The sequence below is a fragment of the Zhengella sedimenti genome (genome assembly GCF_046506625.1).
In the GTDB taxonomy this organism is placed as follows: domain Bacteria; phylum Pseudomonadota; class Alphaproteobacteria; order Rhizobiales; family Rhizobiaceae; genus Zhengella; species Zhengella sedimenti.
Genome location: NZ_JBKFFP010000005.1, coordinates 112,555 through 169,564 on the forward strand (window position 1 = coordinate 112,555; position 57,010 = coordinate 169,564).

The window sequence follows — 57,010 nt, forward strand, 5'->3', positions numbered from 1 at the left end:
CGCTACCATCCGCTGCATTTCTCGCCTGCCATCGAAACGTCGAGCAGCCAGGAGTGCCTTGTCTGCCACCAGGAAATCCTGGAGCACAAGCCGCTCGAGGAATCCCCTGCCGGGGTGAAGGCCATCGACACGCTGGCATGGTACCAGACACTGGACACCTATGAAGGCGAACAGCAGACATTCCATTGGCGCCACATCGAGAGCCCGTTCGCCAGGCAGGTGATGAATCTCGAGTGCAATTTCTGCCACAAGGGCAATGATCCGCGCGAGGAATCGCCGGACATGGTGCCCAATGCGGCCGCGTTCAGCGCGGATCCGGTCACGCCGGCCTTCACCAACCGCAAGGTGGTGAACCCGTCGGAGACCTGCCTTCTGTGTCACGGAGCCTTCCCCGATCCCGAAACGATCATGGGTCTCGGAGGACCATGGCACGAGGTTCGCGCCGACATGGAGGACGAGGAGACGCCCAATGGCTGTCTAACCTGCCATGAGGACCTGTTCCGCACCGTGCGCCACCAGGTGACCTACCTGAATCCGGAAGGCATCGAGGAAGCAGCGAAGGCCGGGTCCGATACCTGCTACGGCTGCCATGGCGGCCGGAAATGGTACCGCATTTCATATCCTTATCCGCGCAATCCATGGCCGGACATGGATCCCGAAACGCCGGACTGGGCCAGGGATCGTCCCACCCAGTCCAGGGAAGAATACCGATTGCAGCCTTCGGCGGCGAAGTAAGGAGGACCGAACCCGTGACCAAGATGGACAATCGCCCGATCGCCGCGCCCTTCAGCGACGTCAGCCGCCGCACATTCCTGAAATCGTCCGCCGCCACGGCTGCAACGGCCCTCGTGACCGCCTCAGGCGCCGACAAGGCCAGGGCATTCGCCTACGCACCTTATCCGCGCGATGACGATCTGACGACGGTCGTGACGAGCTGCGCGCACAATTGCGGCTCGCGCCACATGCTCGTGGCGCACAAGAAAGGCGACGTCATTGTTCGCCTTTCGACCGACAACGGCACCTATCAGGGTGACGCCTACGGTACGGACACCGAGGAATTGCCGCAATTGCGGGCCTGCCTGCGCGGCCGTTCCTACCGGGCCCGGATCTACTCGCCCGAGCGCCTTCTCTACCCCATGAAGCGTGTGGGAAAGCGCGGCGAGGGCAAGTTCAAGCGCATCAGCTGGTACGACGCCGCCAGGGAAATCACCGAGCGCATGGTCTATCTGAAGGAAACCTACGGACCGACCGCGCTGCTCGACCAGTCCTATGCCGGCGCGTCCTACGGCGTCCTGCACAAGTCCGACCAGATCGAGGGCCTTCTTGGCCGTTTCCTGGGCATGTTCGGATGCCGCACATCCTCCTGGTCCGTTCCCTCCTACCAGGGCACGACCTTTTCCTCGCGCATGACCTTCGGCACCATCGAGGATGGCAATGAGGACGATGCCTTCGCCCATTCCAAGCTGATCATCATGTGGGGCTGGAATCCGGCCTACACATTCCATGGCGGCAACACGTTCTACTACATGCGGCTGGCCAAGCAGCGCGGCTGCAAGTTCGTCCTTGTCGACCCGCAATACACCGACTCGGCGGCTGCCTACGATGCCTGGTGGATTCCCATCAAGCCGAACACCGATGCGGCGATGCTGGCCGCGATGGCCTTTCACATCTTCGAGAAGAACCTGCACGACCAGGACTACATCGACCGCTTCGTGCTCGGCATGGACAAGGGCACCATGCCTGACTGGGCGCGGGACAAGGAGAATTTCCGCGACTATATCGAAGGCGACTATGACGGCCAGCCCAAGACCCCGGAATGGGCCGAGGCGATCTGCGGCGTGAAAGCCGATGATATCCGCAAGCTCGCCGACATGTACGCGACGACCAAACCAGCTGCGCTCAAGGCCTCCTGGGGGCCGGGCCGCAACGCCTACGGCGAACAGTACAACCGGATGGCTGCCGCGCTTCAGGCGATGACGGGCAATATCGGCGTTCTGGGCGGCTGCGCCGAAGGCGTCGGCAAGGCCTGGCATGCGGAGGCCGTGGCCTATCCCTATGACCAGTTCGCCAATGTCTGGTACGCCTCCATCAAGTCCGACCGCTGGGCCCACTGCGTCCTGAATTATCCGGATGTCTCCCGCGAGGAGATCGGACTGTGGCCGCGCGGCGACAATCTCGACGGTGTCATCCCCAATATTCGCGGGATTTTCTGGCAAGGGTCGGACTGGCTCAACCAGCTGACCAACATCAACAAGGAGATCGAGGCCATCAGGAAGCTCGATTCCTACGGCGAGGGCGAAAGCCTGCTGGTCTGCATGGATTCCACCATCACGCCGACCGGCATCTGGGCGGACTACCTGCTGCCGGTGGCCACCCATTTCGAACGTCACGACGTGGCACTGCCCTGGTACAAGGGCCACTACTACATCCACCGTCCCACGGTCATCGAGCCGCTGGGCGAGTCGAAGACCGACTTCCAGATATTCACCGAGTTCGCCTACCAGCTCGGCTTCGGCCAGGCCTACAATCCGCGCGCGACGCCGGACTACTGGAACAATCCGGAGCCGGTCGACGAGGCCTATCTGGCCGCCTGGTGGAACGAAAAGGTCATACCCCATCAGAACGTCGAGATATCCTGGGACGAATTCAAGCGCCGGGGCGTCTACAAGTTCCGCTTCTCCGAGCCGCACGTGGCTTTCCGCCAGCAGATCGAACAGGGCGTTCCCTTTCCAACGCCCTCCGGCAGGATCGAGATTTTCTCCACGCAGCTTGCGCAGATCACGGACTGGAAGCGCACGCAATACGGCTACGAGATTCCCTACATCCCGAAATGGATCGAGCCCTGGGAATACCTCGGCAGCGAGAAGGTGAAGGATTATCCCTTCCATCTCATCTCGCCGCATCCGCGCCACCGCACCCACTCGATCTTCAACAATATCGGCTGGCTGCGTGAGACCTATGCCCAGGAAACGACCATGAACGCCGCCGACGCGGCAAGACTGGGTATCCGGACAGGCGACACCATCGAGGTGTGGAACGAGCGCGGCAAGGTCGTCACCCCGGTCTATGTGACCGAGCGTTGCATGCCCGGCGTCGCCGTGCTGCACGAGGGGGCCTGGATGGATCTGGACGAGAACGGTGTCGACAGGGCGGGCAATCCCGATTTCCTGACGCTCGACGAACCGAGCCCGGCTGGCGCCTTTGCCTACAACACCGTCCTTGCCAACATCCGCAAGTCGGATCTCGATCACCGGCCTGGCTGGGATGAACTTGCGACGTCGCGCAGCCACGTTTTCCGCCGCGACCTCTGACCTTCCGAACGGAGACACCTGATGGCTCAGCAACTCGACAAGACGAAGATCAAGGCCGCGGTCAAGAAGCGCAAGCGCGAGGTCTATGAACCGGTCGTCCCGGACATGCAGCTCGGCTTCATTCACAACAATGTCGACTGCATCGGCTGCCGCGCCTGCGAGATCGCATGCAAGGACAAGAACGGACTGGCGCCCGGCCCCCGTTTTCGCCGGGTCCAGTACATCGAGGGCGGGACCTATCCGGAGGTCTTCGCCTTCAAGATCAACATGTCCTGCAACCATTGCGCCGAACCGGCCTGCCTGCCGGCATGCCCGACCGGGGCGATCTTCAAGCGCAAGGACAATGGCGTCGTCGACATCGATTCCACGTTGTGCATCGGCTGCCGCAAGTGCGAGGCTGCCTGTCCCTTCGGTGCACCGCAATTCGATCCGGAGGACAATCTCGTCAAGAAGTGCAACATGTGCATCGACGAACTGGAGGCCGGCCGCAAACCCTATTGCGTCAGCGCCTGCATGATGCGCGTGCTCGACATCGGCCCGATCGACCAGTTGCGCGACGGCACCCATGACACCAAGGCGCGCGGGCCGCTGGACCAGGTAGTCGATCAGGTTCACTCCATGGCCGATCCCGAACTGACGCATCCCTCCATCGTCTTCGTGCCCCATTCCAAGGGCGTGGTGACCAAATGACGCAGGATCGGGACCGCATGGCCGATGCGCCGGCGCTGGCCGATGTCGTGAAGCTGCTCGCGCGCATTCACGACCGCGAGGTCGATGCCGCCTTCCTTGAAGGCTGGCAGTCCTCGGCGGTGACGGACTGGATGGCGGGAATCCTGGAATCCGCAGGGGCCGTGGAGGCGCTTTCTGACATGGGCGCGGCGCTTGGCGCCTTGTCCTCGCCGCTCGATTCGGCGTCGCTGGATGATCTGGCATCCGACTATGCCGATATCTACCTGACCCATGCCTATCGGATCTCGCCGAACGGGTCCGTCTGGTTGACCGAGGACGGGCTGGAACGGCAGGAGCCCATGTTCGAGACACGGTCGTGGTATCGCCGCTACGGTGTCGAGGTGCCGGACTGGCGCAAGCGCCCGGACGACAACATCGTGCACCAGTTGCAGTTTACGGCGCATCTTCTGTCCATGGATACCGATGAGGCCCGCGCCGACTGCGCCCGGTTCCTCGATTCCGGCCTGCTGGTCTGGCTGCCCGATTTCGCTGCCCGGGTCGATGCGCGCGCCCGCACACCGTTCTACAGGGCGGCAGCACGCCTGACGCATGCCGTGGTCGAGGAGATCCGCGACGGCCTGCTGGCCAGCACCGGTATCGAGCGCCGGAGGCCGGAGGAGAAGGCGACCGCCAGCGGGGCGAGCCCCGAACCGGAAATGGTGGCTTATGTCCCCGGCCAGGCGGAAAGCTGGTAGGCGGATGCTGCCATTCACCGGTCGCCGGTCAGACGGAAACGGGCGAGGCCCGGCAGTCTTGCCGGAAATCGATCCGGACCGCTGCCTGCTGGGCGGGCCGCTGCCCGCGGAATGCAGCCTTTGCCAGCAGGCTTGCCCGCATGGCGCCATCGTGCAGGACGAGGACAGTCTGGGCATCGACACACAGGCCTGCACCGGTTGCGGCCTGTGCCAGCCCGCATGTCCGCAGGCCGCGATTGCCGTCCTTGGCGAATTGCCCCGCCACGGCGATGCCGCACTGGCCGTATGCGGCAAGGCCGGCACGCGAACGAAGGCGACGCTTCCCTGCATCCATGCCATCGACCTCGCCATGCTCGCCGCCATGCACGCGAAGGGCGTGCGCCGGCTCGAGATCCATACCGGAGACTGCGACGATTGTGCCTGGCGCGCCGGGGAGACCTTCACGGCCCGTGCGGATCTTTTCAACCGCATGATGACATCGCGCGGCCTGGCATGCGTGGAGGTGACCCGCCCGCCGGCGCTTTCGGTCCATTGGCGCCATGCCGGCGGCGAGGATCGCCCGGATCCCGCGCGCCGGCGCTTCCTGCTGGCGGCTGCCGGTCAATCCGTTGCGGACACGCCCCCGCGCCGGCAGGCACTGGTCGAACTGCTGACATCGGGGCCATCGTCCGCAGACGGTGGCGCGGTCTGCCAGGCCGTTCCGCATATTGACGAGGCCGCCTGCAGCGGCTGCGACCTTTGCGCACGTGTCTGCCCGGAAGGCGCGATCGGCCTTGCCAGCGGATGCGAAGGCGGCGCGGAATACCGCCTGTTGCCCGACGCCTGCTCCGGTTGCGGCTTGTGTGCCGCCATCTGCGACAGCAATGCGATTGGTGTCGGCATGACGGGAACTGGCAAAGAAGTGCGGATCAAGCTAGACAGGTTGACGTGTGCGGCATGCGGGGCGGGGTTTCACCGGCCGAGCCGCTCTGCGTCCCGGTCACGGCTATGCCCGACATGTCAGAAAACAAATCATCATGCGAAGCTGTACCAGGTCTTGCCATGACACCGCAGGACATGTCCGCCGGTGTTGCATCCTTCGTGAACGCGAGCTTGGGCAGGCGTTTCCTGGTCCTGCTGGTCGGTATCCTGACATTCGTGTCGCTCTGCTTTCTCGCCCTTGTGATGATCATCTATCGCGGCCAGTTGATCGCGGACCATGCCCGCGCCTCGATGGAGGTCAACCACCTGCTTGAGGCGGCACTGGAAAACGCCATGCTCAAGCGCGACATTCCCGGCTTGCGCGACATCGTCGACCGGCTCGGCCGGCAGGAGCGCATTGCCGGGGTCACGATCCTCGATCCGCATGGCGAGATCAGGTTCACCTCGACTCCCCACGTCCTCGGCACGCGGCTGCGCAACGAGCAGGTGGACCTGTCGCTGGCCGATGCAGCCCCGCGAACGGCCTTTGTCAAGGGACCGCAGGGCGGCGAATGGCTGCGCTCCATCAACCCGGTCCGGAACCAGCCGGCCTGCCGCGAATGCCATGGACCGGCCGGCGAACATCCCGTCAACGGCGTCCTGGTCGTCGACTACGACGCGGCCGGCATTCGTTCCAGCGCCCTGCGGACCGCGGGCATCCTGGGTCTCAGCGGCCTGGTCGTCATCCTTGCAAGCGGCATCGCCCTCTGGTTCGCGGTCAACAGGCTCGTGCTGGCACGCATCTCAAGGCTTCGCGCCGCAAGCGAGCAGATCGCCGGTGGCGTGCTGGGCGCACGGGCGCCGGTGCATGGTCATGACGAGATCGGAAGCTGCGCGGTGGCGTTCAACCGGATGGCAGGCCGGATCGAAGCCATGCTCGACCATGTGGCGGCTGCCGAGCGTTCCCTCCAGTCGGTCATCGATTCCATTCCCGATGGCATCCGGGTGATCGACGGGGATTTCAACATACTCAAGGCGAACGACGCCTATTGCCGTCAGGTGAACCAGGAAAAGGCGCGGGTCATCGGCGAGAAATGCTACAGGTCGAGCCATGGACGCAGCGAACCCTGCCCGCATACGGTCGTCACCTGTCCCGTGATTGCCCTGCAAGCTCCGGAACGGTCCTCGGTGAAGTTCACCGATGCGCACCTTCCGGAGAAAGATGGGCAGGTCTTTGTCGAGGTGTCGGCCGCCCGGGCGGACATACCGTCCGAGGCAGGGGTGACGCGTTGTGTCGTGGAATCGATCCGCGACCTGTCTCAGGATGTCGTTCTGTCGCAGAAGCATCGCCTTTCCGAGATCGGCCTTCTGGCAACCGGCGTCGCCCACGAGATCCACAATCCGCTTTCCTCCATCGAACTGGCGCTCTCCGCGATCCAGGACACCATGCCCGCAGACGGCCTTCCCGGGACCTACCGGCACTATATCGACATCGCCCGGACCGAGATCGACAAGTGCCTGAGCGTGACGGAAAGCCTGATGCGCCTCGCCGAACCGCCGAGGGAGCGGGAACTCGTTCCCCTCGACACGGTCATTCCGGATGTGATGGCGCTCTTGTCCTTCCAGTTCCTGCAGGCCGGGATCGAATGGAAACTGGCGATCGAACCCGGCCTGCGGGTCCTCGGGGCCGACAGCGATTTGCGGATGATCGCCGTCAACCTGACCCAGAACGCCATTCATGCCATGCCTGAAGGCGGGACGTTCCACGTTGGCGGCACGGTTTCGGGCGGACGGGTCGTCCTGCGTTTCTCCGACACGGGAACCGGTATTGCGTCGCAGGACCTCGAAAGGATATTCCTGCCCTTCTGGAGCCGGCGTGCTGACGGCACCACCGGCCGCGGCCTGGGGTTGTCCATCTGCAAGGCCATCGTCGAGCGCTATGGCGGCTCCATCATGGTCATCAGCACGCTTGGGGAGGGCACCGAATTCATGGTCACGCTGCCGGCTGCCGATGCGTGAAAAAAGGATCGCAGGGTCCCGCCGGTCGGGACGCGTCCTGGTGATCGAGGACGACAACACGCTCAACCGCCTGCTTGTCGAGCAACTCGCAAGGCTCGGTTTCGAGGCGCGCGGCGTGACCTCGCGCGCCGAGGCCGACCGGGCCGTGGCCGAATTCGAACCGTCGCTGGCCATGCTCGACATGCGCCTGCCCGACATGGACGGGCTGGACTACCTACCCGAACTCTCCGGACAGTGCCCGGTCATCATCCTCACGGCCTTCGGCTCCATCGCGCAGGCTGTCGAAGCGGTGAAGGCCGGCGCCTCCGAATACCTCGTCAAGCCGGTTTCGGCGCAGAGCCTGGAACTGGCGATAGCCCGCGTGCTGGAGAAGGCCGAGTTGCGGCGTTCCGCCGAGTTCTGGCAGTCCCGGGCAAGGTCCTCGGCAGGGCCGAACATCATCGGCGAGAGTGCCGCCATCAGCGAGGTGCGGCGCATGATCTCGATTGTCGCGGGCGCCGATACCACCGTCCTCATTCTCGGCGAAAGCGGTGTCGGCAAGGAACTGGTCGCCCAGGCAGTGCATGCCAATTCGGACCGCGCCGACAAGCATTTCGTTGCCATCGATTGCGCCTCGCTGCAGGAAACCCTGTTTGAATCCGAACTGTTCGGTCATGAACGGGGCGCCTTCACCGGCGCCGACCGCCGCAAGGAGGGCCTGGTCGAGATCGCCGATGGCGGGACCGTGTTTCTGGACGAGATCGGCGAGATCAGCCCCACCATCCAGGCCAAGCTCCTGCGCGTGCTGGAAACGGGCAAGTTCCGCCGTCTCGGCGGCACCCGTGACCTGGAAGCCGATGTCCGCTTCGTCGCGGCGACCAACCGTGACCTGCGCGCCATGGCCAGCGGCCAGGAGTTCCGCAACGATCTCTACTACCGGCTCTCCGCTTTCGAGATCCACGTTCCGCCATTGCGCGAGAGGCGCGAGGACATTGCCGCGCTCGCCGAATTCTTCCTCGCCAACCGCAAGTTCTCGCGCAACATCGCAAAGCAGTTCGCGCCCTCGAGCCTCAGGGCGCTCACCCGCTATGGCTGGCCGGGCAATATCCGCGAACTGCGCAATGTGGTGGAGCGGGCCTTTCTCATCTCCGGCAAGAGCGCCCGCATCCATCCGGAACACATCTCGCTGCCCGATGATGGCGACGGCAGGGCCGGCACGGGAATCGCGCTCGCCTTTGCCAGCGAGCCGACACTCGACGAACTGCGCGACGCATACGTTGCCAAGCTCCTGGAGCGCCATGGCGGCAACAGGCAGGAACTGGCATCCCGCCTGGGCATCAGCGAACGCAACGTCTACCGGATCCTTGGAAAGCTCAAGGACCCGCGCTGACGGGCAGCCCGGCCGGTCGCCGGGCCGCCGCCGCGCTGGCGCGGATCAGTATTTCTGCGGCACATAGAGTTCCGGGGGCAGCACCGCGCGCTCGTAATCCGGATTGAACACACGCTCGGGCAGCGTGATTTCCTCGCTTGGCACTTCCTCGTAGGGAAAGAGCGAAAGCAGGTGGTCCATGCAGTTGAGCCTCGCCCGCTTCTTGTCGTTGCCTTCCACGATGTACCATGGCGCTTCGGGGATGTTCGTGCGCGCGAAGGTTTCCTCCTTGGCCTTGGTATATTGCTCCCAGCGAACCCGCGATTGCAGGTCCATGGGCGACAGCTTCCACTGCTTCAGCGGATCGTGGATGCGCATCAGGAAGCGCAACTGCTGTTCCTCGTCGGTGATGGAGAACCAGTATTTCACCAGCTTGATGCCGTCGCGGGCCAGCATCTTCTCGAATTCCGGCACGTCCTGGAAGAACTGTTCCACCTGCGCCGGCGTTGCAAAGCCCATCACCCGCTCCACGCCGGCCCGGTTGTACCAGGAGCGGTCGAACAGCACGATCTCGCCGCCGGCCGGAAGGTGCGGCACGTAGCGCTGGAAATACCACTGCGTCTTTTCCCGGTCCGAAGGCGCCGGCAGGGCGACCGTGCGCACGACGCGCGGGTTGAGCCGCTGCGTGATCCGCTTGATGACGCCGCCCTTGCCGGCCGAATCGCGTCCCTCGAAGATCACGACTACCTTCTGGCGCGTATGCACCACCCAGTCCTGCAGCTTGATCAGTTCCGCCTGCAGCCGCAGCAGCGCCTGGAAATACTCCTTGCGCGGAATCGTCTCGCCATGGGCGCGCTGGTAGATCTTCCTGATCTCCATGGAAAGCGCGGCGTCTTCCAGTTCAAGTTCGTAATCCTCGTCCAGCGTGTCCGCCAGTTCTGCCTCCAGCCAGTCCCTGGCTCCGCTGTCGATCGCATCGTCGTCCATGTCTTCTCCCTGCTCCGGTGTCAGTCGCGCCCTGGATACCGCGCGATCCTCTTGTGTTTTGTGACAGGGCCGATTTTCCGGTCAACGACACAGATCAAGAAAGCGACCCGGCAGGATAGGTTTTTTCCAGCAGCGGCAGGATTTCCGGCCCCTTCAGGCGCAGGAACTCGTCCAGCGCCAGCATGGCGGGTGTCGGACTGCGGTCCGCATGGCGCACGGAATACCATTGCCGGCGGATGGGCGTCTCCTCCACGTCCAGGACGGCGAGCGTCCCGGCGCGCATTTCCTGTTCGATCGTATGGCCCGAAATGAATGCGACGCCGAGGCCGGCCATCACCGCCTGCTTGATGGTCTCGTTGGAATCCATCTCGGTCATGGTCAGCTCGCTTTCGCCGCCTTCGCCCGCCATGAAGAACTCGAACGATGCCCGCGTGCCCGATCCCCGTTCGCGCACGATGAACTTCTGACGGGCCAGTTCCTGGCGCAAAATGTCGCGGCGGCGCGCCAGCGGGTGGCCGGGATGGGCGATGAAGACGAGCGGATGGTCGCCGAAAAGCGTCGCCTTCACGCCGAAATGCTTCGGCGGCCGGCCCATCAGCGCCATGTCGATCTCGTGCCGTTCCAGCATGGCAATGACCGCGGTCCGGTTGGCCGTGTTGAGCCCGATCTCGATGCCCGGATGGGCGCTGTTGAAGGCGGCGATGAGGCGCGGCGCGAAATATTTCCCCGTCGAAACGACGCCGAGACGGACCCGTCCGGCCCTCAGTCCCTTGTGCTCAAGTATCCGTTCCTGAAGGGTTTCCAGCTCGTCGAGGATGCGCTGCGCCGCCTCCAGCGCGATCTGGCCCGTCTCGGTGGGAATGGTGCCCGTGCGGGTGCGGATGAAGAGCTGCGTGCCCAGTTCCGCCTCCAGCTGGCGGAGCTGGATGGTGACGGCTGGCGAGGTCAGTCCGAGGGCGCTTGCGGCGGCCGATATCTTGCGGTGCCGGCGCAGCGCCAGCAGGGTTCGCAATTGGCGGATGGAGGCGTTGATCATTGTACATAAAAATAATTAAGGCTGATTGCTAATAGAATAAATTTTACAAACATTCAAGCGACTGCATTCATTGCGGCCATGGAGGAGGCAACCATGGCTGGACAGACACTGCATGCATTCCTGCGTTCGGGCGGTTTCGCCGAGCATGCCCATGCCGGGGCGATTGCCGGCGTCATCATGGGGCTCGCGGCCAAGGCCGTCGCGGTGCGCAAGCTCACGAAGCAGGGCGCCCTCATCAGGGGCTTTGCGGCCTCGCGCGGCGAGACGAATGCCGGTGGCGACACCCAGAAGGATCTGGATGTGATTGCCGACGGCATGTTCCTGGAAGCCGCCCGCAACGAGGCGATCGCCCTTTACGGATCGGAGGAAAACAACTTCCCCATCCTGCTCGATCCGGACAAGCCGCTGGCGCTCGCCATCGATCCGCTCGACGGTTCGTCGAACATCGAGACCAATGTCTCGATCGGAACGATCTTTTCCATCCTGCCGGTGCAGGGCGATCCGCGCGTCGCGCCGGAAGCCTCCTTCCTGCAATCGGGCAGGAACCAGCTTGCCGCCGGCTTCTTCATCTACGGTCCGCAACTCGCACTCGCCCTGACCGTCGGGTCCGGCACGCGCATCTTCGTCCATTCGCCCAAACTTGGCGATTTCGTCGAGGCCTATGACGCGGTCTCCATCCCTGGCAAGACGGGTGAATTCGCCATCAACGCCTCCAACTACCGGCATTGGGAGGATCCGGTCCGCCTCTGGGTCGACGATTGCCTTGCCGGCACGGACGGCCCGCGCGAGCGTGACTTCAACATGCGCTGGATCGCCTCGCTGGTCGCCGAGACCTACCGCATCCTGGTTCGTGGCGGCGTGTTCCTCTATCCCGGCGACCGCCGCAAGGGCTATTCGGCCGGCCGGCTACGCCTCGTCTACGAGGCCAATCCGATCGCCTTCCTCGTCGAACAGGCCGGCGGCAAGGCAACCGACACGGTCAACCGGATCCTCGATCTCGTGCCGGTGACGCTGCACCAGCGCACGCCGCTCGTTTTCGGTTCTGGCGACGAGGTCGAGCGGATCGCCCGCTACCACGTCGATCCCGCCATGATTTCAGATCGCTCGCCGCTGTTCGGCAAGCGCGGCCTGTTCCGCGTCTGAGGAAAGCATCATGTCCGCCAAGCACCCCATCATCTCCATCACGGGTTCATCCGGGGCCGGCACCACCACGGTGAAGGAAACCTTCGGCAAGATCTTTGCCCGCGAAAGCGTCACCGCCGCCTTCATCGAGGGCGATGCCTTCCACCGCTATGACCGCCAGGCCATGAAGCAGCGCATCGCCGAGGAAAAGGCGCAGGGCCGCGATTTCACCCACTTCTCCGCCGAGGCGAACGAACTGGAGATCCTTGAAAGCGTGTTCGAGGAATATGGCCGCCGGGGCAGGGGCCGCACGCGCCATTACATCCACGACGAGGACGAGGCTGCCCGTTACGGCGCGGCGCCGGGCACCTTCACCGAGTGGGAGGAATTCGGAGATTCCGACCTGCTGTTCTACGAGGGCCTGCATGGTTGCGCGGTGACCGACAAGGTCAATCTCGCCCGCCATGGCGACCTGAAGATCGGTGTCGTGCCCGTCATCAACCTCGAATGGATCCAGAAGATCCACCGCGACAAGGCCGCCCGCGGCTATTCCACCGAGGCCGTGACCGATACGATCCTGCGCCGCATGCACGACTACGTGCACTACATCTGCCCGCAATTCTCCCACACCGACATCAACTTCCAGCGCGTGCCCATCGTGGACACGTCCAACCCCTTCGTCGCGCGCTGGATCCCGACGCCGGCGGAATCGATCCTCGTCATCCGCTTCGCCAATCCGCGCGGCATCGATTTCCCCTACCTGCTGTCCATGCTGCACGACAGCTACATGTCGCGGGCCAATTCCATCGTCGTGCCCGGCGACAAGCTCGACCTCGCCATGCAGCTCATTTTCACGCCGCTCATCCACAAGCTGGTCGAGCGCAAGCGCCGCATGGCCTGACCACGGGAGCCTGCACGATGAACATGAACCCCACCATGACGGCCAGGACGGCCACCGCCGAACGCGACATGGCCAATGCGCTGCGCGTCCTTGCCATGGATGCCGTCCAGAAGGCCAATTCGGGCCATCCCGGCATGCCCATGGGCATGGCCGATGCGGTTGCCGTGCTTTTCAACCGCTTCCTCAAGATCGATCCTTCCATGCCCGAATGGCCGGACCGCGACCGCTTCGTCCTGTCGGCGGGTCATGGCTCCATGCTGCTCTATGCGGTTCATCACCTGCTGGGCTTTGCCGACATGACGGCCGATGAGTTGCGGAACTTCCGCCAGCTTGGAGCGAAGACGGCAGGGCATCCCGAATACGGCCACGCGCTCGGCATCGAGACGACAACCGGTCCGCTGGGACAGGGCATCACCACCGCCGTCGGCATGGCGCTGGCCGAGCGCATGATGGCCGCGCGCTTCGGCCACAAGCTGGTCGATCACTTCACCTACGTCGTCGCCGGCGACGGCTGCCTGCAGGAAGGCATCAGCCATGAGGCCATCGATCTGGCCGGACATCTGAAACTTTCCCGCCTTATCGTGCTGTGGGACGACAACGGCATCTCCATTGACGGCAAGACCTCGCTGGCCACGTCCATGAACCAGGCCATGCGTTTCCGGGCGGCCGGCTGGGATGTGCAGTCGGTGGACGGCCATGACCACGAGGCCGTCGCCGCGGCAATCGCCAAGGCCCGGACGACCGGCAGGCCGTCGCTCATCGCCTGCCGCACCGTGATCGGCAAGGGCGCACCAAACCTCCAGGGATCGCACAAGACCCATGGCGCGCCGCTGGGTGCCGACGAGGTCGCCGCCACGCGCCTGCATCTGGGCTGGACGGCCGCGCCCTTCGAGGTGCCCGAGGGCGTTCGCAATGCATGGGAAGGGGTCGCCGCGCGCGGCCGCGCCGAACGCAGGCTCTGGCAGGAACGCCATGACGCGGCACGGCTGCGCAAGGCCTTCGACAGGGCTTTGGCCCGCGACCTGCCCTCGCTCATGAAGCGCAGGCTGGAACGCTTCCGCCGTGACCACCAGTCGGCCGCCACGAAAACGGCCACGCGGCAGGCCTCGCAAATGGTGCTGGAGGTCGTCAACGGAGCGACGCCGCTGACCATCGGCGGCTCGGCAGACCTGACCGGTTCCAACCTGACGCAGACGAAGGATCTGGCGCCGGTCCTGCCCGGCCGCTTCAAGGGCCGCTACATTCATTACGGCATCCGTGAACACGCCATGGCCGCGGTCATGAACGGCCTGTCCCTGCATGGAGGTTTCATTCCCTATGGCGGCACATTCCTCGTCTTCTCCGATTATGCGCGCGGCGCCATGCGCCTGTCGGCATTGATGGAACAGCCTGTCGTCTATGTGCTGACCCATGATTCCATCGGCCTTGGCGAGGACGGTCCCACCCATCAGCCGGTCGAACACCTGGCCATGCTGCGCGCCACCCCGAACATGAATGTCTTCCGTCCGGCCGACATCATCGAGACGGCGGAATGCTGGGAGATCGCGCTTTCCGAAACGGGAACGCCGTCCGTGCTGGCCCTGTCGCGCCAGGGCCTGCCCATGCTGCGCGCCCGCCACACCCGTGAAAACCTGTCGGCCCGCGGTGCCTATGTGCTGCAGGAAAGCGAACGCGCCCGCGACGTGACCATAATCGCCACCGGTTCGGAAGTGGAGATCGCGCGCACCGCGTCGGACCGCCTGCTGGCCGAACACGCCATCCACGCCGCCGTCGTTTCCATGCCCTCATGGGAAAAGTTCGAGCAACAGGACTCGGCCTACCAGGCCTCCGTTCTCGGCACGGCGCCGCGCATCGGCGTGGAAGCCGCCGCCCGCATGGGCTGGGACCGCTGGCTCGGCGAGAACGGTCATTTCATCGGCATGCCGGGTTTCGGCGCGTCCGCGCCGGCTTCCGACCTCTACCGCCATTTCGGCATCACCGCCGATGCCGTCATCGAAGCGGCGCGCCGCATGACCGGAGCGGTAGCATGAGCGGCCCGCGCGACCTGGACGGCGCGACGGTCCTGGTCCGTTGCGACCTGTCGCAAGGTGTGAGCGAGGACTGCGCCAGCGCCATCCGCGCGCTTGCCGCGCGCGGCGCCCGCGTTGCCGTCATCGCCGGCCATGACGATCCGGCAGGCGACATCAACCCGGCCATGTCGCTGCGCCACTGGATCGTTCCCCTGCGCGAGGCCACCGGCATGGCCGTCCATTTCGTGCCCGATTGCGTCGGACCCGTGGCCGAGGCCGGGCTCGCCGCCATGCCGGCCGGCGCCGTCGCGCTCATGGAGAACATCCGCTTCCACCGCCAGGCCCAGCGCCACAGCCGCATCTTTGCCATGCGGCTCTCCGTCCTCGGCGACTGTTTCGTCGTTCCCGGCGGCATGCCGGACAGGCCGTCGCCCTGGATCCGCGAACTCGCCGCCCTGCTTCCCGAGCCCGACCCGGCTTTTGCCGCCTCTGCCTGAAAGGACACATCATGGCCCGCATCACGCTCCGCCAGCTTCTCGACCACGCCGCCGAATACGGCTACGGCGTCCCCGCCTTCAACATCAACAACATGGAACAGGGCCTCGCCATCATGAAGGCGGCCGACCGCTGCGATGCGCCGGTCATCCTGCAGGCCTCGCGCGGCGCCCGTTCCTATGCCGGCGACATCATGCTGCGCCACATGATCGAGGCGCTGACCGAAATGTACCCGCACATTCCGGTCTGCATGCACCAGGACCATGGCAACAACGAAGCCACCTGCCTGACCGCCATCCGCCACGGCTTCACCTCCGTGATGATGGACGGCTCGCTGGAGGAGGACATGAAGACGCCTGCCTCCTATGAATACAACGTCGCGATCACCGAACGCGTGGCCCGGATGGCCCATTGGGTCGGCGCTTCCGTCGAGGGCGAACTGGGCGTGCTGGGCAACCTGGAAACCGGCGAGGCCGCCAAGGAGGACGGGTCGGGCGCCGAAGGCAAGCTTTCCCGCGAGGACATGCTCACCGACCCGGACCAGGCCGCCGACTTCGTCGCCCGCACCCGTGTCGATGCGCTGGCGATTGCCTGCGGCACGTCGCACGGCGCCTACAAGTTCTCCCGCCAGCCCACCGGCGACATTCTCGCCATCAGCCAGATCGAGGCGATCCACGCCCGCATCCCGAATGTCCACCTCGTCATGCACGGGTCGTCCTCGGTGCCGCAATACCTGCAGGACCTCATCAACGAGAATGGCGGCGACATGCCCCAGACATGGGGCGTGCCGGTGGAGGAAATCGAGCGCGGCATCCGTTCCGGCGTGCGCAAGGTCAATATCGACACCGACAACCGCATGGCGATCACCGGCCAGTTCCGCAAGGTCGCCATGACGAAGCCGAAGGAATTCGACCCGCGCAAGTTCCTCATCCCCGCCATGGAGGAAATGGAGAAGCTTTGCCTCGACCGCTTCGAGCGCTTCGGCACCGCTGGCCACGCCAGCAAGATCAGGGTGATCGACATGGACGACATGGCGCGGCGCTATGCCAGCGGCGCCCTCGACCCGCAATTCGCCACGGCGCGCGCCGCCTGACATCCGAGAGACCAGCGAAAGGAAATGCCATGACCATCGACGCCAAGACCGAGATCAAGGGCAAGGAACGCTACAAGGCCGGTGTGCTGAAATATGCGCAGATGGGCTATTGGGACGGCGACTACGAGCCCAAGGACACCGACGTCCTCGCCCTGTTCCGCATCACGCCGCAGGAAGGCGTGGACCCGATCGAGGCGGCGGCCGCCGTCGCCGGCGAATCCTCCACCGCCACCTGGACCGTGGTCTGGACCGACCGCCTGACCGCCTGCGAGAACTACCGCGCCAAGGCCTATCGCGTGGAGCCTGTGCCGGGCCAGGAAGGCCAGTATTTCGCCTATGTCGCCTATGACCTGATCCTCTTCGAGGAAGGCTCCATCGCAAACCTGACGGCCTCGATCATCGGCAATGTCTTCTCCTTCAAGCCGCTCAAGGCAGCAAGGCTCGAGGATATGCGTTTCCCCGTCGCCTATGTGAAGACCTTCCGCGGACCTCCCACCGGCCTCGTCGTCGAGCGCGAGCGCCTCGACAAGTTCGGCAAGCCGCTGCTCGGCGCCACGACCAAGCCCAAGCTGGGCCTGTCGGGCAAGAATTACGGCCGCGTCGTCTATGAGGGCCTGAAGGGCGGCCTCGATTTCATGAAGGACGACGAGAACATCAATTCCCAGCCCTTCATGCATTGGCGCGACCGCTTCCTCTACTGCATGGAGGCGGTCAACAAGGCCTCGGCCGAGACCGGCGAGATCAAGGGCCATTATCTCAACATCACCGCCGGCACGATGGAGGAGATGTACCGCCGCGCCGAGTTTGCCAAGGAACTGGGCTCGGTCATCGTCATGGTCGACCTGATCGTCGGCTGGACAGCCATTCAGTCCATCTCCGAATGGTGCCGGCAGAACGACATGATCCTGCACATGCACCGCGCCGGCCACGGCACCTATACGCGGCAGAAGAACCACGGCATTTCCTTCCGCGTCATCGCCAAGTGGCTGCGCCTTGCCGGCGTCGACCACCTCCATTGCGGCACCGCTGTCGGCAAGCTGGAGGGCGACCCGCTGACGGTGCAGGGCTACTACAATGTCTGCCGCGAGACGAGGAACGGGATCGACCTGCCGCGCGGCCTGTTCTTCGAGCAGGACTGGGCGGACCTGAAAAAGGTCATGCCGGTGGCCTCCGGCGGCATTCACGCCGGCCAGATGCACCAGTTGCTGGACCTGTTCGGCGACGATGTCGTGCTTCAGTTCGGCGGCGGCACCATCGGCCACCCGATGGGCATCCAGGCCGGCGCCACGGCCAATCGTGTGGCGCTCGAAGCCATGGTCCTTGCCCGCAACGAGGGCCGCGACATCGCCAATGAAGGCCCGGAAATCCTGCGCGAGGCCGCCAAGTGGTGCAAGCCGCTGGAAGCCGCGCTCGATACCTGGGGCAACATCACCTTCAACTACACGTCCACCGACACGTCCGACTTCGTGCCGACGCCGTCCGTGGCCATCTGACGAACCAGAGGGAGAACCGACATGCGTATCACCCAGGGATGCTTTTCCTTCCTGCCCGACCTGACCGACACCCAGGTTGCCGCCCAGGTCGAATATTGCCTGTCGCGCGAATGGGCCATCGGTATCGAGTTCACCGGCGACCCGCACCCGCGCAACACCTATTGGGAAATGTGGGGCAATCCCATGTTCGACCTGAAGGACGCCAAGGGCGTGATGATGGAACTGGACGCGTGCCGCAAGGTGCACGGCGACAAGTATATCCGCATCAATGCCTTTGATGACACGCGCGGCTTCGAGACGGTGATGATGTCCTTCATCGTCAACCGGCCGGCGCAAGAGCCGGAAATCGAGATGGTGCGCACAGATGTGCGCAGCCGCAGCCAGACCTATTCCTGGCGCGTAGCCGGCTGACGCTGGCAACAAGCGGGCGGCCCGATGTTAGGCGCGGCCGCCCGCCTTCCACGGTTTTCCCACACCCTGTCCACACGTTTTCCCCAGGAGGCGAGGCTTCATGAGCGACGAGCAGACCGCTAGCGAGGTGCAGGAAAAGCGGCCTTCGGCCATCGACCTGAGGGCCGAATTCCAGTCGTCGGGCGTGGCCGGAATTCTCGACGAACTGGACCGCGAACTGATCGGCCTGAAGCCGGTCAAGCAGCGCATCCGCGAAACCGCCGCCCTGCTGCTGGTCGACCGCGCCCGACGCCAGATGGGTCTTGCCACCGAAACGCCCACCCTGCACATGAGCTTCACCGGCAATCCCGGCACCGGCAAGACCACGGTCGCGCTGAAGATGGCCGGCCTGCTGCACCGCCTGGGCTATATCCGCAAGGGCCATCTCGTTTCCGTCACCCGCGACGACCTCGTCGGGCAATATATCGGCCACACGGCGCCCAAGACCAAGGAAGTGCTCAAGAAGGCCATGGGCGGTGTGCTTTTCATCGACGAGGCCTATTACCTCTACAAGCCCGACAACGAGCGCGACTATGGCCAGGAGGCCATCGAGATCCTGCTCCAGGTCATGGAGAACAACCGCGACGACCTCGTCGTCATCATGGCCGGCTATGCCGACCGCATGGACCGCTTCTTCTCGGCCAATCCCGGTTTCCGGTCCCGCATCGCCCATCACATCGAGTTTCCCGACTATTCGGACGCGGAGCTCCTGCGCATTTCGAGAACCATGCTGGAGGCGCAGAACTACCGTTTCGACGCGGCGGCCGAACAGGCCATGGCCGAATATATCGCGCTGCGCCGCGCCCAGCCGCATTTCGCCAATGCCCGTTCCATCCGCAACGCGCTGGACCGCGCCCGCCTGCGCCAGGCCAACCGCCTGTTCGAAAGCGCGGACGGTCCGCTCGATGCTGAGGCGCTCAGCACCATCACCGCGACCGACATCCGGGCAAGCCGCGTCTTTTCCGGCGGGCTGGATGCCGACCGCGCCCCGCGCGCGGCTGCTGAATAGGAGACCATGCCGATGACATTCGACCGCGCGATCAAGATAGCGCCCTCCATCCTGTCCGCCGATTTCGCCGATTTCGGCCGCGAGATTCGCGCCATCGAGTCACAAGGCGCCGACTGGGTCCATGTCGACGTGATGGACGGCCATTACGTGCCGAACCTGACCTTCGGCCCACCGGCGGTGAAGGCCTTCCGACCCCATGTAAAAACCGTCATGGACGTGCACCTGATGATCGCGCCGGTCGATCCCTGGATAGAGGCCTATGCCGAAGCCGGCGCGGATGTGCTGACCGCTCATCTCGAAGCGGGGCCGCACATCCACCGCACGCTGCAGGCCATCCGCGCGGCGGGCATGAAGGCCGGTGTTGCGCTCAATCCGGGTACGTCGGCCGAGGCAGTCACGCATCTGCTGGACCTCGCCGACCTCGTCCTGGTGATGACGGTCAATCCGGGTTTCGGCGGCCAGAAATTCATCGACATGACGGCCAAGATCCGCGCGCTGCGCGCCATGATCGGTGACCGGCCCATCCATGTGCAGGTCGATGGCGGCGTCGATCCGGCGACAGCGCCTCTGGTGGCGGAGGCGGGAGCAGATGTGCTGGTCGCCGGGTCGGCGGTATTCCGGGGCGGGTCGGTGGACAATCCGGCCATCTATGGCGAAAACATCCGGGCCATCCGCGCCGCCGCCAATGGCACGCGGGCGGCGGCCTGATCGAAACAGCAAACCATCGGAGTTTTCCCATGGCAGCCATTCCTCCCGTCTGCGACTTCGGCTGGAAGCCGGTAGACGCCACCCTGCCGGGCGTGGACGGAAAGACCCGTTCCATTCTCGGCGAGACAGGTCCCAATGGTCTTGTCGTCGCCTTCATCTGCAACCATTGCCCCTACGTGCTGGCGGTGATCGACCGCATCGCCCGCGATGCCCGCGACTTGCAGGATCTCGGCGTCGGCTTCGTCGCCATCTGTTCCAACGATGCCACGGCCTATCCGGCCGACAGTTTCGACAACATGAAGCGCTTTGCCGCCGCTCACGATCTGCCTTTCCCCTATCTGCATGACGGGACACAAGAGGTCGCGCGCGCATGGGACGCGGTCTGCACGCCCGATTTCTTCGGCTTCAACAAGGACATGGAACTGCAATATCGCGGCCGTCTCGATGCTTCGCGCAAGGAAACCGCGCCGGCCGACATTCGCCGCGACCTCTACGAGGCCATGAAACAGGTGGCCGAAACCGGCCAGGGCCCGCGCGACCAGATCGCCTCCATGGGCTGTTCGATCAAGTGGAAGGACGCCGCATGAGCCGGATGTTCGCTCAGACCGGAGACCGCTGCGGCTGGCCGCAGGCCATCTTCTTCGATCTCGACGGCACACTCGTCGATTCCGCGCCCGATCTCGCCGCCTCCGTCAACGAGGTGCTGGCGCTGGAGGGTCACGCACCCCTGACGCTGGACGAGGTGCGCGCCATGATCGGCAATGGCGTGCGCAAGCTGGTGGAACGCGCCTTCGCCGCGCGTGGCGTCGCGCTGGAGGATGCGGCACTCGATGCCCGAACCGAAACCATGATGGAAACCTATGGCCGCCAGGTGACCGACCGCACCACGTTGATGCCCGGCGCCGAGACAATCGTGAAGGCCTATCACCGCGCCGGGGTGAAACTGGGGGTCGTCACCAACAAGCCGGAAGGCTTCACCCGCGCCATCCTCGACCACTTCGGCTTTTCTGACCTGGTGCCCGTCGTCGTCGGCGGCGATACCGGCCCGGAAAGGAAGCCGGCGCCGGACATGCTGCTTCACGCGGCGCAAGAGGCGGGCTTTCACGCCTCGCGCTGCCTCATGGTGGGCGACAGTCCGGCCGATGCCGGCGCCGCGCGCGCCGCCGGCATGGCCTGCCTGCTGGTTCGCGGCGGCTATACCAACATCCCCGTGGAGGACATCCCTTGCGACGGGGTGATCGACAGCCTCGCCGGGCTCGGCCAGGCCATCGAGAAGCTGAAGGAGCCGGCCTGAGAAAGCCGGCCCCTTCGCCGGGTCATCCGTTGACGGCCAGCGCCTCGACGGGCGGGCAGGTGCAGACCAGGTTTCGGTCGCCATGCACATTGTCGATGCGCGCCACCGGCGGCCAGTATTTCGAGGCCGGCGATGCGCCGTCCGGCATGGCCGCTTCCGCCCGGCTGTAGGGATGCGTCCAGTCGCCGGCGAGCAGGTCCTCGGCGGTGTGGGGCGCATTGACAAGCGGATTGTCATCCTTCGGCCAGGTGCCGTCCTCCACCTTCTTCGCCTCGGTAGCGATGGCCAGCATGGCATCGCAGAACCGGTCGATTTCCCGCTTCGGCTCGGACTCCGTCGGTTCCACCATCAGCGTTCCCGCCACCGGCCAGGACATGGTGGGCGCGTGGAAGCCGTAGTCGATCAGCCGCTTGGCGATGTCTTCCACGGAAATGCCGGCACTGTCCTTGAGCACGCGCGTGTCGAGAATGCACTCATGCGCCACGCGGCCCTTGCGGCCCTTGTAGAGCACCGGATAGGCGCCTTCGAGCCGCCGGGCAATGTAGTTGGCCGACAGGATCGCCACCTCGGTCGCCCGCTTCAGCCCGTCCGCGCCCATCATCCGGATATACATCCAGGTGATCGGCAGGATGGACGCGCTGCCGAACGCGGCGGATGCCACCGCATGGTCGCTGCCCTGCGTGACGTGGCCCGGCAGATAGGGCGCCAGATGCGCCTTGACGCCGATGGGCCCGACACCCGGTCCGCCGCCGCCATGCGGAATGCAGAAGGTCTTGTGCAGGTTCATATGGCAGACATCGGCGCCGATGTCGCCCGGCCGCGCCAGTCCCACCATGGCGTTGAGATTGGCCCCGTCGAGATAGACCTGCCCGCCATGGGCATGGACGATCTCGCAGATTTCCGTGATCGCTTCCTCGAACACGCCGTGGGTCGAGGGATAGGTGACCATCAGGGCCGCCAGCCGGTCGCCATGCTGCGCGGCCTTGGCCTTGAGGTCGTCCACGTCGACGTCGCCGCTCTCCGTGCACTTGACCACCACCACGTCGAGGCCCGCCATGTGCGCGCTCGCCGGGTTCGTGCCATGGGCGGAGGAGGGGATGAGGCAGATCGTCCGGTTACTGTCGCCGCGCGCCTCGTGAAAGCGGCGGATCGCCAGCAACCCGGCATACTCGCCCTGGCTGCCCGCATTGGGCTGAAGCGAGACGGCATCGAAACCGGTGATCTCTCCCAGCCATTTTTCCAGGTCGTCGAACATGGCGCGGTAACCCGGCGCATGGGCTTGCGGCGCGAAGGGATGGATGTTGGCCACCTGCGCCCAGCTGACCGGCGCCATCTCTGCCGCCGCATTCAGCTTCATGGTGCAGGAGCCGAGCGGAATCATCGCCCGGTCCAGCGCCAGGTCCTTGTCGGCCAGCTTGCGAAGAAGACGCATCATCTCCGTTTCCGACCGGTTCTCATGGAAGACCGGCTGGGTCAGGAAGCCCTTGGCCTCGCGCGGCGCGGGCAGGGCGCTGGCCGCCACGTCCGGCAGCTTCGCGCCGAACAGCCGGGCAAGGCCGGTCACGTCGTCATCCGTGCTGGTCTCGTCGAAGGCCACGGACACCGTGTCGGCGTCGATGACGCGCAAAAGCCGGCCGTCCGCTTCCGCATCCGCCGCAATCGCCTCGGCCTTGCCGGGCACGCTGACGGTGACGGTGTCGAAGAACCGCTCTCCGGCAAGCCTCAGCCCGTGATCGGCAAGCGCACGGGCGAAGCGCGCGGCCTTCTCGTGCACACGTGCCGCGATGGCGCGCAGCCCCTCCGGCCCGTGCCAGATGGCATAGGCAGCCGCCATGTTGGCCAGCAGCGCCTGTGCCGTGCAGATGTTTGAGGTCGCCTTTTCGCGCCGGATGTGCTGCTCGCGCGTCTGCAATGCCAGCCGGTAGCCGGGGCGGCCCTTCGCATCGACGGATTCGCCGACGAGACGGCCCGGCAGCAGCCGTGTCAGATTGTCCGTCACCGCCATGTAGGCCGCGTGCGGCCCGCCATGGCCCATGGGCACGCCATAGCGCTGCATGGAGCCCACCGCGATGTCCGCGCCCCAGCCGGCGGGCGCCTCCAGCAGCGTCAGCGCCAGCGGGTCGGCCACCGCGACGACCAGCGCACCCACTTCCTTTGCCTTGGCGATCAGCGCGGAATGGTCGCCGTACACGCCGTTCGTGTCAGGCCAGGCAACGAGCAGTGCGGCCGTCGTCTCGTCCACCGTCTCCGAAACCGTCAGGCCCAGCGCCTGGCCGCGCGTCAGCACCACGTCCATGGTCTGCGGGTGCAGGCTGCCGGCCAGCGCCACATGCGAGCGCTTCTCGCGGTGATGCCGGTAGGCCACGCCCACGGCCTCGGCCACCGCGGTGCCTTCGTCCAGCAGCGAGGCGGAAGCCACCGGCAGGCCGGTCAGTTCGGCCACCAGGGTCTGGAAATGGAACAGCATTTCCAGCCGGCCCTGGCTGATCTCGGCCTGGTAGGGCGTGTAGGCGGTATACCAGGCGGGGTTTTCAAACAGGTTGCGCTGGATGACCGGCGGCACGTGGCAGCCGTGATAGCCCTGGCCGATGAAGCTCCTGGCAAGGGTATTGCGCGTCATCATGGCGAACAGTTCGCTGAGCGCTTCCTGCTCGCTCGCCGCCGGTGGCAGGTCGAGCGCCCGGCCGAGCCGGATGGAGGCGGGGACGCTCTCGGCGATCAGTGTCTCCAGCGACGGAACGCCGATCTTTGAAAGCATGGCGCGCAGGTCCGTTTCGGAAAGCCCGACATGGCGGCGCACAAAGGGGGCTGCAGCGGTCATGGGTGCTCCTTCAGCCGATCATGGCCTGATAGGCGTCGGCGTCCATCAGTCCGTCCAGTTGGCTTTCGTCGGCGAGTTTCATCTTCCACAGCCAGCCATCGCCTTCAGCCGCGCTGTTGACGAGTTCCGGCTGCGAGGACAGCGCATCGTTCACTTCGGTGATCTCGCCATCGGCCGGCGCATAGACATCGGACGCCGCCTTGACGGATTCGACGACCACCGCGGCATCGCCCTTCGACACGGTCTTGCCGGTCTCCGGCAGTTCCACGAAGACGAGATCGCCAAGCTGTTCCTGCGCGTGGTTGGTGATGCCGACCGTCGCCACGCCGTTCTCGACGCGGATCCATTCATGGTCTTCGGTGAAATAGGTCTTGCTCATGGAGTTCATCCCTGGGTGCTGCGTTTCTGAATGAAGGGAAGCTTGACGACGGTCATGGCGACGGGCTTGCCGCGCACCTCCGCCGTCAGGGCCGTGCCCGGTCGTGAAAGGTCTTTCGGCACATAGCCCATGGAGACGGGATGGCCGGCCGACGGACCGAACCCGCCGGACGTGACCGTGCCGATGGCCTGGCCGTCTTCATCCTTGAGCGGCGCGCCGGCGCGAACAGGCTGGCGGCCCTCCGGGACAAGACCCACGCGCTTGCGCCTGGCGCCTTCGGCAATGATGCGGGCCAGTGCGTCGGCGCCGAAATGGTCCCCGCCTGCGCGCAGGTCCTTCGGGATTGCCCAGAGCAGGCCCGCGCTCACCGGGTCGGTGTCCTCGTCGAGGTCCTGGCCATAGAGGCACAGCCCGGCTTCCAGCCGCAGGCTGTCGCGCGCCGCAAGCCCGATCCAGGCCACGCGCTCGTCACCGGCCAGGCGGCTGGCAAAGGCGCGCGCCTCATCGGGCGGCATGGCGATCTCGAAGCCGTCCTCGCCGGTATAGCCCGAACGCGTCAGGAACCAGCCGGGCCGGGGTTCGGTGCCCGACATGAAGGTGAGAGCGTCGATCGCCTCGCCGGCATCGCGCATCACGTCGGCGGCCATCGGGCCCTGCAGCGCCAGCAGCACCCGGTCGAGCGGCGTGACCGTGCAGTCGAACGCACCGGCCGCCTCGCGAAGGCGGGCGAGATCCACCGCGGCGCGCGATGCGTTCGCCACCACCATGAACCGCTCGTCCCCGAGACGCGTGACGATCAGGTCATCGATGATCCCGGCCCGGTCGTTGAGAAGGAAGGTATACTTGCTCTGCCCGCCGGCCATGGCGCCGGGCTGCAGCGGGCAGGCCCGCGCGATCGCCGATGCCGCGCCGGCGCCTTCCACCAGCACGAGCCGCATGTGGGAAATGTCGAAGAGGCCGGCCTTCTCGCGCACATGCAGGTGCTCCTGCAGCACGCCCAGGGGATAGCTCAGGGGCATGGACCAGCCGGCAAAGGCACCGAACTTGGCGCCTGCCTCGGCATGGAGATCATGCAGGGGGAGGGTATTCAGGTCATCGCATTCGCCCACGGGCAGCTCCTTCACGACAGAAATCGTGGTCCGCCTTCGGGAGGAAGGCAAGGACCGCCCCTCTGTCGGAAGCCTGAGAGATTCGCGCCGCGGGAACCCTGTCCGCACCGCTTACACCGTCGGCGCAAGCCTCTCCTCACAGGGAGAAACCTGACTTTCCAGAGCGCCTTGACCTGTCCGCGGTTCTTTTGCCTGAGAGATTTCGGGCGATTTCCCCTTCGGCGGCTTCCCCATTCGCGGAGAAACTCTCTCCCGCCAGACAGACCGGTCATTCGACCGTGAGCGCGCCGAACCTATGACGATTCCGAGCGCTTGTCACGTCCCATTCGCTGGCGGGAATTCACGAGCCCAGTTCGGCCGACCGGTCGCGGGCTGCTTCGACAGCCTCTTCCACGAGCGTTTTCAGGCGGTTGTCACCCATCAGCACAGCCAGCGCCGCCGCCGTCGTGCCGTTCGGGCTTGTCACCTGTTCGCGCAGCGTGCCCGGCGCCTCGCCGCTTTCGAAGGCCAGCCGGGCGGCGCCCAAAACGGTCTGGCGGGCCAGAAGGCCGGCCGTCTCGGCGGGCAGCCCGGCCTTTTCGCCTGCCGCCGTCAGAGCCTCGATGAAATGGAAGACATAGGCGGGGCCCGAGCCGGAAACGGCTGTCACCGCGTCCATCAGGTCTTCCGACGGGATGGATGTGACAGCACCGTTTTGCGCCAGGAGCATGTTGACAGCCTCCATCGCCTGCGGCGTCACCCGGTCATTGGCGAACGTCACCATCATGCCCGCGCCGATGGCGGCGGGCGTGTTGGGCATGCAGCGCACGATGGCGGCCTCCTCGCCCACCAGGGACTGCAGGGTTGCGATCCTCGTGCCGGCGGCGATGGAGAGGATGGCGGCCCCGGCATCGGCGAACCGGCGATAGGCCGGCGCGGCATCGCCCATCACCTGCGGCTTGACCGCGAGCACCACCACATCGGCTGCGGCGCCGTCCGGGATGGCGGATGCCTCGGCATATACGCTCACACCCTGTTCGGCCGCCCGCGCGCGCAAGGCGTCCGCCGGTTCCACCACCATGCAGTCGGACGGAGCCAGGACACCGCCCGCGATCCAGGCTTTCAGCATTGCAAAACCCATATTGCCGCACCCGGCCATGATCACGCGCATGGTGTCCTCCTTTGCCTTGCCGTTGCCGGTCTTCTTGGCAAACCGGAGCCGGCTTTGCAATCACGGCAGGCGTCAGCCGTGCGACGGAAGCGTCACGCGCGACGTCATGCGCAGGCCGAGCGTGGCCAGGACCAGCAGGACCCAGACGGGATCGGCCCGGTGGAAGAAGAACGTCTCCACGAAGGCGTTCAGCGTGGTGAACAGCAGGATCATCATCAGGAAATCGGCGAAGAAGACGCTGTCTTTCAGCCGCGGCACGCGCATGTAGTCGAACAGCGGCGCGATGTTGAACACGATGACCGCCGCCGCCAGTGCCGGCAGACCCATGGCGATGGCTGTATCCATGTAGCCGTTGTGCCCGTGCACGATGCCGCGGAAATCCCAGTCGGCATCGAAGTGCAAATCCTGGTTGGCGATGAAATCCGTGCCCCAGAAGCTGACATAGCCGTAGCCGGTCCACGGCTTCTTCATGATCATTTCGCCACCGAAGGCCCACAGCGTCGTGCGGCCCGTATAGGTGAGGTCCGGGGCCAGTTCTGCCGCCAGGTCCTTCAACGTGTCGATATAGACGATGCCGAGCGTGGCCAGCCCGAAGGTGACGATGGAAACCACATAGGCCAGCACCACGGCCCGGCGCATGCCGACAAGATTGGGCAGCATGACCAACAGCATGGCAGCGGGCACCAGTCCGGCGGTCGTCTTCGAGCCCGTGTTCATCACGAACACCATGGCGGCCAGGAAGATCGCGGCGCCGGCCTTCCGCTCCCCGCGCCGCCACAGCCACAGGCCAGCGAAGGCGAGGCAGGCCATGACCGGGCCGGCGATGTTCTTGTGCGAATAGATGCCGCGCCAGAAGCCCGCATGTTGCGCCTCGTAGCCGCCGGAGCCGTGGATCGCCGCCTCCGGCATCAGCACCAGTCCGGCATAGGACAGGACGAGGATGATCGCCGCGGCGGTCTTGATCATCGTCGAAAGGCCGTCGAAGCTGCGCGGCAGGGCCAGCGCGGCGGCAAGCGACAGGATGATGATGATCGAGAAGGAAGCCGCCCGCGCCGCTGCGCCGGGATCGTCTGCCCGCAGGACGGAGAGCGCGAAAAAGCCCAGCAGCAGCGCCCACCACGGACTGGCCAGCGCGACCAGCCTGCGCGGATCGGCGAAGAGGGCCAGGCACAGCATGGCCAGCGCCCCCAGCGAGCCGTAGCCAAGCTGGTTGACGATGTCGCCGCCTCCGTCCTGGGGACCGGTGCCCGGATCGAGCGGCTTGAAGGTGACCAGCAGCATGACGAAGATGACCGTGGCCAGGCCTGTCGCCAGCCGCGCACCGGAAAGCGCTGCGCCAGCCCTGCCTCGCTCAGTTCTTCTCGGCGTTGCGATACTGTTCATTCGTATAGCCGAATTCCGCGATCACGCGTCCGATGCCGACAAGGACGGGGTAAAGCCCGGTCGATACGGAGCCGGTGCGCGCCAGCGCCGCCAGTCCGCGAATCGGCGAAGCGGCCAGGAGCGCCAGGCTTCTGGCGACCACCTTGATGCGCCCGAACGGTTCGCGCGCCCGTTTGCCTCGCTCGACAAGCGTGGAGATCACGCCGTTGCGGATGCTGCGCGCGCGGATCCAGTCGGCTTGCAGGCGCCTTGACGGAATGGTTTCGCGCACGGGTGCCTCCGCGCACCAGGCCTGGCGGAAACCCTTTTGCCGGGCACGGCTCAGGAAATCGCTGTCGCCGCCGCCCATGAAATTGAACCGCAGGTCGAGGAAGGGATAATCCATCGCCTCCAGCACCGCCCGTGCGATCAGCAGGTTGCCCGACGAATAGAGGGCGTCTACGCGGCCGGTCTCGGCATGGGGCGGCCGGAACACCGGATGGCTGCGCCAGTGCTCCATGTCGGGCCGCTCGAACATCGGGATTTGCGGCCCGCCGACCAGGTCCGCGTCCAGGGCCTCCGCCGTCAGCACCATCCGCTCCAGCCAGTTGGGATCGGCCAGTTCGTCGTCATCGATGACGAGCAGGTGCCGGAAATTGGGAAAGGTCTCCAGAGCCGTCTTCCAGCCCGCATTGTAGGCACAGCAATTGCCGCGTTCATGGGCGATGATGACGAGCCCCGGCAGGATGCCGGCGTCAAACAGGGGTGCCGCCGCCGCCGCACCCTCGCGTTTCTCCGCCTCGTTCTCCATGACGATCACGGCAAAGGCCCGGTCCGTCTCCTGCAACCGCAGCGTTTCCAGCGTGGCGAGGAGGTGGTCCGGACGCTTGTAGGTCGGGATCGTGATCACGGCCTCGATCCGCTCCGGCGCGAGACGGGGAGAACGTGTGACGATGGTGATCGAATCCTGCATCGGAACGCCATGGTTTGCCGCAATGCCCCATCCTGCCAGCCTTCGATTAAGGCGGCGTTAAGCCTGTCACCGGAATCGCGGTTTTCTGCGTCTCCATTCGTTGCTCACGTAAGTTGCTTAAAGATGATGAAACCGCTTGCCGGTTAGGTTGCGCACCATGAATGGCAGTTCGCTGGTCGCATCCGGGAGCAGGAAACCAATGGCAGGTGCGCCGAAGGCAGGCATGACAGCTAGAATGCCGGCTGGCCCGGCCGGCGGCGGATTCCGCCTGCCGTTGCGCTCATGCATCCGGGATGGCGGAGCGTGACCATGCATCTTGTCTTTGTCAGTTCCATCGTGCCGCATGGCACGCCCACGACGGGCTACGAGATCGCCAACGCGGCCATCCTGTCAGCCTTGCGCAGGGCGGGCGCGCGGGTGACCGTGCTCGGCTATGCCCGGCCCGGACAGAGACCGCCGGACGATGGCGGCAGCGTCGTGCTTGGCGAGATCGACCCGACGACCGCGCACGCGACCCAACTCAGGAAGGCCCAGTGGCTGGGTCAGGCCGTTGCCGCCGGGACGACGGTCTCGTCCGCCAAGCTGCAGATTGCAGGGCGCGCTGCGGTCGAGCGTGCCCTGGAAGGCATCGGACCGTTCGACGGCTTCGTGCTGAATGCCGTGCAGATGGCCGGCGCCTATCCCGATCTCTTCCTGTCGCGCCCCGCCCTGTTCGTGGCGCATAATGTCGAGTACGTCTCGGCCGCGCAAAACGCCGAGGCAGCGGGCAGTCCCCTGCAACGTTTCCTGTTTCGCCGCGAGGCGCGCCACCTGCGCGCGCTGGAAAGGCGCTTCTGCCGTGCCGCCGCCCATGTGCTGACGCTGTCGGACGATGACGCCGCCGTCCTGTCCCGGGAGGCCGGACACGATCGCTTCACCACGCTGCCGCTCGTCACCTGCACGCAAGCGCCCTTGCCTGTCACCGAAGAGGCCGAATACGACGCCGGCCTCATCGGCACCTGGACCTGGGAGCCCAATCGCATCGGCCTGGACTGGTTCCTGCGCGCCGTGACGCCCCATCTGCCGGACACCTTCACGGTGCGGATCGCCGGCTCGGTACCGGAGGGCATGCCTTCCGGGCATCCGGGGACACGCTTCGTCGGCCGGGTGCCGGATGCCGCTTCCTTCATTCGCCATGCCCGCGTGGTGCCGCTGGCCGCGCGCGCCGGCACCGGCGTCCAACTCAAGACCATCGAGACCTTCGAGCACGGTCTCCCCAGCGTGGCCACGGCGCTGGCCCTGCGGGGCGTTGCCCGTGTGCCGGACAATTGCGTGACCGCCGAGGACCCGAAGGACTTTGCCGCGGCCCTCGTGCGCCAGGCGCGTTCTCCGGTACGCCTTGACGGGGCCGCCTTCCATGCCGCCCAGTTGGCGGCGCTCGATGCGGGGGTGACACGGGCGCTGGACGCTTTCGCCGCCGGTGCCGCAGGCAGGCGCGCGGCATGAACGTCATTTTCGATCAGACCGGTTCCAACACCCGTTCCGCCGAGATCCTCGGCCTGCCGGTTGCCGTGCTGACCTGGGAGGAGGGCATCGCCCTGCTGGACGATCTGGTCGAGAAGGGGCGCTTCACGCCTGTCAGCTTCCTCAACGCCCACAATGCCAACGTGGCCGCCGTGAATGCCGAATTCGCCGAGGTCATGCGCCGTTTCCTCGTGCTTCCCGACGGGGTGGGCGTGGACATCGCCTCCAAGCTTCTCTACGGCGAGCCGTTTCCCGCCAACCTGAACGGCACGGATTTCATACCCGCCTTCCTGAAGGACCGGCGGACGCCGCTCACGGTCGGCCTGCTCGGCACCACCAGCGACAACGTGGCCGCCGCGTGCCAGGCGCTTCGCACCCAGGCCCCGCAGCACCGCTACGAGGTCATCGGCGACGGCTTCTTCGACGCAGCAGCCGAGGAGGCGATACTCGCGCGCCTGCGCGCCCTGCATCCCGACATCCTCCTTGTCGCCATGGGCGTGCCGCGCCAGGAATTGTGGATCGGCCGCAAGCTGGGCGGGGAGCATTGCACGGTTCCCGTCGGCGTTGGCGCGCTGCTCGATTTCCTGTCCGGCGCGGTGCCGCGCGCACCGGCATGGATCCGCCGGTTGCGCCTGGAATGGGCCTACCGGCTCTGGCTGGAGCCTTCGCGCCTCTGGCGGCGCTATCTGGTGGGCAATCCGCTGTTCCTCTGGCGGGTCGCCAGGCAACGTCTTGCGAAGTCCGGCCATGGTCGCTGAGGCGAAGGCCGCGCGGGCGCGGCGCACCGTTCTTGTCACCGCCAGCTATGCCGCGGATTTCGAGCGTTGCCGCCTGCTTTGCGAAACCGTGGACCGTCACGTCACGGGCGCCACGCGGCACCTGCTTCTCGTCTCCGGTCCCGATGTCGCCCTGTTCCGCCAACTGGAGGGGCCGCGCCGCGAGGTCGTCGGCGAGGGGGACATCCTGCCGTCCTGGCTGCATGACATGCCGGATCCGCTGTCCGGGTTCCGCCGGCGCATCTGGCTCTCGGCCCGTGTTCCGCCTCTGCGTGGCTGGCACGTCCAGCAATTGCGCCGTATCGCCATTGCCGGGCATGTCGATGAGGATGCGCTCTTCTTCTGCGATTCCGATACGGCGTTTCTCCGTGCCTTCGATTGCGCCAGCCTGTGGCGGGGAGACCGGCTGCGCCTGTTCCGCCGCGACGGCCGGTTGGCCGAGCCCGGTCATGAGACGCAACGTGAATGGGCGCGCAATGCCGCCGGAGCGCTGGGCTTGGGCAATGCCTTTCCGCCCGCCCACGACTACATCGCCACGTTGATCGCCTGGCGCACCGATGCCACGCAGGCAATGATGACGCGCCTTTCCGCGGCCGGCGGACGGCACTGGATCGAAGCGATCGCGCGCAACCGCCGCTTTTCCGAATGCATGGTTTACGGGATCCATGCCGATGCCGTGCTGCACGGCGAGGGCCACTTCCACGACAGCCATGAATTGTGCCGCATCTACTGGACCGGACCGGCCCTCGACGGGGCCGGCATCCGCGATTTCATCGGTGGTCTCGCGCCTGGCCAGGTGGCCGTCGGTCTCCAGTCGTTTACCGGCGCCGATGTCGGTGATATCCGCTCCGCCGTGCTCGCCGCAGCGTGATCTTCCAGAGGCTATAGCGGGCGGGCGGGCTGGCGCAGCGCCGGGTAGGTCAGCAGAACGGACGCCAGGTAAAGGCCCGCGAAGGCCCAGGTCAGGCTGCCGATGATGGCGGCCTGGGAACCGGCGCCTGAGAGGAGAAACGTCAGCAACCCCGCCTTGAGCACGGCGAGGGCGGCCAGGTTGACCGCCCGGCGGAAGGACTGGCCGCGCGCATAGAGCAGTTCGGCGTGATATTCGGTCAGGTTCCGGAAACCCGGAATCAGCAGGGCCAGCATCAGGATGGGCGCGGCCTCGGCCACATTCGCGCCCATCAGTCCGGGCCGCCATGCCAGCAGCAGCGCGATGAAGGCCATGCCGGCCGTCGAGATCGCGAAGATGCCGGCCTCGAACCCGATCCGCCGCATCCGGCTGCCGATTTCCCCGCCGCGCCGCATGATGGCCTGCACGAGCATCATGTTGAACGTGCGCATCGGGATCGCCGTCAGGTCGACCAGTCGCATGATGATGGCATAGAGACCTGCCAGCTTGGGCCCGCCGATCCCCAGCACCAGCAGCTTGTCCAGTTCCATCTGCAGGTAGAACAGGATCTCGGCGCCCGCGACCGAAAGGGAATCGGCCATCCGCCGCCGGATGATGCCGGTGTGGAAGCGGATCCGGTAGCGCGGGAAGAACCAGACGATCGCGATCGCGAGCACGGTCAGGTTGGCGGCCGCATACCACGGCGCCCATGTGTCGACGCTGTTGCCCGCGCCCGTGAACCAGAAGCTCAGCGCGGCCAGCGCACGAAGGGCCGTGCTGGCGATCACCAGCGCCGCAGCCCGGCCGAACAGGCCCATGCCGTTGTTCACGATGACGACGATTTCGGCGCTGCGCCAGATCAGCGCTTCGGTCACGATGATGAGCAGGAAGGTTGCCAGCGCCATTTCCCCGGCAAAGACGAGCCCATGCGCGAGCATCGCCGCGGCGGCCAGAACGGGCAGCGAAACCAGCATCATCGCCAGGTAGCCGCCCGCATACAGGCCGATCAGGCGCGGCCGCATGGTCGCGGCCCTGTAGAGCGGCGAGGAAAACCCGAAGGCGACGATGCGCGAGAGCACGACGCCGGTTGCCGAGGCCGTGGCGAAGAGCCCGAAATCGGCGATGGTCAGCGTGTTGGCGAGAATCACGAAATAGGCGAGCGAGAAGACCAGTCGTCCCAGCGATCCGCTGATGGCCGCCATGTAGTCGCCCACAAGCGCACGCCAGTTGCCCGGAATGAGACGCGCGACCGCATCCGGCATTCGCCGGCGCGTTGCATTCCGGATCGGATCGACGGCGTTGCTCATGCGGAAACTCATACATTTCAAAGATTAAGGCTGCGTGTGCGGACATATGATTAGTTTCACTAAAAAAGGAAAAAACAAAGTGACGGACTGCCGCGCCGTTTTCGGTCTCATTAACCTTTTGTTACCCGTGCCTGTTTAGCTTGGGTTAACGCTTTCGCCTTTCGCGAAACGGATCAAGCCGGGACACCATGAGCCGTCGCGACGACAACGATACCGCCAGAAGCCGCTCGCTGTTGTCGCGACGCGAGACGGACCACGCGCGCGGAACGGATGCGCTCAGCGAGCGGCCGGAACGGCATGAAAGCCTTCTTTCATTGCGTTCCGGCGACCGGTCGGACAGATTGTCGGCGGACGGTTTCGATGCCGCTTGGCCACCTGTCCGTCCGCCACGCCGGCGCCGGTTTTCCCTGTCGGCCGGCGATCGCGACAAGCTCTCCCAGGCCATGCAGCGTGGCAATGACACCGGAACGCCGCCACGGCCGCCGGCCGGTCCGTCCGGGGGCGGTCAGCAGGAGCCCTGGCAGCCGCTGGTCCACCCGATGGCCGTCGTGGGGGGCATCTTGCGGTCGGGGCGGATCGTTGTCGCGACAACGCTGGCCGGAGCCGCTTTGGGCGTCCTGGTCGCTCTGGGCACGCCGAAGCACTACATCTCCACGGCCGAGGTGATCGTCGACCCGCGCGACATCAAGATCGGCGATCGTGACCTGACCGCCGGCGGGCTTCCCTCCGACGCCACGCTGGCCATCATCGAGAACCAGGTCCGCGTGATGTATTCGGGCAAGGTGCTCGGCGATGTCGTCACGGCGCTGGATCTCGCCGACGACAGCGAGTTCAACGGGCAGGCCGGCGGTTTTTCGTTTCGCGGCCTTGTATCCGATCTCAAGTCGCTGCTTCGCGAAGGCGGTGGCGTCGCCGACACGGACCGCGCCCGTGCGCTCGCGGTGGAGAACCTGGCCGAGAGCCTCGAAATATCGCGCGGCGACAAGACATTCGTGATCTATGTCAGCGCCCGCACGAAGGACCCGGAGAAATCCGCGCGCATCGCCAACACGGTGGTCGAGGTTTTCCGTCAGGTGGCTGGCAGCATCCAGTCCGACACGGCCGGCCGCGCCGAGACCGAGATCACCTCGCGCCTGGCCGAGTTGCGCCAGGGCGTGCTCGACGGCGAGAAGGCGGTGGAGGAATTCAAGGCCGCCAACGATCTCGTCGATGCACAGGGACGGTTGATCACCGACGACCAGATCGTCAAGCTGAACGACCAGTTGTCAGTCGCCCGCGCGAAGACCATAGAGTTGCAGGCCCGTGCCAGCAGTGCCCGCGATGTCGATCCGGATGCGGCGGTCAGCGCCTCCCTTCCCGAATACGTCAATTCCGCCGTGCTGTCCGAATTGCGCTCGCAATATGCGCGGCTTGCCCAGCAGGCCGATGCCCTTGCGGTGCGGCTCGGGCCGCGCCATCCCGAGCGCCAGGCGGTCGAAGCGCAGCTCGCGGGCGCCCGGCGCCAGATTGCTGCTGAATTGCGCCGCATCGTGTCGTCCATCCAGGTGGACCTGAAGCGCGCGGTGGAGCAGGAGCAGCAGCTGAGCGCCCGCCTCGCCCAGGCCAAGGCCCTTCAGGCCGATGTCTCGGGCCGTCTCGTGGAATTGCGTGAACTTGAACGCGAAGTGGCCGCCCAGCGCGCTGTCTACGAAAACTATCTCTTGCGCGCCCGCGATGTGGCCGAGCAGAAGGGGTTCAACACCGCCAACGTTTCGCTGATCTCGCCCGCCACGCCGGCACTTCTGCCGACCGGCCCGTCCCGTGCGACGATTGCCATCCTGTTTACCGTTTTCGGTTTCCTGGCCGGCGTCGGCATCGGGATTTTGCGCGGGATTTTCGCCGCGCTGGGCGGACGCAATGCGATGGCAACAGCCTTCAGGCAGCACGGCCGGCCGGAATCGGGCGGCGAACCTGTCACGGCAGAACCGTCACCGCCACACGGGCCCCTGCCGCCGGCAGGCCGCCGCGGCACAGGGCGCCTGCAAGAGCCGGACGCGCCTGCCGGACGGTCCATGCACCATGCCGGCGGCCCCGCAGGTGCGGCCGCGATGATGCCGGGGTCAGGCCACGGCGGCGCTCCTGCCGAAGCAGCATCACAACCGCAACTCCATGCCGGGACCGGTCCGCATGGACAGGCCGGCATGATGCAACCGCCGCATTGGCCGCAGCAGCCACCGCATTGGCCGCAGCAGCCGCCGCTTGCCTATGCGCCGGGTTCCGGATCGCCCACTGTGCCCGTCCCGGGCTGGCTGCCGGACCCGCGCTACGGCCCGGCCCCGGTTGCACCGGCGCCAGCACAGCACGGCCTCTGGAGCGGCGCGCCGCATCCCTGGATGGCGCCTGCCGCCGCACCGGTGATGCCTGCCGGTTACTGGCCGTGGACCCCCCAATGGGCGCCGCCCGTTGCCCCGCCTGTCCAGTTCGCGCCGCAGCCGGTTTACCATGCATCGGCCATGCCCGGTTCGGATCCGCATGACGCGGGCGGGGATCCGGCGGTCGACGCCGAAGTGCGCGCGCTGCGATCGGCACTGCGCAGCTTGCGCGACCGCGTGGAACGCGCATCCTCCGGGCGTCGCCGCGCATCCTGACATTCTCGCCGAAACGGCATGCATGTGTCGCATTCGGGAGATGAATCCGCCTCCCGGACATGCTAACCGGCCAGTCGCAATGGTATTTCAGCGAAAGGCGCGGGCGCTTCGGCATCCGGGCAAAGGCAAGGACCGGCACGAATGGCGACGATAATCGACGGCAAGGCGATCGCGGCGGATGTCGCGGCAAAGGTGAAGGCGCAAACCGCACATCTGGTTGAAAGCAGGGGCGTCACACCCGGACTTGCGGTCGTCATCGTGGGCGAGGACCCTGCCTCGCAAGTCTATGTCGCATCGAAATCGAAACGCGCCAGGGAATGCGGGTTTCATTCGGTCCAGCACGACCTGCCGGAAGACACGCCGGAAGCGGACCTGCTGGCGCTGATCGCGGACCTCAACGCCGATCCCGCCATTCATGGCATTCTGGTTCAATTGCCGCTGCCCGGCCATATCGACGCCGGCAAGGTCATCCAGGCCATCGATCCGGACAAGGATGTCGACGGTTTCCACTTCATCAATGTCGGGCGGCTGGCTACCGGGGAACTGGACCAGGCCTTCGTCCCATGCACGCCCGCCGGTTCGATGATCCTGATCGAGCGGGTGCGCGGAACCGATCTGTCCGGCTTGAATGCCGTCGTCGTTGGCCGTTCCAACATCGTCGGCAAGCCGATGGCCCATCTCCTTCTGGCCGCCAACTGCACCGTGACGATTGCCCATAGCCGCACGCGCGACCTGGCCGCACTCTGCCGGACGGCCGACATCCTGGTCGCGGCCGTGGGCCGGCCGGAAATGATCCGCGGCGACTGGGTCAAGCCGGGTGCGACGGTCATCGACGTCGGGATCAACCGGATCGCGGCGCCGGAAAAGGGCGAGGGCAAGACCCGGCTCGTCGGCGATGTCGCCTATGCGGAAGCAGCCGCCGCCGCCGGCGCCATCACGCCCGTTCCGGGCGGCGTCGGCCCGATGACGATTTCCATGCTGATGGCGAATACGCTGGTTTCGGCCTGCCGCAAGGCCGGCGTCGAGGCGCCCCGGTTCTGAGCCCGCCGGTCAGGCGGCGACGTTGACCGAATCGCCGTTGCCGACGCCGTCGCCGTTGATGGCGTTCTCGACGGACTGGATCGCCCATTTGCGGATCTGTTCCTCCAGCTCGGCATTCTTGGCGCGAAGCATCTCCACCTGCTGGTCGATCTGCTCCTTTTCCGCGGCGCGGATGGCGTCGAGCTGCGCCCGCAATTCCTTGTTCTCGGCGAGAATTTTCTCGTAGTCCTGGCCGGTCATGGCGTCCAGCGTGCTCTGGAAAGAGGTCAGGCGCGCATTCACCTTGCTCTGCAACTCGTGCAACTGTTCCGCCATCACGCCATCCGTGCCTTCACCGCCGGCCATGGCCGCGGCCGCCTTGCCGCCCATGAAGATCGCGGCCAGCGCGCCGACGAGATAGAGCGGCACCAGCACGATGGCGACGCCTTCGAGCATGTGCACCAGTCCGAGATGACCGACGTCGTAAAGGCCCGCCAGCAGCGCCGCGCCGGACAGGACCGACAGGGCGCCCATGATCTTGGGGGCCAGCGTCATGATCCCGCCGCCTGCGCCATCGCCGTTGCCGGCGGCTTTCTTGTCCTTTTCCGGCTTTGCGGGCTTCTTGCCAGCCATTGTGCGGTCTCCACGGCCTTCGCGCCCGGCTCGATCAGCGAAGGCGGTTCGTGATGGGAAACATGCTTGCGACAAGCAGCGGGCGGCCGCCGGAGCATCATGCGCCGAAAACAGGCGCGACCGTCCGAGCCGAACGTTAGCGGGCCCGGGCTAATGAACGGTAAACCGGCTGCGTGCCGCCGGGCCTCGGCCGTCAGAAAACGGTGGCGCCTTCGTCCGCGCGTCCTGCCATGCGGCGGAAATTGGCGAAAAGTTCCCGGCCCGTGCCGTGGCCGTTGCCGGAAAGGTCCGGCACCGCGGCGGTGCGGGCGGCCAGTTCCGCCGTTGGCACATGAACGTCGAGCCTGCCGGCTTGCGCGTCCAGCGTGATCAGGTCGCCGTCGCGAATGCGCCCGATCATGCCGCCGTCCAATGCCTCCGGCGTCACATGGATGGCTGCCGGCACCTTGCCGGAGGCTCCCGACATGCGCCCGTCCGTCACCAGCGCCACCTTGAAGCCCCTGTCCTGCAGCACCCCCAGGGGCGGCGTCAGCTTGTGCAGTTCCGGCATGCCGTTGGCCTTCGGCCCCTGATAACGCACCACCGCCACGAAATCACGGTTCAGTTCCCCGGCCTTGAAAGCCGCCTGCAGCGCTTCCTGGTCCTCGAAGACGATTGCCGGCGCCGTGACGGCGTGACGCTCCGGCTTGACGGCGGAAACCTTGATGATCGCCTGGCCGAGATTGCCTTTCAGCAGGCAGAGGCCGCCGGTGGGCTGAAAGGGTTGGGCAACCGTCGACAGGACCTTGGGGTCGTGAGCCGCTTGCGGTGCGCGCTCACGCACCACGGTCCCGTCCTTCCCCAGCCGGGGCTTGATCACATAGGCTTCGAGACCCTCGCCCCAGACGGTGCGCACATCCTCGTGCAGAAGTCCTGCAGAGAGAAGCTGGCCGATGAGGACGCCCATGCCGCCGGCGGCATGGAAATGGTTCACGTCCGCCAGGCCATTGGGATAGACCCTCGCGATCAGCGGTGTGACGTCGGAAATGTCGGAAATGTCCTGCCAGGTCAGGCGGATCCCCGCCGCTGCCGCCATGGCGATCAGGTGGATGGTGTGGTTGGTCGATCCCCCCGTGGCATTCAGTCCGACCACGCCGTTGACGATGGATCGCTCGTCGATCATGCGGCCCACGGGCATGAATTCGTTGCCGAACTGCGTGATGGCGAGCGCCCGTCTGGCCGCCTCCTTCGTCAGCGCGTCGCGCAGCGGCGTGCCCGGATTGACGAAGGAGGAGCCCGGCGTGTGCAGGCCCATGATCTCCATCAGCATCTGGTTGGAATTGGCGGTGCCGTAGAAGGTGCAGGTGCCCGGCCCGTGATAGGATTTCGATTCCGCGTCGAGCAGTTCCGCCCGCCCAACCTTGCCTTCGGCATGAAGCTGGCGCACCCGCGCCTTCTCGTCATTGGGCAGGCCCGATGTCATCGGCCCGGCCGGGATGAAGACGGCCGGCAGATGGCCGAATGTCAGCGCCGCGATGGTCAGGCCGGGCACGATCTTGTCGCACACGCCGAGGAAGACGGCGGCGTCGAACATGTTGTGCGACAGGCCGATGGCCGCCGCCATGGCGATGACGTCGCGCGAGAACAGCGACAGCTCCATCCCCGGCTGGCCCTGTGTCACGCCGTCGCACATGGCCGGAACGCCGCCGGCCACCTGCGCTACGCCCCCCGCCTCGCGCGCCGCCGCGCGGATCAGCGCCGGATAATGCTCCAGCGGCTGGTGCGCCGAGAGCATGTCGTTATAGGCGGTGATGATGCCGAGATTGGGAACCGCATCGCCGGCAAGCGCCGCCTTGTCGGTCGCGCTGCAGGCGGCAAATCCGTGCGCGAGGTTTGCGCAGCCCAGTTGCGTCCGGTGTACGCCGCGCGCGGCCGCCGCGTCGACGCGGGCCAGATAGGCTTCTCGGGTCGGCCTGGAGCGCTCGCGGATGCGCTCGGTAACGGTGCGGATGGTCTGCGCGGCAGTCATGGTTTCAGGCCTTTCCGCCCGGCGACCAGTAGATCTGCACGGGCGATTTCGCGTGTTCGAACAGGGCGGCGACGGGGAGGCCGGTGTCCTGGCCGGGTTCGGTCGCCTTGAGCGCCACGTCCTTCTTCTCAAGCCCCTCGATGTGCAGGACCAGGAGCGAGGCGGAAGCGAGCGCGGCGAGGTTCCAGGTCAGCCGGTCCTCTCCCGCGCTTGCCGAATGCACGGCGCTCAGGCCGGGCGCGGCACCGGGGTCGAGCAGGTCCTTTAATTCCGCAGCGTCGGGAAAGAAGGAGGCGGTATGCCCGTCCAGCCCCATGCCCAGGATGGCCACGTCGAAGGGCGGGGGGATGAGGCGCAGCAGGCGTTCGGCCGCAGCCGCTGCCGCCTGTTCAGCCGTGTCGGCGCGCTCGTACAGGCCCTCGAAGGAGGCCCGCGCCGCCGCCTTTTGCAGAAGCCGCATGGTCACCAGCCGCATGTTCGAGCGGTTCGAGGACATTGGCACGAAGCGTTCGTCCACGAGCGTGACCGTGACCTTGTTCCAGGCGATCGGTTCGTCGGCCAGGCAGTCGAAGAAACGGCCGGGCGTCGTGCCGCCGGAAACGGCCAGGACGGCATGGCCCTTCTGCTCGACGGCCAGCGAAAGCACACCCGCCACGCGGCGCGCCAGCGTGCGTGCCAGCGCATCCGGTCCTGCGAACTCATGCCAGCTCTTGCCGGCCGGTGCGGGTGTTTCCGCTAGATGCTCTCGTGCCATGTGCGTCCGTCCCGTTCGATGAGGCCGATGGAGGCCGACGGCCCCCAGGTGCCCGCGGTGTAGCCATGGACGTCGGTGGGCCGGTCGGCCCAGGCCGCGAGGATCGGATCGATCCAGCGCCATGCGGCTTCCACCTCGTCGCGGCGCATGAACAGTGTCTGGTTGCCGCGCAACACGTCCATCAGCAGCCGCTCATAGGCGTCAGGATGGCGCACATTGAAGGATTGCGCAAAGCTCATGTCGAGCGGCACATGGCGCAGCCGCATGCCGCCCGGGCCGGGATCCTTGATCATGATCCACTGCTTCACGCCCTCGTCGGGCTGCAGCCGGATGACAAGCTGGTTGGCATGGACGATGCCAGCCGCCGGTTCGAAGATCGAATGCGGCACCGGCTTGAACTGAACGACGATTTCCGAGACGCGCGAGGCCAGCCGCTTGCCGGTGCGCAGGTAGAACGGCACGCCGGCCCAGCGCCAGTTGGCGATCTCCGCCTTGAGCGCGACGAAGGTTTCCGTCGTGCTGGACGGATCGGCCAGTTCCTCGAGATAGCCGGAGACCGCCCCGCCGGAGGACGCGCCCGCGCGATACTGCCCCCGCACCGTCTGGCGGATGGCCTCCGGGCCGGTGAGCGGCACCAGCGAGCGTAGCACCTTCAGTTTCTCGTCCCGCATGGAATCGGCATCCAGCGAGGCCGGCGCCTCCATGGCCACCAGGCAGAGAAGTTGCATCAGGTGGTTCTGCACCATGTCGCGCAGCGCGCCTGACTTGTCATAATATCCGGCGCGCTGCTCCAGGCCGACGCTTTCGGCCACCGTGATCTGCACATGGTCGATATGGGCGGAATTCCAGAGCGGCTCATAAAGGGCATTGGCAAAGCGCAGCACCATCAGGTTCTGCACGGTCTCCTTGCCGAGATAGTGGTCGATGCGGAAGATCTGGCTTTCGTCGAAGGCCGCCCCGATCGTGTCATTGAGCGCCTGTGCGGAGGCAAGGTCGCGCCCGACGGGTTTCTCCACCACGATCCGTGTCTGCGGCGTCGCAAGCCCGTGCGCATGGATGCGCCGCGCGATGTCGCCGAAAAGGCCCGGCCCGACCGCAAGGTAGAAGGCGCGGATGCGATCCGGCGCATCCAGCTTCGCGGCAAGATCGGCCCAGCCGCCATCGCCCGTGGCATCCACCGGAACATAGGACAGCCGGTCGAGGAAGCGGGCGATTTCCGCCTCGTCGCGCTCGCCCGGTCCGACGAAACGCTCCAGCGCCTGGCGGGCGTGGTCGCGGAAGGCGTCATCGCTCATCACCGAGCGTGACGCGCCGATGATCCGGCTCGGTTCGGAAAACTGGCCGTCGCGCTGGCGTTGATAAAGTGCGGGGAGCAGCTTGCGTTCAGCCAGGTCGCCGGTGGCGCCGAAGATGATGAAGTCGAAGGGATCGACGGGGATGATCGTGCTGGTCATGATGTCCGCTTCTCAACTCTGCGTCTTTCTATAATCTAATCGATTTAAAGACGCCAGTCCCCGCTCCGCCTTTTTTCAACCTTCCGGGGAGGAGGCCCGGCTTGACAGTCCGGGTCCAAGCGTTTCAAGTCGCTGCCCTGACTGCCGGCACGGGCCGGCGCGGCAAGACGGGAGGAACATCATGGGCGCACATCCGGCGACCACGGTCGCGCAAGGCATCGCCTTCATGAACATCATTGACGGCAAGCGTGTCGATGCCGCCTCCGGCGAGCGCATCGACGTGGTCTGTCCGTCCGACGGCATGGCCTTCGCCTCCATTCCCTCCTCCGGCCAAACCGATGTGGATGGCGCCGTCGCGGCTGCGCGCAGGGCCTTCGACGACGGTCCGTGGAGCCGCATGCCGGCGGTCGAGCGGGGCCGCCTGCTGACCAGGCTCTTCCATCTTGTCGAGGAAAACGGCGATGAACTGGCGGCGCTGGAAAGCCGCGACACCGGCAAGCCCGTGCGCCAGGGCAAGGCCGACGTCACCGCCACCATGCGCTATTACGAGTTCTATGGCGGTGCCGCCGACAAGATCCACGGCGATACCATCCCGTTTCTCGATGGCTACACGGCGCTGACCCTGCGCGAGCCGCATGGCGTGGTCGCCGGCATCATCCCGTGGAATTATCCCATGCAGATTCTGGCCCGTGTGCTCGGCGCGGCCCTCGCCATGGGCAACACGCTGGTGGTCAAGCCGGCCGAGGACGCATCGCTGACCGCCATCCGCATTGGCGAACTGGCATTGCAGGCCGGCTTCCCCGAGGGCGTTGTCAACGTCGTGACCGGTTATGGCGCGACGGCAGGAGCCGCGCTCTCGGCCCATCCGGGCGTCGATTACGTCACTTTCACCGGATCGACGCTGACCGGCACGCGCATCCAGCAGGCCGCCGCCGTCAACAATCGCGGCGTGACCATGGAACTGGGCGGCAAGTCGCCGCAGATCGTCTTTGCAGATGCCGACCTCGACGCGGCCCTGCCGGTGCTCGTCAACGCCATCATCCAGAATGGCGGCCAGACCTGTTCGGCCGGGAGCCGCATCCTGATCGAGACGCCGGTCTACGAGCGTGTCGCCACGGCGCTCGCCGAACGCTTTTCCGCGCTGGTCGCCGGGCCGCACCAGGCCGATCTCGATCTGGGTCCGATGATCAATGCCAGGCAGCGCGAGCGCGTGACCGGCTTCATCGACGCCGCGCAAGAGGCCGGCGTGCCGGTCCTGGCGCGCGGAACCGTGTCGCCGGATGCGCCGGATGGCGGATACTATGCCGCGCCCGCCCTGTTCGGGTCCGTCGATCCCAAGGCGGCGATCGCCCAGGAAGAGGTTTTCGGCCCGGTGCTGTCGCTTTTCGCCTTCGACGGCGAGGAAGAGGCGGTGCGTCTGGCCAACGGCACCGAATACGGCCTTGTCGCCGGCATATGGACGGCCGATGGCGCCCGCCAGCACCGCATCGCCAAGCGCGTGCGCGCCGGCCAGGTCTTTGTCAACGGCTATGGCGCGGGCGGCGGCATCGAACTGCCCTTCGGCGGCTTCAAGAAATCCGGCCATGGCCGCGAAAAGGGCTTCGACGCCCTGTATGACATGTCGGCAACGAAAACGGTCGTGTTCAACCACGGCTGAACGAGACGAACGGGAAGGAGACATCCATGGGGCGCCTGCAAGACAAGGTCGCGATCATCACCGGCGGCGCGTCCGGTTTCGGCGAGGGCATGGCCAAGCGCTTTGCCGAAGAGGGTGCGAGGGTGGTCGTGGCCGACCTCAACGCCAGGGGTGCGGAGCGCGTCGCTTCCGAGATCGGCGACGCGGCCATTCCGGTGACCGTGGATGTGGCGCTGCGTGACGAGATCGAAGCCATGGTGGATGCCGCCACGCAGGCCTTCGGCCGCGTCGACATCATGGTCAACAATGCCGGTTTCACCCACAGGAACGGATCGCTGCTGGACGTGGACGAGGACACGTTCGACCTCATCACCGCCGTCAACATGAAGGCCATCTATCATTCCACGCAACTGGTCGTGCCCATCATGGAGCGCCAGGGCGGTGGCTCGATCATCAACACGGCGTCGACGGCCGGCTTGCGGCCGCGCCCGAACCTGACCTGGTACAATGCCTCAAAAGGCTGGGCGATCACCGCCACGAAATCCATGGCGGTTGAACTTGCGCCCAAGCGGATCCGCGTCAATGCGCTCTGCCCGGTGGCCGGCGAAACCGCGATGCTTGCCTCCTTCATGGGCGAGGACACGCCGGAAATCCGCGAGAAGTTCAAGTCGGTCATCCCGCTTGGACGCTTCTCCACGCCGCTCGACATCGCCAATGCCGCGCTGTGGCTGGCCTCCGACGAAGCGGAATTCATCACCGGCGTCGCGCTGGAGGTCGACGGCGGCCGCTGCGTGTAAGTGCAGGAACAAGGGGGCAGGAACCATGAATGCAGTCGCCATCACCGGCACCGGCGTCTTCACGCCGCCGGCAGTGATAACCAATGCCGAACTCGTCGCCTCGTTCAACGAGCATGCGCGCCGTTTCAACGAGGCCAACGCGGATGCCATTGCGCGCGGCGAAATCGAGCCTAAGCCCATGTCGAGCGAGGAATTCATCCTCAAGGCATCCGGCATCGAGCGCCGCCACGTGATGGAAAAGGACGGGGTGCTCGATCCCGGCCGCATGTATCCGCGCCTTGCGCCGCGCGCCGATGACGACCTGTCGATCATGGCGGAAATCGCGCTGGATGCCGCCCGCCAGGCGCTTGCCATGGCTGGCCGCGGGCCGGAGGACGTTGATGCGGTCATCTGTGCGGCGTCCAACCACGAGCGCGCCTATCCGGCCATCGCCATAGAGATCCAGCAGGCGCTCGGCATCGGCGGCTTCGCCTTCGACATGAACGTCGCCTGTTCGTCGGCCACCTTCGGCATCCAGGCCGCCGCCGACATGATCCGTTCCGGCTCCGCCCGCGCCATCCTCATGGTCAATCCGGAAATCACCTCCGGCCACCTGGAATGGCGCGATCGCGATTGTCATTTCATCTTCGGCGATGTCTGCACGGCGGTCCTGCTTGAACGTGCCGATGCGGCCGCAGACGGCGGCTGGGAAATCCTTTCCACGCGCTGCCGCACGATGTTTTCCAACAATATCCGCAACAACAACGGCTTCCTTCGGCCAACCCATGACCAGATGGAGGACCGCCGCGACATGCGTTTCTACCAGGAGGGCCGCAAGGTCTTCAAACAGGTCGTGCCCTGGGTATCGGACATGATGCTGTCGCATCTGGAGGACGAGGACATCGCCCCGTCGGACCTGTCGCGGCTTTGGCTGCACCAGGCCAACAAGGGCATGAACGACCTGATCGGCCAGAAGGTGCTCGGCCGTGAGCCGGAACCCGGCGAACAGCCCAACATCCTGCAGGAATACGCCAACACCTCGTCGGCCGGCTCCATCATCGCCTTCGCCCAGAACAATGCCGACCTGCCGCGGGGCAGCCTCGGCGTCATCTGCTCCTTCGGCGCCGGCTATTCGGCCGGATCGGTGATCGTGCGCCGGATCTGATCCGCGCTGGCCGGCTCCGGTGCTGTCCCCTATGCGCTCGAGCGGGGCAAGGCCGGCGAAAGTGGTTCCCGGTTTCGCGTCCGGCCCTTGCCGGGAAAGAATCGATGCGGGAGAGCCGGGTCAGAAGGTTCAGATGCGGTCGAGCGGGGCAAGGCCAGCGAAAGTGGTTCCCGGTTTCGCGTCCGGACCTTGCCCGGAAAGAACCGATGCGGGAGAGCCGGATCAGAAGGTTCAGATGCGGTCGAGTGGGGCAAGGCCAGCGAAAGTGGTTCCCGGTTTCGCGTCCGGACCTTGCCCGGAAGGAATCGATGCGGGAGAGCCGGGTCAGAAGGTTCAGATGCGGTCGAGCTGGGCAAGGCCAGCGAAAGTGGTTCCCGGTTTCGCGTCCGGACCTTGCCCGGAAAGAACCGATGCGGGAGAGCCGGGTCAGAAGGTTCAGATGCGGTCGAGCATCGAGAACCAGGTCATGGCGGCCAGCAGCAGCGGCTTGCGGAACATGCGTCCGCCGGGGAAGGGCGGAATCTTCAGGTCCCGGTAGTGGCGCAGCCGGTCCTCCTTGCCGGCCACGGCCTCCGCGTAGAGCCGGCCCGTATGGTTCGACAGCAGCACCCCATGGCCGGAAAACCCGCCGATGGAGGTGACGCCCAGCATCACGTCGCGCACGAAGGGCTTGCGCGGAATGGTGATGCCGACCGAGCCGCCCCAGGCATGGGTGATCTCGATGTCGCGCAAGGCCGGATAGATCTCCGCGATCTGCTTGCGCACATGGGTGGTGATGTCGTTGGGCTCTTCCGCCGTATAGGCCTCGCGTCCGCCGAACAGCAGCCGGCCGTCGCGTGACTTGCGGAAATAGCGCACCACGAAGCGCGAATCATCCACGCTTTCGCCGCCCGGAATGACGCTGCTATCGCCGCCGAGCGGCACAGTGGCGCCGATGAAGGAGCGGATCGGCATGATATGCGCGGCCGAGACCGGCTCCAGAGTCTCGCCATAGGCATTCGTGGCGACAAGGCAGCGTTCGGCGCGGATCGTTCCTTCCGGCGTCGTCACGGCCACCTTGCCGCCCTCGCGCGCGATGGAAAGCGCCGGCGTGTTTTCGTGGATCGACGCGCCGGACAGCGCCGCGACGCGCGCCGTGCCGAGAACCAGTTTGAGCGGATGGATGTGGCCGGTGGCCGTGTCGCGAATGCCGCCGTGATAGCGTGTCGAGCCAAGCCGCTCGGCGGTCTCCGCCTTGTCCATGAAGCGGACATGCGGATAGGCGAAACGCTCTGCCATGATGTCGGCATGGGCGCGGAAGGCATCGAGATAGCGCGGCTTGTGCACCACGGACATCTGGCCCGGCACGTATTCGATGTCGATCTGGTGCGTCCGGGCGAATTCGAGCAGATGCGTCTTGGCGTCCTCGGCGATGGCGAAGAGGGTGCGGGCCCGTTCCAGGCCGATCTCTGCCTCCAGTTCCTCCGCCCAGGCCCGCTGCCCCGTGCCCAGTTGCCCGCCATTGCGGCCCGACGCGCCGTCGCCCACGCGGTGGCCCTCGATCAGGATGCAGCCGATCCCGTCTTTCGCCAGTTGCGCTGCCGCCGAAAGCCCGGTGAAACCGCCGCCGATGACGATGACGTCCGTGGTGTGGTCGCCTTTCAGCGCCGGCCATTCCGTCCGCTCTCCGGCGGTCGCTTCATACCAGGACAGGCCGGGCGAGATTGCACTCGTATGGACCATGATGGCGTTCCGGTCAGACGTTGAGGAGCAGGAACTCGCGTTCCCAGGGGCTGATCACCTGCATGAAGGTCTCGAACTCGCCCCGCTTGATCGCCGCATAGGTACCCACGAACCCGGCGCCGAAAATCTCCGTCAGGGCCTCGTCGGCCTCGAACAGCGCCGTCGCCTCGATCAGCCCGCGCGGCAGTTCGATATCCGCCTCGTTGGCGGAATGGCCGGCCGGGTCCTTCGGCTCCAGCTTCTGCTTCATCCCGATCAGCCCGCAGGCGAGCGATGCGGCAAGCGCCAGATAGGGGTTGGCGTCGGAGGAGGGAATCCGGTTCTCCACGCGCCGGGCCGCCGGGTCGGAACGCGGAATGCGGAAGGCCGTGGTGCGGTTGTCATAGCCCCATTCCACGTTCACCGGCGCCGTGACGCCCTTGGTGAGCCGCCGGTAGGAATTCACATAGGGCGCGAACATGACGAGTGCGTTCGGCACATGGCGCTGCATTCCGCCGATGAAATGCCGGAACGCCTCCGATTCCGATCCGTCCTCGTTGGTGAAGATGTTGCGCCCGGTCTTCTTCTCGATGATCGACTGGTGGATGTGCATGGCCGAGCCCGGCTGGCCCTGGATCGGCTTTGCCATGAAGGTGGCATACATGTCGTGCTTGAGCGCGGCTTCGCGCAGCGTCCGCTTGAACATGAACACCTGGTCGGCCAGTTCCACCGGATCGCCGTGGCGCAGGTTGATCTCGAGCTGGCCGGCGCCTTCCTCATGGATCAGCGTGTCGATCTCCAGCCCCTGGGCTTCCGAGAAATGGTAGATGTCGTCGATCAGCTCGTCGAACTCGTTGATGCCGGCGATGGAATAGCCCTGGCCGCCGCCGATCGGGCGTCCCGAACGGCCAAGCGGCGGCGTCAGGGGATAGTCGGGGTCGGTGTTCTTGGAAACGAGGTAGAATTCGATCTCGGGTGCGACAACGGGTCTCAGGCCGAGCTTGTCATAGGCGCGGATGACGCGCTTGAGCACGTTGCGCGGCGTGAATTCCACTTCCCGCCCGTCCTGATGCACCATGTCGCAGATCACCTGCGCCGTCGGATCGCTTTCCCACGGCACCACCGCCAGGGTGGAAAGGTCCGGCATGAGCTTCAGGTCGCCGTCGTCCTCCGGATAGCGAAAGCTGTCGCTTTCCTCCGGATAGTCGCCCGAGATCGTCGTCATGAACACCGCGGAGGGAAGCGCAAGCGAGGTGTTCGACGTGAATTTCTTGGACGGCATCATCTTGCCGCGGGCAACGCCGGCCTGGTCCGGCGTGATGCACTCGATATCCTCGATCCCCCGCCATTCGAGCCAGGCGTTGGCCTCTTTCCAGGATTTCACGCCGCGCAGGTTGCTGACGAATTTCGGCGGTCGGGTCCGCCTTGCGGACGTTACGCGCACATCCCTTTTTTCGGAAGTCATACATCACCGGATCAGGTTGAGATGACCGACTATAGGAGATGCGCGAAGTGAAAGGAAAGGGGGACGATCAAACCTGTGGACCGGCAATCGTCAGGATGACCTTTTCCAGCTGGTCCGGAATGATCGGCTTTCGCAAGATGATGTCCGCCTGGATGTCGTCAGGCTGTTCATCATTGCTGAACATGATGATCCTGGGCCTCGCCTTGCCGGTGAAGGCGCCGGAATAGCGCCGGCAAAGTTCGGACGCATCGCTGCATTCGAGAATGACAAGGGTCGGCATGCCCATGTCCTCGACGGACGCCATTGTCGAGGGCTCCATCGCACGGCATGTCTTGCCCATCCTCTTGAGTGTCCCCTCGATGACGATGCGGCTGACGCGGTCGGCCGTGACGATGACGATGTCGTCCTTCGCCCTGGTTCCCGCACCGGAGACCCCGGTCTTGCCATGGCGGAGACCAAATTCGCGATTGTCCTGCTTCATGGATGGTGCTTCGCTCGGTTCAACGTTGGCGTGTCCTATCGCCAGCGCATTAAACCATGTTGTAGGGCACCGCCAGAATGCAATCTTAAATTTAACAAAATAGTGAACGCAACAAGGCCGCACCCTGTGCGGGCACGGCCTTGCATGGGAATCCGCCGGCTTGCGGGTCAGTCGTTGGCAGCACCGGCATTGTTGGTCACGATCACCGGAATGAGCAGGTCGCCCCAGTTGCCGTTGCCGCAGTGATGGCGCGCCGAGCGAACCAGTTCCACCGACACGCCGGCCTCGACGGCCTTCATCACCGACTGGTTGAGGCGGTGCAGGTCGTTGGCCACCATGCGGATCACCGCCTGCTGGTCCATGTTCATGGCCGAAGCCTGTTCCTCGGCGCGTTCCTTGACTCGCGTTTTCGGTGCCATCTGTCTCTCCTTGTCACCGGGCACCGGCCCGGTTGCGATATCGACGGCGCTTTGACAGGTCTTTCGGATTCATGCCGGACCGCCTGTCTGCGCCGCCTTCATGGTCAAGCTAGCGCTCGTATCCTCGATATGCGAGGGAAAACAGCCGTTTCGAGCGGTGAATCGGGTCAAGCTGTGGAGGCTTTGACGAGCCGGCCTTGTAAGCATGTAAATATTGTAAAATCCACAATGTGCCCCTATTCTGTAAAGCGGTGTAAATCAGCAAGGCATGGAGCGCCGCCGTGGCGGACCAGAAGATATTCGTCGGCCCGCGCATCCGCCGGATCCGCAACGCCAAGGGCCTGACCCAGACCGCGATGGCCGAGGCGCTCGGCATATCGCCATCCTATCTCAACCTCATCGAGCGCAACCAGCGCCCCCTCACCGTGCAGCTCATCCTGAAGCTGGCCTCGGTCTACAAGATCGACCCGGACGAGTTGCAGGGCGAGACCGGCGCGTCGCTTGCGGCATTGCGGGAGGTCTTCGCCGATCCGTTGCTCGTCGGCGAACTGCCCGGCGAGCAGGAACTGATGGAGATCGCGGAGGCCGCGCCGAATGTGTCCGCGGCCGTCGTGAAGCTTTACCGCGCCTATCGCGAGCAGGCCGAGCGGCTGACCGACCTGTCCGACCTGCTGGCCCGCGAGGGCCATGCGACCGCCTTGTCGGGCGCGCGCCTGCCGATCGACGAGGTGCACGAGGTCCTGGAGCCGCGGGCGAACCATTATCCCGTGCTGGAGGAGGAGGCGGAGGCCTTCACCGCCCTGTTGCAGCCCGGCGACGACCTGATGGGCGCCCTGAAGACCTGGATGCGCGCGGAACTGGGGATCACGGTCCGCGTGCTGCCCGTCGCGACCATGCCCAACTGGCGCCGCCGTTTCGACCGCCATTCGCAGCGCCTGTTCCTGTCGGAACGCCTTTCACCCTTCGACCAGTTGCGCGAGGTGGCGATGGAGGCGGTGCTGCTGCGCATGAACGTCGCCATAGCGCGCGAGATCGAGGCGCTGAAACTGTCCACCGACGAGGCGCGCCGTCTCGCCCGCTTCGAGATGGCGCGCTATGCGGCCCATGCGCTGATGATGCCCTATCAGCCATTCCTGCAGGCCGCGCAGAAGGCCCGCTACGACATCGACGTGCTGCGCTCGCGCTTTGGCGTTTCCTTCGAGCAGGCGGCCAACCGCCTGACCATGCTGGGCCGGCAGGGCCAGGCCGGCATCCCCTTCTTCATGCTGGAGGTCGACAATGCCGGCCACCGCTTCCGCCGCGCCGGTGCCCAGGGGTTCCCCCAGCAGCGCTTCGGCGGCATGTGCCCCAAGCTCGCCATCCATGCCGCCTTCACCCAGCCCGGCCAGATCTTCGTCGAGGCCGTCGTCATGCCCGACGGCACCGAGTTCCTCACCGTGGCGCGCACGCTGGAGGGGCCGCAGGGGGCATTCGCCGAGCGCCCGCGCCGCACCGCCATCCTTCTGGGCTGCGACATCGCCTTCAAGGACGAGATCATCTATGGCGGCGCGCTGCCCGGCGTGGTCCCGGGCGTCACGCCGAAGAACGGCCAGGTGCCCGCCACGCCGGTCGGGCCGGCATGCCGCCTGTGCGAACGCTCCGGCTGTCTGGCCAGGGCCGAGCCGCCGATCACCCGGCCGCTGGGCCTGGACGAGATGGTGACCGGCCTGTCCGCCTTCGACTTTCAGTGAGTTGGGCGGCGCGGCGCAAGCATCCGTGCCGCTTCCATGGCAATCAGCAGGCCGGTGATACTCCAGAAGAGCCAGTCGCCACGGGCTTGAAGATACCAGTGCCACGCGCCGAAAGCCGCGGCCGGCCAGGTCAGCCGCTGCACGGGCTTCCAGCAGCGGTCGAGCCTTGCCCTGACCGAAGGCAAAGACGAGAGGGCAGGAGGCAGGAGCAGGACGAAGGCCGCCCAGCCGGTCCAGATGCTGGTCCAGGCCAGCCCCTGGATCACGTGGTCGAGCCGTCCGAGCGCCAGGACCGTCGCGGCCATGTGCAGCGCGGCGAAACCGAAGGCTGCAAGGCCCATGTCGCGGCGCATGGCGGCCAGCCCGGCAATGAACCGGTGGCCCGGAAGGAGGCTTTCCAGCGGCGCCACCGCCAGTGTCGCCGCCATCAGCAGGGCCGCCGCCAGGCCGCTCGGCTCCAGCGTGTGCCGCCATTGCCAGCCGCCGGTCAGGACCCTGGCCACCAGCCATGCGGCCCCGGCCAGGGCGGCGAACCGGAACAGGAAGCGGGCAGGGCGGGTGAACATCGGGGTCGCCATGCCCTGTCATTAGCGGCAGACGGCCTGCACATACAGGTATTTCGACTTAGCTTAAATGACAGGGACCGAGTTGACATCCGGTCCGGCGCGCGGTCAGTCTTGTCCGTCTTCAACAATTGCGGGTAGCACATCTTGGAACAAGGGGCATCTGCCGCCACGGCGGCCAATACGAACGGCAAGGGCATGGACGCCAAGGACATGGTACCCGACACCGGCACCCCCGATGGCTTCATTTCCGCAGATCACAAGGCCGAATACGAGACGTTCGTCGCCACCCATCCGGATCTGGAGGCCGTCGAGTTCCTCATGGTCGATCCCAACGGCGTGATGCGCGGCAAATGGGCGCCCGCGGATGCGCTCAAGAAGGCCTTTCAGGAGGGCGTGAACTTTCCCATGTCGCTGCACGGGCTGGATGTCTGGGGCCGCGAGGTCGAGGAAACCGGCCTGCATATCGAGACAGGCGACCAGGACGGCTATTGCCGCGCCACGCGCGGTTCGCTGTCCATCGTTCCATGGGCCAAGCGCAAGACCGCCCAGGTCCTGTTGCAGACCTTCTCGCCCGAGGGTGAGCCCTTCATGGCCGATCCGCGCCAGGTGCTCAAGCACAAGGTGGCCGAGGCCAATGCGAGGGGCCTTTATCCCGTCGTTGCCTTCGAACTGGAGTTCTATCTCCTGGAGCCGGGTACGGACTGGGACGACGGCATGCCCGCACCGGTCGGCGCGATGGGCGGGCCGGACCGGCTTCGCATGTACGGCCTTGACGATCTGGCCGAGCACGCCGCGCTCTTCGACATGATCCGCGACGCCGCCGCCGATCAGAACCTGCCCATCGACACCATCATCAAGGAGGCCGCGCCCGGCCAGTTCGAGGTCAACCTGAAGCATCGCGGCGATGCGCTGCGCGCTGCCGACGACGTGATCAAGCTGCGCCGCATCGTCATGGGTTGCGCCCGCGCGCACGGGCTCCAGGCCACCTTCATGGCCAAGCCCTTCATCGAATATGCCGGCAACGGCATGCATGTTCACACCTCGGTGCTCGATGCGGCCGGCGTCAACATCTTCTCCGGCGAAGGCGGCCGCCAGCGTCTCGAATACGCGGTGACCGGCCTGCTCAAGACCATGCCCGAAGCCCTGCTGATGTTCATCAACACCTGGAACGGCTTCCGCCGCATCACGCCCGGCTCCTATGCGCCCACGCGCGCCGTCTGGGCGGAGAACAACCGCTCGGTCGCCGTGCGAATCCCGGTCTCCAACGAGTCCAACAGGCGCATCGAACACCGCATCGCGGGCGCCGACGCCAATCCCTATCTGGTCATGACGGCCATCATCCAGGCCATCATGGAGGGGCTGGAACAGCGGGTGCCGCCGCCGCCCCCGGTGGAGGGCAACGCCTATGACGAGGACGGTCTTTCGCTGCCCGACGACATGGACGACGCGCTCCAGCTCATGGATCGCGGCGGTTTCGCCGAACGCGCCATGGGGCCCTTGCTCGCCAAGGTCTTCAAGGACCTGAAAAGGGCGGAAATCCTCGCCTTCTGGCAGGAGATCACGCCGCTGGAGCGCACCAGTTACCTGTGAACCGCAAACCGGAAAAACCGGCTTGAGCAAGGCGGGAAAGGCCAATAGGCTTTCTATCGGAACCGGCCGCAAAGCGCTCGCCACGAGAGCCGGAAGAACCTTCTGAGAGGAGAATGAGATGACCCGATCCAAACTGTTCCTGACCGCCGTTTCGGCGCTCGCGCTCGGCCTGGCCGCCGGTGGCGCGGCCGCCCAGGAACGCGTGGTGAACGTCTACAACTGGTCCGACTATATCGATGAATCCATCCTTGAGGATTTCACCAAGGAAACCGGCATCAAGGTCGTCTACGACGTCTTCGATTCCAACGAGATCCTGGAAACCAAGCTGCTGGCCGGCGGCACCGGCTATGACGTGGTCGTGCCCACCGGCACCTTCCTGGCGCGCCAGATCCAGGCCGGTGTGTTCCAGAAGCTCGACAAGTCGAAACTGCCCAACCTGGAGAACATGTGGGACAAGATCGCGCAGCGCACCGAGAAATACGATCCGGGCAACGACTACTCGATCAACTACATGTGGGGCACCACGGGCATCGGCTACAATGTCGCCAAGGTCAAGGAGGCCCTCGGCATCGAAACGATCGACAGCTGGGACGTGGTCTTCAATCCCGAGAAGATTTCCAAGCTCGCCGATTGCGGCGTCTACATGCTGGACGCCCCGGCCGAGATGATCCCGGCGGCGCTCAACTGGCTCGGCAAGGATCCCGATTCCAAGACCGCCGAGGACATCGAGGCAGCCCAGGCCGCGCTGGAGGCGATCCGTCCGTCCATCCGCAAGTTCCATTCGTCGGAATACATCAACGCGCTCGCCAATGGCGACATCTGCCTGGCCGTCGGCTGGTCGGGTGACGTCTTCCAGGCCCGCGACCGGGCCGCGGAGGCCGACCAGGGCGTCGAAGTCGCCTATTCGATCCCCAAGGAAGGCGCGCAGATGTGGTTCGACCAGATGGCGATCCCGGCCGATGCGCCGCACGTCGCCGAGGCACATGAGTTCCTGAACTACATCATGAAGCCCGAAGTCATCGCCAAGGCATCGAACTATGTCTTCTACGCCAACGGCAACAAGGCCTCGCAGCAGTTCCTCGACGAGGAAGTGATCGGTGATCCGGCGGTCTACCCGGACGAGGCGACCACCGACAAGCTGTTCACCACGACGCCGCCCGATAACAAGGAACAGCGGCTGATGACCCGGGCCTGGACCCGCGTCGTGACCGGCCAGTAACAGCGGACAACAGCCCCGGCGGATCAAGGTCCGCCGGGGTTTTTGCAAGAACAGGCCAACAGCCATGAAGGCGGCGCTTCGCAGGGGGATGAGGGGATGAAATCGCTTGGCAGCATCAGGAAGAGTTTTGCACCCTGGAACGATCCGGACGCCAGGCCCTACATCGTCTTTCGCAACGTGACCAAGCGCTTCGGCGATTTCACCGCGGTCGACGACCTGACGCTGACCATCTACGAGCGTGAGTTCTTCGCCCTTCTCGGCGCCTCGGGCTGCGGCAAGTCCACCCTGCTGCGCATGCTGGCCGGGTTCGAGGAACCGACGTCCGGAGAAATATTGCTGGATGGACAGGACCTGCGCGGCGTGCCGCCCTATCGCCGGCCCGTCAACATGATGTTCCAGTCCTACGCCCTGTTCCCGCACATGACGGTGGAGGCCAACATCGCCTTCGGCCTCAAGCAGGACGGCATGGCGAAGCCGCAGATCCAGGAGCGCGTGGCCGAGATGCTCAGGCTCGTGAAGCTGGAGAAATTCGCCCACCGCAAGCCGCACCAGTTGTCGGGCGGCCAGCGCCAGCGCGTCGCGCTCGCCCGTTCCGTGGCCAAGCGGCCCAAGGTTCTCCTTCTCGACGAACCGCTCGGCGCGCTCGACAAGAAGCTGCGCGAGGAAACCCAGTTCGAGCTCATGGACCTGCAGCAGGACCTCGGCCTGACCTTCGTCGTCGTCACCCATGACCAGGAAGAGGCGATGACCATGGCCGACCGCATTGCCGTCATGGACCATGGCAAGATCAAGCAGGTCGCAACGCCGGCCGAGGTCTACGAGGCACCGTCCTCGCGTTTCGTCGCCGATTTCATCGGCAATGTGAACATCTTCGAGGGCGAGGTCAGCGAACTCGGATCCGGTGGTGCCGTCATCGCGGGACAGGACGGCCTCGAAATCCGCGCCGCCACCGCCGGCCAGGCGCGCAAGGGCGAGAAGGCATGGTTTGCCATCCGCCCGGAAAAGATCCGCATCATGCCGGACAATCCCGGCGCCGCGCCCAACACCATCGACGGCGAGGTCTGGGACATCGCCTATCTCGGCGACATGACCATCATCCATGTCCGGCTGGATTCGGGCAAGGTGGTGCGCGCCTCCATGATCAACAGCGCCCGCGGCTCCGACAATCCCCTGACCTGGGGCGACCGCGCCTGGATCAGTTTCGAGCCGGATGCCGGCGTCATCCTGACAAGCTGAGCGGAGGCGGCCATGCAGAAACTGATCTCGTCGATCGCCAGCCGCCTGGTCATCCTGGTGCCCTATGCCTGGCTCCTGTTCTTCTTCCTCATCCCCTTCCTGATCGTCTTCAAGATATCGCTGTCGACATCGGCCATTTCCATGCCGCCCTACACGCCCGTCTTCGAGGGGGTCGGAACCTGGCTGGAGAGCGCGCGCCGCTTCACCATCGACAACTATCTCTGGATCACCGAGGACGCCCTCTATGTGAAGGCCTACCTCTCCAGCGTCATCATCGCCGCCGTTTCCACGTTCCTGACGCTCCTGATCGGCTTCCCGCTCGCCTATGGCATGGCGCGTGCCCCGCATGGCATCCGCCCCACGCTGCTCATGCTCGTCATCCTGCCGTTCTGGACGTCATTCCTCATCCGCGTCTATGCGTGGATCGGCATCCTGAAGCCCGAGGGCCTGCTCAACCAGTTCCTGATGTGGTTGGGCGTGATTTCCGAGCCGCTGCAGATTCTCAACACCCACACCGCCATCTTCATCGGCATCGTCTATTCCTATCTGCCCTTCATGGTCCTGCCCATCTATTCCACGCTGGAGAAGATGGACTATTCGCTCATCGAGGCGGCGCAGGATCTCGGCTGTCCGCCGATTTCGGCCTTCTGGAAGATCACCCT

General features: G+C 65.6%; 49 protein-coding genes and 1 riboswitch (2 of these 50 running past the window's edge). Of the genes, 31 read left to right on the forward strand and 18 right to left on the reverse strand.

Annotated features, from left to right (window positions below; genetic code table 11):
- The 7 genes in view from ACLB6G_RS14505 to ACLB6G_RS14535 are tightly spaced (at most 58 nt apart) and all read left to right on the forward strand, a layout consistent with a single transcriptional unit that may run on beyond the window.
- Window positions 1–735, forward strand: the 3' portion of a protein-coding gene (locus tag ACLB6G_RS14505) for a hypothetical protein (protein ID WP_410356912.1). Its footprint begins 420 nt before the window's first position; 735 of the gene's 1,155 nt are visible here — the last part of the coding sequence; its start codon lies beyond the left edge, outside the window; it ends in the stop codon at window positions 733–735.
- Between the two features lie 23 nt (window positions 736–758).
- Window positions 759–3,311 carry a molybdopterin-dependent oxidoreductase gene (locus tag ACLB6G_RS14510; protein WP_410357155.1) on the forward strand — a complete coding sequence of 851 codons (2,553 nt, stop codon included), beginning with the start codon at window positions 759–761 and terminating at the stop codon, window positions 3,309–3,311.
- 21 nt (window positions 3,312–3,332) lie between these two features.
- The gene (locus tag ACLB6G_RS14515) at window positions 3,333–4,001 is read left to right on the forward strand and encodes a 4Fe-4S dicluster domain-containing protein (protein WP_410356913.1); all 669 of its coding nucleotides are present in this window, start codon (window positions 3,333–3,335) and stop codon (window positions 3,999–4,001) included.
- Entirely contained in the window at window positions 3,998–4,735 is a 738-nt protein-coding gene (locus ACLB6G_RS14520; RefSeq protein ID WP_410356914.1) for a TorD/DmsD family molecular chaperone, read from the forward strand. Before ACLB6G_RS14515 ends, ACLB6G_RS14520 begins: the two co-directional genes overlap by 4 nt.
- A gap of 58 nt (window positions 4,736–4,793) precedes the next feature.
- Window positions 4,794–5,780, forward strand: a complete 987-nt coding sequence (locus ACLB6G_RS14525) for a 4Fe-4S binding protein (protein ID WP_410356915.1) — start codon at window positions 4,794–4,796, stop codon at window positions 5,778–5,780.
- Entirely contained in the window at window positions 5,777–7,654 is a 1,878-nt protein-coding gene (locus ACLB6G_RS14530) for a sensor histidine kinase (RefSeq protein ID WP_410356916.1), read from the forward strand. Before ACLB6G_RS14525 ends, ACLB6G_RS14530 begins: the two co-directional genes overlap by 4 nt.
- 40 nt (window positions 7,655–7,694) lie before the next feature.
- The gene (locus ACLB6G_RS14535) at window positions 7,695–9,023 is read left to right on the forward strand and encodes a sigma-54-dependent transcriptional regulator (protein WP_410356917.1); all 1,329 of its coding nucleotides are present in this window, start codon (window positions 7,695–7,697) and stop codon (window positions 9,021–9,023) included.
- Between the two features lie 45 nt (window positions 9,024–9,068).
- Here ACLB6G_RS14535 and ppk2 read toward each other — a convergent pair whose 3' ends face one another.
- The gene (gene ppk2, locus ACLB6G_RS14540; RefSeq protein WP_410356918.1) at window positions 9,069–9,989 is read right to left on the reverse strand and encodes a polyphosphate kinase 2; all 921 of its coding nucleotides are present in this window, start codon (window positions 9,987–9,989) and stop codon (window positions 9,069–9,071) included.
- A gap of 94 nt (window positions 9,990–10,083) precedes the next feature.
- Window positions 10,084–11,025, reverse strand: a complete 942-nt coding sequence (locus ACLB6G_RS14545; protein ID WP_410356919.1) for a LysR family transcriptional regulator — start codon at window positions 11,023–11,025, stop codon at window positions 10,084–10,086.
- A gap of 93 nt (window positions 11,026–11,118) precedes the next feature.
- Between ACLB6G_RS14545 and ACLB6G_RS14550 the strand changes: the two genes are divergently transcribed.
- From ACLB6G_RS14550 to gph, 11 genes are all read left to right on the forward strand, one after another.
- Window positions 11,119–12,168, forward strand: coding sequence for a class 1 fructose-bisphosphatase (locus ACLB6G_RS14550; protein ID WP_410356920.1), 1,050 nt, complete (start codon window positions 11,119–11,121; stop codon window positions 12,166–12,168).
- 10 nt (window positions 12,169–12,178) lie between these two features.
- Window positions 12,179–13,048, forward strand: coding sequence for a phosphoribulokinase (locus ACLB6G_RS14555; protein WP_410356921.1), 870 nt, complete (start codon window positions 12,179–12,181; stop codon window positions 13,046–13,048).
- A gap of 17 nt (window positions 13,049–13,065) precedes the next feature.
- Window positions 13,066–15,078, forward strand: coding sequence for a transketolase (gene tkt, locus ACLB6G_RS14560; RefSeq protein ID WP_410356922.1), 2,013 nt, complete (start codon window positions 13,066–13,068; stop codon window positions 15,076–15,078).
- Window positions 15,075–15,554, forward strand: coding sequence for a phosphoglycerate kinase (pgk, locus tag ACLB6G_RS14565; RefSeq protein WP_410356923.1), 480 nt, complete (start codon window positions 15,075–15,077; stop codon window positions 15,552–15,554). Before tkt ends, pgk begins: the two co-directional genes overlap by 4 nt.
- Before the next feature lie 11 nt (window positions 15,555–15,565).
- Window positions 15,566–16,645, forward strand: a complete 1,080-nt coding sequence (gene fba / locus ACLB6G_RS14570) for a class II fructose-bisphosphate aldolase (RefSeq protein ID WP_410356924.1) — start codon at window positions 15,566–15,568, stop codon at window positions 16,643–16,645.
- Window positions 16,646–16,674: 29 nt separating this feature from the next.
- Entirely contained in the window at window positions 16,675–18,138 is a 1,464-nt protein-coding gene (locus ACLB6G_RS14575; RefSeq protein ID WP_410356925.1) for a form I ribulose bisphosphate carboxylase large subunit, read from the forward strand.
- Window positions 18,139–18,159: 21 nt separating this feature from the next.
- A complete protein-coding gene (locus tag ACLB6G_RS14580; protein ID WP_410356926.1) occupies window positions 18,160–18,549 on the forward strand; it encodes a ribulose bisphosphate carboxylase small subunit in 390 nt (129 codons plus the stop codon).
- Window positions 18,550–18,649: 100 nt separating this feature from the next.
- On the forward strand, window positions 18,650–19,597 hold the full coding sequence (gene cbbX / locus ACLB6G_RS14585) for a CbbX protein (RefSeq protein WP_410356927.1): 948 nt from the start codon (window positions 18,650–18,652) through the stop codon (window positions 19,595–19,597).
- A gap of 12 nt (window positions 19,598–19,609) precedes the next feature.
- Window positions 19,610–20,305, forward strand: coding sequence for a ribulose-phosphate 3-epimerase (rpe, locus tag ACLB6G_RS14590; protein WP_410356928.1), 696 nt, complete (start codon window positions 19,610–19,612; stop codon window positions 20,303–20,305).
- Between the two features lie 29 nt (window positions 20,306–20,334).
- On the forward strand, window positions 20,335–20,892 hold the full coding sequence (locus tag ACLB6G_RS14595; protein ID WP_410356929.1) for a thioredoxin family protein: 558 nt from the start codon (window positions 20,335–20,337) through the stop codon (window positions 20,890–20,892).
- Window positions 20,889–21,599 (forward strand): phosphoglycolate phosphatase, encoded by a 711-nt coding sequence (gene gph / locus ACLB6G_RS14600; protein WP_410356930.1) that lies wholly within the window; start codon window positions 20,889–20,891, stop codon window positions 21,597–21,599. The genes ACLB6G_RS14595 and gph overlap by 4 nt, the downstream gene beginning before the upstream one ends.
- 22 nt (window positions 21,600–21,621) lie before the next feature.
- On the opposite strand, the gene gcvP is transcribed toward gph, so the two are convergent.
- The 6 genes from gcvP to ACLB6G_RS14630 all read right to left on the reverse strand — a co-directional run bounded on the left by gcvP (window position 21,622) and on the right by ACLB6G_RS14630 (window position 29,393).
- On the reverse strand, window positions 21,622–24,420 hold the full coding sequence (gcvP, locus tag ACLB6G_RS14605; RefSeq protein ID WP_410356931.1) for an aminomethyl-transferring glycine dehydrogenase: 2,799 nt from the start codon (window positions 24,418–24,420) through the stop codon (window positions 21,622–21,624).
- Window positions 24,421–24,430: 10 nt separating this feature from the next.
- Window positions 24,431–24,799, reverse strand: coding sequence for a glycine cleavage system protein GcvH (gene gcvH, locus ACLB6G_RS14610; protein ID WP_410356932.1), 369 nt, complete (start codon window positions 24,797–24,799; stop codon window positions 24,431–24,433).
- 5 nt (window positions 24,800–24,804) lie between these two features.
- A complete protein-coding gene (gene gcvT / locus ACLB6G_RS14615; RefSeq protein WP_410356933.1) occupies window positions 24,805–25,908 on the reverse strand; it encodes a glycine cleavage system aminomethyltransferase GcvT in 1,104 nt (367 codons plus the stop codon).
- Between the two features lie 171 nt (window positions 25,909–26,079).
- Window positions 26,080–26,173, reverse strand: a riboswitch (glycine riboswitch).
- A gap of 75 nt (window positions 26,174–26,248) precedes the next feature.
- Window positions 26,249–27,058 (reverse strand): pyrroline-5-carboxylate reductase, encoded by an 810-nt coding sequence (gene proC, locus ACLB6G_RS14620; RefSeq protein ID WP_410356934.1) that lies wholly within the window; start codon window positions 27,056–27,058, stop codon window positions 26,249–26,251.
- Between the two features lie 72 nt (window positions 27,059–27,130).
- Window positions 27,131–28,441, reverse strand: coding sequence for an O-antigen ligase family protein (locus ACLB6G_RS14625; protein ID WP_410356935.1), 1,311 nt, complete (start codon window positions 28,439–28,441; stop codon window positions 27,131–27,133).
- A complete protein-coding gene (locus ACLB6G_RS14630; protein ID WP_410356936.1) occupies window positions 28,410–29,393 on the reverse strand; it encodes a glycosyltransferase family 2 protein in 984 nt (327 codons plus the stop codon). The genes ACLB6G_RS14625 and ACLB6G_RS14630 overlap by 32 nt, the downstream gene beginning before the upstream one ends.
- 309 nt (window positions 29,394–29,702) lie before the next feature.
- On the opposite strand from ACLB6G_RS14630, the gene ACLB6G_RS14635 reads away from it, so the two are divergent.
- From ACLB6G_RS14635 to ACLB6G_RS14645, 3 genes are read left to right on the forward strand one after another with little or no spacing between them, the layout of a single operon-like run.
- A complete protein-coding gene (locus ACLB6G_RS14635) occupies window positions 29,703–30,878 on the forward strand; it encodes a glycosyltransferase (RefSeq protein ID WP_410357156.1) in 1,176 nt (391 codons plus the stop codon).
- A complete protein-coding gene (locus ACLB6G_RS14640; protein WP_410356937.1) occupies window positions 30,875–31,654 on the forward strand; it encodes a WecB/TagA/CpsF family glycosyltransferase in 780 nt (259 codons plus the stop codon). The genes ACLB6G_RS14635 and ACLB6G_RS14640 overlap by 4 nt, the downstream gene beginning before the upstream one ends.
- Entirely contained in the window at window positions 31,644–32,543 is a 900-nt protein-coding gene (locus ACLB6G_RS14645) for a DUF6492 family protein (RefSeq protein WP_410356938.1), read from the forward strand. The genes ACLB6G_RS14640 and ACLB6G_RS14645 overlap by 11 nt, the downstream gene beginning before the upstream one ends.
- Window positions 32,544–32,554: 11 nt before the next feature.
- On the opposite strand, the gene ACLB6G_RS14650 is transcribed toward ACLB6G_RS14645, so the two are convergent.
- Window positions 32,555–33,868 (reverse strand): lipopolysaccharide biosynthesis protein, encoded by a 1,314-nt coding sequence (locus ACLB6G_RS14650; protein WP_410356939.1) that lies wholly within the window; start codon window positions 33,866–33,868, stop codon window positions 32,555–32,557.
- Between the two features lie 188 nt (window positions 33,869–34,056).
- On the opposite strand from ACLB6G_RS14650, the gene ACLB6G_RS14655 reads away from it, so the two are divergent.
- Complete coding sequence (locus ACLB6G_RS14655; RefSeq protein WP_410356940.1) at window positions 34,057–36,495, forward strand: GumC family protein; 2,439 nt, start codon at window positions 34,057–34,059, stop codon at window positions 36,493–36,495.
- Window positions 36,496–36,636: 141 nt separating this feature from the next.
- Window positions 36,637–37,536 carry a bifunctional methylenetetrahydrofolate dehydrogenase/methenyltetrahydrofolate cyclohydrolase FolD gene (gene folD / locus ACLB6G_RS14660; protein WP_410356941.1) on the forward strand — a complete coding sequence of 300 codons (900 nt, stop codon included), beginning with the start codon at window positions 36,637–36,639 and terminating at the stop codon, window positions 37,534–37,536.
- A gap of 9 nt (window positions 37,537–37,545) precedes the next feature.
- Here the strand turns inward: folD and ACLB6G_RS14665 are convergent, their stop codons facing one another.
- The 4 genes from ACLB6G_RS14665 to zwf form a co-directional block, all read right to left on the reverse strand.
- Window positions 37,546–38,148 carry a hypothetical protein gene (locus ACLB6G_RS14665; protein ID WP_410356942.1) on the reverse strand — a complete coding sequence of 201 codons (603 nt, stop codon included), beginning with the start codon at window positions 38,146–38,148 and terminating at the stop codon, window positions 37,546–37,548.
- Between the two features lie 193 nt (window positions 38,149–38,341).
- Window positions 38,342–40,156: a phosphogluconate dehydratase gene (edd, locus tag ACLB6G_RS14670; RefSeq protein WP_410356943.1), complete on the reverse strand. Its 1,815-nt coding sequence runs from the start codon at window positions 40,154–40,156 to the stop codon at window positions 38,342–38,344.
- 4 nt (window positions 40,157–40,160) lie between these two features.
- Complete coding sequence (gene pgl, locus ACLB6G_RS14675) at window positions 40,161–40,910, reverse strand: 6-phosphogluconolactonase (RefSeq protein ID WP_410356944.1); 750 nt, start codon at window positions 40,908–40,910, stop codon at window positions 40,161–40,163.
- Window positions 40,892–42,364 (reverse strand): glucose-6-phosphate dehydrogenase, encoded by a 1,473-nt coding sequence (zwf, locus tag ACLB6G_RS14680; protein ID WP_410356945.1) that lies wholly within the window; start codon window positions 42,362–42,364, stop codon window positions 40,892–40,894. Before zwf ends, pgl begins: the two co-directional genes overlap by 19 nt.
- 181 nt (window positions 42,365–42,545) lie before the next feature.
- Between zwf and ACLB6G_RS14685 the strand changes: the two genes are divergently transcribed.
- Genes ACLB6G_RS14685 through ACLB6G_RS14695 form a run of 3 tightly spaced genes read left to right on the forward strand, consistent with a single transcriptional unit; the run spans window position 42,546 to window position 45,941 of the window.
- Window positions 42,546–44,021 carry an aldehyde dehydrogenase family protein gene (locus tag ACLB6G_RS14685; protein WP_410356946.1) on the forward strand — a complete coding sequence of 492 codons (1,476 nt, stop codon included), beginning with the start codon at window positions 42,546–42,548 and terminating at the stop codon, window positions 44,019–44,021.
- Between the two features lie 26 nt (window positions 44,022–44,047).
- Window positions 44,048–44,797: an SDR family oxidoreductase gene (locus tag ACLB6G_RS14690; protein WP_410356947.1), complete on the forward strand. Its 750-nt coding sequence runs from the start codon at window positions 44,048–44,050 to the stop codon at window positions 44,795–44,797.
- A gap of 25 nt (window positions 44,798–44,822) precedes the next feature.
- Window positions 44,823–45,941, forward strand: a complete 1,119-nt coding sequence (locus tag ACLB6G_RS14695; protein WP_410356948.1) for a beta-ketoacyl-ACP synthase III — start codon at window positions 44,823–44,825, stop codon at window positions 45,939–45,941.
- Window positions 45,942–46,376: 435 nt separating this feature from the next.
- On the opposite strand, the gene ACLB6G_RS14700 is transcribed toward ACLB6G_RS14695, so the two are convergent.
- The 4 genes from ACLB6G_RS14700 to ACLB6G_RS14715 all read right to left on the reverse strand — a co-directional run bounded on the left by ACLB6G_RS14700 (window position 46,377) and on the right by ACLB6G_RS14715 (window position 50,007).
- On the reverse strand, window positions 46,377–47,663 hold the full coding sequence (locus ACLB6G_RS14700; protein WP_410356949.1) for an NAD(P)/FAD-dependent oxidoreductase: 1,287 nt from the start codon (window positions 47,661–47,663) through the stop codon (window positions 46,377–46,379).
- A gap of 13 nt (window positions 47,664–47,676) precedes the next feature.
- On the reverse strand, window positions 47,677–49,107 hold the full coding sequence (locus tag ACLB6G_RS14705) for a glutamine synthetase family protein (protein ID WP_410356950.1): 1,431 nt from the start codon (window positions 49,105–49,107) through the stop codon (window positions 47,677–47,679).
- 67 nt (window positions 49,108–49,174) lie between these two features.
- Window positions 49,175–49,588: a hypothetical protein gene (locus ACLB6G_RS14710; RefSeq protein WP_410356951.1), complete on the reverse strand. Its 414-nt coding sequence runs from the start codon at window positions 49,586–49,588 to the stop codon at window positions 49,175–49,177.
- Between the two features lie 167 nt (window positions 49,589–49,755).
- Complete coding sequence (locus ACLB6G_RS14715) at window positions 49,756–50,007, reverse strand: SMc00767 family acetate metabolism repressor (protein WP_410356952.1); 252 nt, start codon at window positions 50,005–50,007, stop codon at window positions 49,756–49,758.
- 281 nt (window positions 50,008–50,288) lie between these two features.
- On the opposite strand from ACLB6G_RS14715, the gene ACLB6G_RS14720 reads away from it, so the two are divergent.
- Window positions 50,289–51,737 (forward strand): helix-turn-helix domain-containing protein, encoded by a 1,449-nt coding sequence (locus tag ACLB6G_RS14720; protein ID WP_410356953.1) that lies wholly within the window; start codon window positions 50,289–50,291, stop codon window positions 51,735–51,737.
- Here the strand turns inward: ACLB6G_RS14720 and ACLB6G_RS14725 are convergent.
- On the reverse strand, window positions 51,731–52,315 hold the full coding sequence (locus ACLB6G_RS14725; protein WP_410356954.1) for a ferric reductase-like transmembrane domain-containing protein: 585 nt from the start codon (window positions 52,313–52,315) through the stop codon (window positions 51,731–51,733). The two genes, ACLB6G_RS14720 and ACLB6G_RS14725, sit on opposite strands and share 7 nt — an antisense overlap.
- A 132-nt stretch (window positions 52,316–52,447) precedes the next feature.
- Here ACLB6G_RS14725 and ACLB6G_RS14730 point away from each other — a divergent pair, with 132 nt between their 5' ends.
- The 4 genes from ACLB6G_RS14730 to ACLB6G_RS14745 form a co-directional block, all read left to right on the forward strand.
- Window positions 52,448–53,893 (forward strand): glutamine synthetase family protein, encoded by a 1,446-nt coding sequence (locus ACLB6G_RS14730; protein ID WP_410356955.1) that lies wholly within the window; start codon window positions 52,448–52,450, stop codon window positions 53,891–53,893.
- 118 nt (window positions 53,894–54,011) lie between these two features.
- On the forward strand, window positions 54,012–55,112 hold the full coding sequence (locus tag ACLB6G_RS14735) for a polyamine ABC transporter substrate-binding protein (protein WP_410356956.1): 1,101 nt from the start codon (window positions 54,012–54,014) through the stop codon (window positions 55,110–55,112).
- Between the two features lie 96 nt (window positions 55,113–55,208).
- Window positions 55,209–56,348: an ABC transporter ATP-binding protein gene (locus ACLB6G_RS14740; protein WP_410356957.1), complete on the forward strand. Its 1,140-nt coding sequence runs from the start codon at window positions 55,209–55,211 to the stop codon at window positions 56,346–56,348.
- A 12-nt stretch (window positions 56,349–56,360) separates the two neighbouring features.
- Window positions 56,361–57,010 carry the 5' portion of an ABC transporter permease subunit gene (locus tag ACLB6G_RS14745; protein ID WP_410356958.1) on the forward strand. Its footprint extends 253 nt past the window's final position, so only the first 650 of its 903 coding nucleotides appear in the window; the start codon lies at window positions 56,361–56,363; its stop codon lies off the right edge, out of view.

Excerpts from the sequence above, each read along its gene's own strand:
- ACLB6G_RS14510 (WP_410357155.1), top strand. The coding sequence starts at position 759 with ATGGACAATCGCCCGATCGCCGCGCCCTTCAGCGACGTCAGCCGCCGC.
- ACLB6G_RS14515 (WP_410356913.1), top strand. The coding sequence starts at position 3,333 with ATGGCTCAGCAACTCGACAAGACGAAGATCAAGGCCGCGGTCAAGAAG.
- ACLB6G_RS14520 (WP_410356914.1), top strand. The coding sequence starts at position 3,998 with ATGACGCAGGATCGGGACCGCATGGCCGATGCGCCGGCGCTGGCCGAT.
- ACLB6G_RS14530 (WP_410356916.1), top strand. The coding sequence starts at position 5,777 with ATGACACCGCAGGACATGTCCGCCGGTGTTGCATCCTTCGTGAACGCG.
- ppk2 (WP_410356918.1), bottom strand. The coding sequence starts at position 9,989 with ATGGACGACGATGCGATCGACAGCGGAGCCAGGGACTGGCTGGAGGCA.
- ACLB6G_RS14545 (WP_410356919.1), bottom strand. The coding sequence starts at position 11,025 with ATGATCAACGCCTCCATCCGCCAATTGCGAACCCTGCTGGCGCTGCGC.
- ACLB6G_RS14550 (WP_410356920.1), top strand. The coding sequence starts at position 11,119 with ATGGCTGGACAGACACTGCATGCATTCCTGCGTTCGGGCGGTTTCGCC.
- ACLB6G_RS14555 (WP_410356921.1), top strand. The coding sequence starts at position 12,179 with ATGTCCGCCAAGCACCCCATCATCTCCATCACGGGTTCATCCGGGGCC.
- tkt (WP_410356922.1), top strand. The coding sequence starts at position 13,066 with ATGAACATGAACCCCACCATGACGGCCAGGACGGCCACCGCCGAACGC.
- pgk (WP_410356923.1), top strand. The coding sequence starts at position 15,075 with ATGAGCGGCCCGCGCGACCTGGACGGCGCGACGGTCCTGGTCCGTTGC.
- fba (WP_410356924.1), top strand. The coding sequence starts at position 15,566 with ATGGCCCGCATCACGCTCCGCCAGCTTCTCGACCACGCCGCCGAATAC.
- ACLB6G_RS14575 (WP_410356925.1), top strand. The coding sequence starts at position 16,675 with ATGACCATCGACGCCAAGACCGAGATCAAGGGCAAGGAACGCTACAAG.
- ACLB6G_RS14580 (WP_410356926.1), top strand. The coding sequence starts at position 18,160 with ATGCGTATCACCCAGGGATGCTTTTCCTTCCTGCCCGACCTGACCGAC.
- cbbX (WP_410356927.1), top strand. The coding sequence starts at position 18,650 with ATGAGCGACGAGCAGACCGCTAGCGAGGTGCAGGAAAAGCGGCCTTCG.
- rpe (WP_410356928.1), top strand. The coding sequence starts at position 19,610 with ATGACATTCGACCGCGCGATCAAGATAGCGCCCTCCATCCTGTCCGCC.
- ACLB6G_RS14595 (WP_410356929.1), top strand. The coding sequence starts at position 20,335 with ATGGCAGCCATTCCTCCCGTCTGCGACTTCGGCTGGAAGCCGGTAGAC.
- gph (WP_410356930.1), top strand. The coding sequence starts at position 20,889 with ATGAGCCGGATGTTCGCTCAGACCGGAGACCGCTGCGGCTGGCCGCAG.
- gcvP (WP_410356931.1), bottom strand. The coding sequence starts at position 24,420 with ATGACCGCTGCAGCCCCCTTTGTGCGCCGCCATGTCGGGCTTTCCGAA.
- gcvH (WP_410356932.1), bottom strand. The coding sequence starts at position 24,799 with ATGAGCAAGACCTATTTCACCGAAGACCATGAATGGATCCGCGTCGAG.
- proC (WP_410356934.1), bottom strand. The coding sequence starts at position 27,058 with ATGCGCGTGATCATGGCCGGGTGCGGCAATATGGGTTTTGCAATGCTG.
- ACLB6G_RS14625 (WP_410356935.1), bottom strand. The coding sequence starts at position 28,441 with ATGAACAGTATCGCAACGCCGAGAAGAACTGAGCGAGGCAGGGCTGGC.
- ACLB6G_RS14630 (WP_410356936.1), bottom strand. The coding sequence starts at position 29,393 with ATGCAGGATTCGATCACCATCGTCACACGTTCTCCCCGTCTCGCGCCG.
- ACLB6G_RS14635 (WP_410357156.1), top strand. The coding sequence starts at position 29,703 with ATGCATCTTGTCTTTGTCAGTTCCATCGTGCCGCATGGCACGCCCACG.
- ACLB6G_RS14640 (WP_410356937.1), top strand. The coding sequence starts at position 30,875 with ATGAACGTCATTTTCGATCAGACCGGTTCCAACACCCGTTCCGCCGAG.
- ACLB6G_RS14645 (WP_410356938.1), top strand. The coding sequence starts at position 31,644 with ATGGTCGCTGAGGCGAAGGCCGCGCGGGCGCGGCGCACCGTTCTTGTC.
- ACLB6G_RS14650 (WP_410356939.1), bottom strand. The coding sequence starts at position 33,868 with ATGAGCAACGCCGTCGATCCGATCCGGAATGCAACGCGCCGGCGAATG.
- ACLB6G_RS14655 (WP_410356940.1), top strand. The coding sequence starts at position 34,057 with ATGAGCCGTCGCGACGACAACGATACCGCCAGAAGCCGCTCGCTGTTG.
- folD (WP_410356941.1), top strand. The coding sequence starts at position 36,637 with ATGGCGACGATAATCGACGGCAAGGCGATCGCGGCGGATGTCGCGGCA.
- ACLB6G_RS14665 (WP_410356942.1), bottom strand. The coding sequence starts at position 38,148 with ATGGCTGGCAAGAAGCCCGCAAAGCCGGAAAAGGACAAGAAAGCCGCC.
- edd (WP_410356943.1), bottom strand. The coding sequence starts at position 40,156 with ATGACTGCCGCGCAGACCATCCGCACCGTTACCGAGCGCATCCGCGAG.
- pgl (WP_410356944.1), bottom strand. The coding sequence starts at position 40,910 with ATGGCACGAGAGCATCTAGCGGAAACACCCGCACCGGCCGGCAAGAGC.
- zwf (WP_410356945.1), bottom strand. The coding sequence starts at position 42,364 with ATGACCAGCACGATCATCCCCGTCGATCCCTTCGACTTCATCATCTTC.
- ACLB6G_RS14685 (WP_410356946.1), top strand. The coding sequence starts at position 42,546 with ATGGGCGCACATCCGGCGACCACGGTCGCGCAAGGCATCGCCTTCATG.
- ACLB6G_RS14690 (WP_410356947.1), top strand. The coding sequence starts at position 44,048 with ATGGGGCGCCTGCAAGACAAGGTCGCGATCATCACCGGCGGCGCGTCC.
- ACLB6G_RS14695 (WP_410356948.1), top strand. The coding sequence starts at position 44,823 with ATGAATGCAGTCGCCATCACCGGCACCGGCGTCTTCACGCCGCCGGCA.
- ACLB6G_RS14700 (WP_410356949.1), bottom strand. The coding sequence starts at position 47,663 with ATGGTCCATACGAGTGCAATCTCGCCCGGCCTGTCCTGGTATGAAGCG.
- ACLB6G_RS14705 (WP_410356950.1), bottom strand. The coding sequence starts at position 49,107 with ATGACTTCCGAAAAAAGGGATGTGCGCGTAACGTCCGCAAGGCGGACC.
- ACLB6G_RS14710 (WP_410356951.1), bottom strand. The coding sequence starts at position 49,588 with ATGAAGCAGGACAATCGCGAATTTGGTCTCCGCCATGGCAAGACCGGG.
- ACLB6G_RS14715 (WP_410356952.1), bottom strand. The coding sequence starts at position 50,007 with ATGGCACCGAAAACGCGAGTCAAGGAACGCGCCGAGGAACAGGCTTCG.
- ACLB6G_RS14725 (WP_410356954.1), bottom strand. The coding sequence starts at position 52,315 with ATGGCGACCCCGATGTTCACCCGCCCTGCCCGCTTCCTGTTCCGGTTC.
- ACLB6G_RS14735 (WP_410356956.1), top strand. The coding sequence starts at position 54,012 with ATGACCCGATCCAAACTGTTCCTGACCGCCGTTTCGGCGCTCGCGCTC.
- ACLB6G_RS14740 (WP_410356957.1), top strand. The coding sequence starts at position 55,209 with ATGAAATCGCTTGGCAGCATCAGGAAGAGTTTTGCACCCTGGAACGAT.